Origin of the sequence: Myxococcus sp. CA005 (assembly GCF_006518205.1) — a bacterium.
Classification (GTDB): Bacteria; Myxococcota; Myxococcia; order Myxococcales; family Myxococcaceae; genus Myxococcus; species Myxococcus xanthus.
Map to the genome: position 1 here is coordinate 57672 of NZ_SRLV01000004.1, position 57671 is coordinate 115342.

Sequence of the window (57671 nt, forward strand, 5' to 3'; positions counted from 1 at the left end):
GGACCAAATCGGAGGGGACGGCTGCTGCTGGTCATCCACCACCTCGCGGCGGACGGCGTCTCCTGGCGCGTGTTGTTGGAGGACCTGGAGACGGCGCTTCGGCAGCTTGCCCGCGGAGAGCCGGTGGCGCTTCCCGCGAAGACGACGTCGTTCCAGGCCTGGGCACGACGGTTGGAGGTGCATGCCGCCTCGGGGGTGCTCGCGGAGGAGGGGGCCTACTGGCGGGACGTGCTGAGCGCGGATGTGGCCGCGCTTCCTCGGGATGTGCCGGGTGGGGTGAACTCGCAGGGCTCGGAGCGCGTCGTCACAGTGGCACTGGATGCCGACGTGACGCACTCGCTGCTTCGTGCATCGGCGACGATGTCACAGCCGGGCCTTGAAGACGTGCTCCTCACGGGTGTTGCGAGCGCGCTGGCCCGATGGAGTGGCGAGCGCCGACTGCGCATCGACCTGGAGGGCCACGGGCGCGACGAGCTGTTCGACGACGTGGACCTCTCACGCACGGTAGGGTGGTTCACCGCGTTGTTCCCCGTGCGTCTGGAGTTGCCGGAGGGGTTGGCGTCCGCTTCCGTGCTCGCGTCGGTTCGCGCGGCACGCGAGCATCGGAAGGGCAGAGGTGTTGGATATGGCCTGCTGCGCTACCTTCGCCATGATGCCGGCGCTTCGTCTGAGGTCCTCTTCAACTACCTCGGGCAGCTCGACTCGGGTACTCGGGACTCGGCGCTGTTCTCGCTGGCGCCCGAATCCACGGGGGCCTCGCAGGGGACGCGTGGGCTCCGGAGCCATGTGTTGGAGGTGGTGGCTCGCGTCGTGGGCGGACGCCTGGAGTTGGCCTGGCATTACAGCGAGGCGCTGCATTCGCGCGCGCGCATCGAAGCCCTGGCGCGTCACTGTGTCGAAACGTTGGTGGAACTCGCGGGCGCGACGGAGGAGTGTCATGCGCTCTCTCCCCTCCAGCATGGGTTGTTGTTCCAGGTGCTGCTGGAGCCCGGCACCGGCGCGTACTTCGAGCAGCGAAGCTGGACGCTCGCCGGTCCGCTGAACGCCGGAGCACTCCGGCGGGCATGGGAGGCGGTGTCCGAACGGCATTCCTCACTGCGCACCTCGTTCCTCTGGGACGGGTTGGAGGCCCCTGTCCAGGTGGTCCATGCACGCGCGACCCCTGTGTGGGCTGAGCTCGACTGGCGCGGGCGCTCCTCGGAGGAACAATCCCAGTCACTGGCCGCGTTCCTGCGTGAGGACCGGGCACAGGGCTTTGTCCTGTCGCAGGCGCCGCTGATGCGGCTGGCGCTGATTCGACTGGAGGACCATGCCTGGCGGTTCGTCTGGAGCTTCCATCACCTGCTTCTCGATGGGTGGAGTCTGGCGCGCGTCCTTGGCGAGGTGCTTGATGCTTACGCGGCGATTGCCGCAGGGGCAGATTGGCTCCCGCCCGCCGCCTCAATGGATTTCCGCACCTACGTGGAATGGCTGGGGCGCCGCCGACCTGAGCAGGACGAAGCCTTCTGGCGGGAGCAGCTCGAGGGCATCGAAGCGCCGACGCCATTGCCTGCGGCAGGAGGCTCCACCGCGGCGCATGACACGGGTGAGCACGCGCTGGATTTGGGCGAGGCCGATACCGCTGCGCTCCAGGAGTTCGCACGCAGCCATGGGCTCACGCCGAGCACCCTGGTCCACGGTGCGTGGGCGTTGCTGTTGTCCCGCTATGGGGGCGGGCAGGACGTCATGTTCGCGACGACGCTCGCGGGCCGTCCGCCGGAGCTACCGGGCATCGAGGAAGCCGTCGGGTTGTTCATCCACTCGCTCCCGGTTCGCGCCCGTATCCAGCATGGCGCCGGGTTGCTGCCCTGGCTGAGCGAGCTTCAGTCCCTGCTGGTGGAGTTGGGGCAACGGGAGCACGTCCCGCTCACCCGGCTTCAGGGGTGGAGCGACATTCCCCGAGGCACGCCGCTCTTCGAGAGTCTCCTCGTTTTCGAGAACTACCCGGTGGATGCCGCGCTCGTACGCGGTGCGTCCGGGTTGGAGCTGCGGGACTTCGCGGCCTTCGAGCGCACGCACTATCCGCTGACCGCGGTGGTGGTTCCGGGACGCTCCATGCGGCTGAAGCTGCTGTACCGGCAGGAGCGAATCTCAAAGGTCGCTGCCGAGCAGTTGCTGACGCACTGGCGCGGTCTGCTTCAGGCGATGTGGAGTCGTCCTGAGCAGCGACTGGGCGACGTGTCCCTGCTGTCGGAGGCCGAGCGGCGCCGCGTGCTGGTGGAGTGGAACGCCACCGCGACCACGTACCCCCGCGAAGCCACGGTGCATTCGCTGTTCGAGTCCCAGGCCGCGCGGGCGCCAGAGACCGTGGCGGTGCGGTATGGCGGAACGTCGCTGACGTACGCCGAGCTGAACGCGTGGGCGAACCAGGTGGCGCGCCGGCTGGGGGCCTTGGGAGTCCGACGAGGGACTCACGTGGGCCTCTGCGTGGAGCGCTCCGCCGAGCTGGTCGTTGGGATGCTGGGCATCCTCAAGGCGGGGGCGGCCTACGTGCCCCTGGATCCGGCGTACCCGCGCGAGCGGCTCGCATGGATGATCGCGGATGCGGGGGCACCCGTACTGCTGACGCAGGAGCGGCTGCGGGGGGCGGTGCCTTCGGAGGGCGTGAGTGTCCTCACGGTGGAGGAGGTCTCGGCGCAAGGGGACGTCGCTGAAACGGCGGCGCTTGGAGCCGGAGTCGGCGCAGCGGATGCCGCCTACGTCATCTACACCTCCGGCTCCACGGGGACTCCCAAGGGCGTCTGCGTTTCCCATCAGGCCGTGGTCCGGCTGGTGGTGGAGACGGACTTCATCCGCGTGGTGCCTGAGGATCGCGTGGCGCAGGCATCCAACGCCTCGTTCGACGCGGCCACGTTCGAAATCTGGGGTGCGCTCCTCAACGGTGCCCGAGTGGTTGGCGTGGAGCGGGAGACAGCGCTCTCTCCGAGTGCCTTCGCGTCCTGGCTGCGGGAGGAGGGCATTCGCGTCCTCTTCCTCACGACGGCCTGGTTCAACCAGGTGGCCGCGGAAGTGCCGGACGCCTTCAGCGGGTTGCGACAGCTCCACTTCGGAGGAGAGGCCGTGGACCCGAGGCCGGTCCGCCGGGTCCTTCGTGAAGGTGCTCCCGAGCGGCTGCTGCACGTCTATGGCCCCACGGAGAACACCACCTTCTCCACGTGGCACCTCGTCACGGATGTGCCCGAGGGCGCCGTATCGATTCCCATCGGGAGGCCGCTGGCGAACACGGTTCAGTACGTGCTCGACGAGGACATGGCGCCGGTGCCGCCAGGAGGCGTGGGGGAGCTGTGGCTTGGTGGCGACGGACTCGCCTGGGGCTATCTGGGACAACCCGCGCTGACGGCGGAGCGCTTCGTTCCGAACCCGTTCAGCGAGCGTCCCGGGACGCGGCTCTTCCGGACAGGTGACCGGGTCCGTCTGTTGGCGGATGGGGCGGTGACCTTTGAGGGCCGCGTGGACGCACAGGTGAAGGTGCGAGGCTTCCGCGTGGAGCCGGGCGAGGTCGAGGCCGCGCTGCTGCGTCACCCGGACGTCCGGCAAGCCGTGGTGTTGGCGCGAGAGGATGAAGCAGGGGGCTCGCGGCGTCTGGTGGCCTACGTCGTACCGACCGCGGAGGCCGCCGCGACTCCCGAGCCTTCGCTCCTGCGGACCTTCCTCGCCGCGCACTTGCCGGCGTACATGGTGCCTGCCGCCTTCATGGTACTGGGGCGCCTGCCCCTGACGCCCAACGGCAAGGTGGACCGGCGTGCGCTGCCCGCGCCCACCGTCGAATCGGAGGTCATCGCACCGAGAGGCCCCGAGGAGGAATTGCTCGCGCAACTCTTTGGCGAACTGCTTGGTGTCTCCCGGGTTGGAGCGTCCGACAGCTTCTTCGATTTGGGTGGACACTCCCTGCTGGCCACTCGGGTCGTCACGCGGATTCACGCCACCTTTGGCGTCGCCTTGTCGCTGCGGGAGCTCTTCGACGACCCGACCGTGGCGAGGCTGGCCGGGCGCATCCGCGAGGCCCGGCAGTCCTCTGGCACGGCGCGCCCGCCGCCCATCGTCCCCGTGTCCAGGGACAACCCCTTGCCACTGTCCGCGATGCAGGAGCGCTTGTGGTTGCTGGAGCAGCTCCAGCCAGGCACGGCCCTCTACAACGTCCCCTGGGCTGCATGGCTCGCCGGTCCGCTGGACGTGCCTGCCTTGGAGCGGGCACTGGCGGGGCTGTTCCTGCGGCACGAAGCCCTGAGGACCACCTTCTCCAGCAACGCGGGAGAGCCCGTCCAAATCATCCATCCGAGCGCCAACGTGGCGCTTCTCGTGGTCGACCTCGAGGGGCTTCCGGAGGAGGCGCGTGAAGCACAGGCCGTGATCGCCGCGTCGGAAGAGGCTCGCCGCCCGTTCGACCTGGTGAATGGACCGCTGTGCCGGGCATTGCTGATTCGAACGGCTGATGATTCGCACCTGCTGGTCCTCACGCTGCACCACATTGTCTCGGACGGGTGGTCACTGGGCGTCGCCGTGCGGGAGCTGTCGGCGCTCTACGCCGCGGAGCTGCAGGGCCGGCCTTCCTCGCTGCCAGTGCCCACCATCCAGCCAGCGGACCATGCGGTGTGGCAGCGCCAGTGGATGCAGGGAGAGGCACTCGCGGCGCAGGTCGGATACTGGAGAAGGCAGCTCGCCGGAGCGCCGCCCGTCCTGGAGCTTCCCAAGGACTTCCCCCGGCCGAGCTTGCAGCGCTTCCGGGGTGACACGCTGGCGGTGCGTTTCCCCGCCGAGCTGTCGGAGGCGTTCCGTGCGCTCTGCATTCGTGAAGGCGTCACGCCCTTCATGGGCCTGCTGGCGGCCTTCCAGCTCCTGCTGTCGCGGGTGTCTGGCCAGGAGGACGTGTGTGTGGGATCGCCCATCGCGGGCCGGCAGCAGCCTGGGCTGGAGAACCTGATTGGCTTCTTCGTCAACACGCTGGTGCTCCGCGCGCGTCTGCCGCGCTCGAGCTCCTTCCGTGAGCTCCTGCGGCAGGTGCGGGAGACGACGTTGGACGCGTACGCCCACCAGGACGTTCCGTTCGAGAAGCTGGTCGAGGCGCTGCAACCACCTCGGAGCTTGAGCCACGCGCCCCTGGTGCAGGTGGTGCTCGCGCTTCACGAAGCCTCGCGCCAGGACGTCGCGCCGCAAGGGCTGGCTCTCCGCCCAGTGGAACTGGCCTCGGGGACAGCGAAGTTCGACCTCACGTTGTCCCTGACGGACGCGGCAGAAGGGTTCACCGGAACCTTGGAGTTCGACGCGGACCTCTTCACGCGGGAGACGGCCGCGCGGCTGATGAAGGGGCTCCGGGTGTTGCTGGAGAGCGCGGTGGCGGATGCGGGCCAACGCCTGGGCGAGCTGCCGATGATGGACTCGGCGGATCGTCAACGCCTGCTCGTGGCGTGGAACGACACCGCGGTGGAGTACCCCCGAGAGGCATGCCTCGCGGAGCTCTTCGAGGCGCAGGCGGCGCGCTCGCCGGAGGCAGTCGCAGTGGTGTGCGAGGAGGCTCGGCTCACCTACGCGGAGCTGGACCGGCGGGCGAACCAGCTTGCGTGGTACCTGCGCAATCGTGGCGTGGGACCGGGGACACCGGTGGGGCTGTGCGTGCAACGTTCGCTCGACCTGGTGGTGGGGATGCTCGGCATCCTCAAGGCCGGTGGCGCCTACGTGCCGTTGGACCCCACGTACCCCCGCGAGCGCCTGGCCTTCATGGTGGAGGACACGCGCCTGCCCGTGGTGCTGGCGCAGCAATCGGTGGTGGCTTTGCTGCCTTCGGGCAGTGCGGACGTGGTGCTCCTGGATTCGGCCTGGGATGAAATCGCGCGTGAGCCCACGGTTTCGCCTCGCGTGACGGTGCCGGCGGAGTCGCTGGCGTATGTCATGTACACGTCGGGCTCCACGGGGCGGCCCAAGGGCGTCTGCGTGCCGCAGCGCGCGGTGGCTCGGCTGGTGCTGGGCTCCCGATTCGCGCGTTGGGGCGCGGACGAGGTCTTCCTCCAACTGGCGCCCATCTGCTTCGACGCCGCCACCTTCGAGGTGTGGGGCGCGCTGCTGCACGGCGCGAAGCTGGTCCTCTTCCCAGCGCAGCCTCCCACGGTGGACACACTCAAGGACGTGCTGGCACGTCACGGTGTCACCACGTTGTGGCTCACGGCCGCGCTCTTCGAGGCGCTCTCCGCCGCGAGGCCGGACGCCCTGGATGGCGTGCGGCAGCTCCTGGCGGGCGGCGACGTGCTCCCACCGGCAGCGGTGCGGGAGCGGCTTGGACGCGGCGGCATCCTGGTCAACGGGTATGGGCCCACCGAGGGCACCACCTTCACCTGCTGCCATGTGATGGAGGGCGCCGTCGCGCCGGGGGCCATTCCCATTGGCCGGCCCATCGCCAATACGCGGGTGTATGTGGTGGACGCGGCGTTGCGCCCCGTGCCGGTGGGCGTACCGGGTGAGCTGCTCATTGGTGGAGACGGCCTGGCCTGGGGTTATCAGGGTCGGCCGGAGCTGACGGCGGAGCGCTTCGTTCCGAACCCCTTCGGCTCGGAGGCGGGCGGGCGGCTGTACCGGACGGGCGACAGCGTGCGCTACCGCGAGGACGGCACGCTGGAGTTCCTCGAGCGGCTGGACGGTCAGGTGAAGGTGCGTGGCTACCGGGTGGAGCCAGGCGAGGTGGAGGAGGCGTTGCGCCTGCACCCGTCGGTGGCCGAGGCGGTGGTGGTGGCGCGGCCCGACCCCGCGGGAGGCAAGCGGCTGGTGGCCTACGCGGTGCCTCGGGCAGGGGAGACGTTGGACCCCCGCGGCCTTCGCGGCTTCCTGGCGGAGTCGCTGCCCGAGTTCATGGTGCCTTCCACGCTGGTCCCGCTGATGGCGCTGCCGCTCACGCCCGTGGGCAAGCTGGACCGGCGCGCGCTGCCGGAGCCGGAGGTCTCGCGTCCAGCAGGGAGTGCCTTCGTGGAGCCCACCACCGCGCTGGAGCGTCAGGTGGCGGCGCTCTGGGCGAAGGTGCTCGGCGTGGAGCGGGTCGGTGTGGAAGACCACTTCTTCGCGGACCTGGGCGGCAGCTCCATGTCCGTGGTCAAGGCGTGCGCATTGCTGCGCGACGAGCTGAAGCGAGACGTTCCGGCGACGCGCTTCTTTGAACATCCCACGGTCCGCGCGTTTGTCATGTCCCTGGAGCGGGACGGCGAGACGGCGGCAGACACCCAGGACAATGAGGCCCACGTGGATCGCGCCCAGCAGCGGCGTCAGGCGATCCGCCGGCAGGGTCGGCGAGGGAATCACGGCAATGGCTGAGCTTGATGACATGCAGGGCGAGGACTCGAGCAGCGACATCGCGGTCATCGGCATGGCGGGGCGCTTCCCGGGCGCTCGCAACCTGGGTGACTTCTGGAACAACGTCCGAGGCTGCGTGGAGTCCATCTCGTTCTTCTCCGAGGACGAACTGGAGCGCTCACCGCTCATCCCCGAGGACCTGTGGCGGCACCCGCACTTCATTCGCGCGGGGGGCATCCTCGAAGGTGCGGACGGCTTCGACCACGGCTTCTTCGACATCCCGCTGCGCGAGGCGCAGTGGATGGACCCGCAGCAGCGCGTGTTCCTCCAGTGCGCCTGGACAGCGCTCGAGGACGCGGCGTATGACCCGTCTCGTTACAAGGGGCGCATCTCGCTCTACGCGGGCGCCGGTTCGTCCGGCCACCTGCTGAACCTGCTGAGCGAGGCACGGAAGGACGCGGGCGCGGGCCTGGAGTTGGCCACCGCGGGCCCGGAGAGCCTGGCGATGAAGGCGTCCTTCAAGCTCCAGCTCCGGGGCGAGAGCGTCGCCGTCTACACCGCGTGCTCCACCGGCCTGGTCGCCATCCACATGGCCTGCCAGAGCCTCCTGACGCGGCAGTCGGACATCGCGCTCGCGGGCGCGGTGCGCATCGCCAGTCCGCAGCGCACGGGCTACCTGCACCAGGATGGGCTCATCTTCTCGCCGGACGGCCACTGCCGCGCCTTCGACCACCGCGCGGGTGGCACCGTGGCGGGCAACGGCGCGGGCGTGGTGGTGCTCAAGCTGCTGTCGGATGCGCTGCGGGACGGTGACCACGTCCACGCGGTCATCAAGGGCTCGGCCGTCAACAACGACGGTCAACAGAAGGTCGGTTACACAGCGCCGAGCATCGAGGGCCAGACGGAGGTCGTCGCGGACGCGCTGGCCTATTCGGGCCTGGGCGGTGACGACATCAGCTACGTGGAGGCCCACGGCACGGGCACGTCGCTGGGCGACCCCATTGAAATCGCCGCGCTGACGCGGGCGTTCCGGAAGACGACGGAGCGCTCTGGCTACTGCGCCATCGGCTCGCTCAAGACGAACCTGGGGCACCTGGATGCGGCGGCCGGCGTGGCGGGGTTCATCAAGGTGGTCCTGTCGCTTCAGCACGGCGAGCTGCCGGCGAGCCTCCACTTCGAGCGCGCCAACCCGGAGATTGACTTCGAGCGCAGCCCGTTCTTCGTCAACACCGCGCTCAAGGCGTGGCCGCGGGAGAATGGGCCGCGCCGTGCGGGTGTGAGCTCCTTCGGCATCGGTGGAACCAACGCCCACGTCGTGCTGGAAGAGTCGCCCCCGGAGGCGGAGAAGGCGCGCGGCCACCGGCCATTGCACGTGGTGACGTTGTCCGCTCGGACGCCTTCCGCCCTGGAGGTGATGGCGCGCGAGCTGGCGACGCACGTGGAGTCCGCGCCGGGACTGGCGCTGGAGGACGTGGCCTTTACCCGGAACGTGGGCCGTCGTTCGTTCGAGCATCGCCGTGCGGTGGTGGCGGCGGATGGGGCTGAACTGGCGGAGCGGCTGCGCAAGCCCGCGGCGGTGGAGGCGGGGCGGAATCGCCGCGTGGCCTTCCTGTTTCCGGGCCAGGGTGCGCAGGCGGTGGGCATGGGCCGCGAGCTGCACGCGGTGGAGCCGGGTTTCCGGAAGGACGTGGACGCGGCGCTGGCACGGCTGGAGCTCTCGCTTGCCGCCGAGGTGCGCGCGCTCCTGTTACCCGCGCAGGGGCAGGAGGCCGTCGCGGCCCAGAAGCTGGCGGACCCTCGCGTCGCGCTGCCCGCGCTCTTCGTCGTCGAGCACGCACTGGCCCGACTCTGGATGTCCTGGGGCGTCCGGCCGCATGCGGTGCTGGGCCACAGCTTTGGTGAGTACGCCGCAGCCTGCGTGGCGGGGGTGCTGTCGCCGGAGGACGGCCTGCGGCTCGCGGTGGTGCGTGGCGCGCTCATGGCGCGGATGCCCGTCGGCGCGATGCTCGCGGTGGGGTTGGAGGAGGCGGAGGTCCTTCCGTTGCTCGGCGAGGGTCTCTCACTGGCGGCCGTCAACGGCGAGGGCCGGTGTGTCGTCTCGGGCCCGGTGCAAGCCATTGAAGCGTTGCAGGCCACGCTGTCGAGCCGCGGCGTGGGCATGGTGCGGTTGCCGTCGGCCCATGCCTTCCATTCCAGCGCCGTGGAGCCGCTGATGGTGGACCTGGCGCGGGCGGTGTCCTCGCTGCGCCTCCAGGCGCCGACGCTACCGTATGTGTCCAGCCTCACGGGCACGTGGATTCGCCCGGAAGAGGCCACCGACCCTACGTACTGGGCTCGGCAGATGCGACAGCCGGTGCGCTTCGCCGCGGGCCTGGAGACGCTTTTCGGGGAGGGGTGCAGTGTCCTGCTGGAGGTGGGACCAGGGACGGACCTGACGTCGCTGGCGCGGGGACGGGCGCGCAAGGAGCGGCAGTTGGTCGTGGCGCCTTCGCTGCGCCGCCGTCCCACGGAGAGCGATGCCCGTGGGCTGTTGCAATCCCTGGGAGACCTCTGGGCGGCCGGGGTGGACGTCGCCTGGGAGAAGTTCCATGGCGCGGAGCCTCGCCGCCGCGTGTCGTTGCCCACGTATCCATTCGAGGAGAAGTCCTGCCGTCTGGAGTCGTCAGGCGCGCCGCTCGTATTGCCCGCGGCCTCCGGGCCGGTGGCAGGGGCCGCGCTGGCTGGCACCAGCTCCGTGCTTCCCCTCGCCACCCCTGGCGCATCGGATCCCGTCACCGTGGGGGAGATCCAGCAGCGCGTCATGGATATCTGGCGCGAGCGTCTGGGCGCAGTGGAGGTCGGCCCGGATGACGACTTCCTGGAGCTGGGCGGCAACTCACTGATGGCGGCGCAGATGCTGACCCGTCTGCGTGAGACGTTCTCCGTACAGCTCCCGCTGAGCGCGCTGTTCGAGGCCCCCACCGTGGCGGGCATCTCCGCGCGCATCGAGGCGATGCTCCAGGCGGCGGGTCCCCTGGAGGGCAGGGCGGCATCCGAGGTGATGTTCCGCATCGACCGCGCGGGTGAGCTGCCGCTGTCCGTGGTGCAGGAACGCGTCTGGCGGATGGAGCAGCTCGACCCGGGGAACCCGTCCCTCAACATGCCCCTGGCGGTCCGCATCTCAGGCGCGCTGGATGTCCCGGTCCTGGAGCGGAGCGTCAACGAGGTCATCCGCCGGCATGAGATGCTCCGCGCGACGTACCGCGTGGAGGACGGGCGTGTGCGCCAGCGGTTCTCCGCCGAGGTCCGCATCCAGGTGCCCGTGGTGGACCTGCGTTCCCATGGCGGTGACCGGGAGGCGGAGGCGCTGCGGCTGGCATTGGACGAGGCGGTGCGGCCGTTCTCCCTGGAGCACGGGCCCATCGTCCGCGCCAGTCTGCTGCGACTGGCCGAGACCGAGCACCTGATGCTGCTCACGGTGCACCACATCGCCTCGGACACGCTGTCCATGGTGGCTTTCTTTCGTGAGGCCGCGGCGAACTATCAGGCGTTCCTCGCGGGGCAGCCCGCTCCGCTGCCGGAGCTGGCTGTGCAGTACGTAGACGCGGCGGCCTGGGAGCGCCGCTCGCTCGCGGGTGGAACACTGGCGGCCCAGGAGGCGTACTGGCGCGAGGTGCTGGCGGACCTGCCTCCGTCGTTGGAGCTGGCGGCGGACCGGCCGCGAGGGGCCGAGCTGCGGCTGCGTGGTGCCCGCTTCCCGGTGGCCTTCTCGCGCGAGCTCAGCGCGGCGTTGATGGGTTTCAGCCAGCGCGAGGGGGTGACGCCCTTCATGACGCTGCTGGCGGCCCTGGCGTCGGTGCTCGCCCGGTACTCGGGGCGCGAGGACATCGTGGTGGGGACGCCGGTGGGCAACCGTGCCCGCGGCGAGCTGGAGCCCCTCATCGGCTTCGTGGCCCATGCGATGGCGCTGCGCACCGACCTGTCGGGTGACCCGTCGTTCCGAGAGCTGGTGGCGCGCGCTCGTGAGACGACGGTTGGCGCGTCCAGTCACCAGGACGTCCCCTTCGAGCACCTGCTGCCGTTGGTGGCCTCCGGCAGGGACCCGGCACGCTCGCGGCTGTGTGACGCGGCGCTGGTGCTGCACGCGCACGTCACCACGGCGCCGCCCTCCGTGGCGGGCCTGGACATGCAGTTGGTGGAGGTGCCGGGAACGCCCGCGCAGTTCGGCGCCACGCTCGGTGAGCTGACGTTGCTGCTGAACGAGAGCGAGAGCGGCGGCTTCCACGGTTTCATCGAGTACGCCACCGACCTCTACGACGAGCCGCGCATCGCGCGCCTGTCGGCCCACCTCCAGACGTTGCTGGGGGCGGCCCTCGCGAACCCCGACCTTCGCGTGTCACGGATGCCGCTGGCGGCACCGGAGGAACGGAGCGCTGCCGCGCGGGGGCCTGCGTCCTCGGTGCAGAGCCTCCAGGCCGAGGGCCTCGCGATTTCCAGCATGCCGCCCGCCGGTGGGTCATCGAGCATCGGGCATCGGGACCTCGCGGATGCGGCTGTGCTGGCTCGATTCGCGTCGTGGGTGAAGCGGACACCGGACGCAGTGGCCATCAGCATGGGTGAGCGCCGCCTGTCATGGCGGGAGCTTTCGGAAAGGGCCCGAGGTCTCGCGGCCCGGTTGAAGCAGGAGGGCGTGGGCCGGGACGTGCCGGTGGCGGTGCGCATCACTCCATCCGTGGAGTCGGTCATCGCACTGTGGGGCGTGCTGGAGGCGGGAGGCGCGTGCCTCCCCGTGTCGGCCGGTGAGGTCGCGGAGCTGGCGTCCCTGCTGCCCGCGCAAGGACCTCGGTTGTTGCTGGTGCCTCGCACGGAGGACGTGCCGGCGTTGCCAAAGGGAATCCGCGCCGTCGCGGTGGACTCTGTCGATTCGAGCGCGGATTCGATGGAGCCCGTGCCCGGGGAGCGGCTGGCCTTCATCGTTCCTGCGCCCGACGCGCTGGGAGGGTACGGCCGGGTCATGCTGAGCCACCGGAACGTGGCGCACGTGTTGGCCTCACTGGATGCCCGGACGGGCGCGGGTGGGGGAGACGTGTGGTTGGCGGTGGGGGGGCCTTCGGCTGACCCGTCGGGACTGGACCTGCTGTGGGCACTCGCGCGTGGGATGCGTGTCGTCCTTCCGCCCGAGCAGCTCGCCGCGTGCTTCGCTGTCCTGGGCCGCAAGCCGGACACCCGGCGGCCTCTCGACTTCAGTCTTTCGTACTTCGCCAACGATGAGGATTCGCTGGGCGAGGAGAAGTACGAGCTGCTCCTCGAAGGCGCGAAGTTCGCGGACGCACATGGTTTCTCCGCGGTCTGGACGCCGGAGCGGCGCTTCCACTCCTTCGGTGGTTTGTATCCACAGCCTTCGGTGGTCGGCGGCGCGCTGGCGATGCTCACGCGGCACGTGCAGATTCGCGCGGGCAGCGTGGTGTTGCCGCTCCATGACCCCATCGAAGTCGCCGAGCAGTGGTCCGTGGTGGACAACCTGTCCCGTGGGCGCGTGGGGCTGTCATTCGCCACGGGGTGGCACGCGAACGACTTCTCGCTCTCACCGGGGACCTTCGACCGGCGGCGCGAGGTGCTCATTGAACGCCTGGAGGAAGTGCGGCGGCTGTGGCGCGGCGGCACGGTGCTGCGGCGCAACGGCGCGGGCAATGAAGTGGAGCTGGCGCTGCGCCCCAAGCCGAAGCAGGCGGAGCTGCCGGTCTGGCTGACGTCCACGGGCAACCCGGAGACGTTCCGGAAGGCCGGTGAGGTGGGGGCGGGCATCCTCACCAACGTGCTCGGTCTGGGCTCCAACCTGGACGAGCTGGCGACGAAGGTGGCGCTGTACCGCGAGACGTACCGCAAGGCGGGACATGGCCCAGGCCAGGGGCACGTCACGTTGATGCTCCACACCTTCCTCGGCCAGGACCTGGACGAGGTGCGCGAGGCCGTGCGCGAGCCGCTGCTGCGATACTTCCGCAGCTCGGTGGACGTGTTCGCCAACCTGGTGGCCAGCCAGGGCCTTCAGGTGGACGTGCGCGGCCTCACGCCAGAGGACGTGGAGGTGATGCTCGCCCAGGGGGTGGAGCACTACATCAAGGAAGGTGGCCTCTTCGGCTCGGTGGAGGACTGCGTGCGCGTGGTGGAGCGCGTGCGCGCCCTCGACGTGGACGAGATTGCCTGCCTCGTCGACTTCGGCGTGGCGCTGGAGCCGATGATGTCCAGCCTCCGTCTGCTGGACGTGGTGCGGCAGCGCAGCCAGGTGCAGGCCCTGCCCGCGGATGCGGTGCTGGCCGAAGGCGATGCTGGATTCGGCGCACTGCTGTCGCTGGTGCAAGACGAGGGCGTCACCACGCTGCGCTGCGCGCCGTCGCAGGCGCGTGCCCTGGCGGAGCTTCCTGGCGCCGAGGCGGCGCTGGGGAGCGTTCGTCTCTGGGTGCTCGGGGGCGAATCGCAGGACCTCACCAGTTCGGCGCAGCACGTGGCGATAGCGTCCTCCTTGGTGGGCGCGGCGTGGCCGTCTCCCACTTCGGCGCCCGTGTACGTGCGGGATGCGTCCGGCGAGCCGGTGCCGGTTGGCGTGGTGGGAGAGCTGGCCCTGGGCGGCGCGGCGGTTCCGCTGGGCTTCTGGAATGACCCGGAGGCCACGCGGGCGCGCTTCATCTCCGTCCCCGGTTCGGATGAGCGCTTCTTGGTGACGGGCCAGCGAGCCCGTTTCCGCGTTGCCGGCGAAGTGGAGTGCGTTGCCCCCGCGCGTGCGACAAAGGCGCGGCGTCCTACCTCGCAGCCAGCCCGTGGCACCGTGGGCACCAGGCCCCCCACGCGGCAGACGGTGAGCGCGGAGGTTTCCTCGGCGACTGCCACGCCCGTGGTGCGGGTGGGGCGGGACAAGCCGCTGCCGCTGTCCTTCCCACAGCAGCGCATCTGGTACCTCCACCAGTTGGACCCGGCGGGCATCGCGTACAACAACACCGTCACCCTGCGTCTCGATGGCGCGGTGGACGAAGCCCTCTTGGAGGCCGCGCTGAACGCGCTGGTCCGCCGGCATGAAGTCCTGCGCACCACCTTCGCGCTCGAAGACGGCGGTGCGTACCAGGTGATTGCCGACGCCATGCCCCTGGTGCTGGAGCGGCTGGAGGCCCGAGGCGACACGCTGGAGGCGCGGGAGGCGGACGCGCTGAAGCAGGCCCTGACGGAGGCGCGCAAGCCCTTTGACTTGATGCTCGGGCCGGTGATGCGAGCCGTGCTGATTCGCATCAGCGAGGCTGTGTCCGTGCTGCACCTCACGCTGCACCACATCGCCTCGGACGGATGGTCTGGGGGCGTGCTCTTCCGCGAGCTGGTGGCGGGCTACGAAGCGCTCGCGGCGGGCCGGCCGTCGCCGCTGCCGGAACTCCCGATTCAGTACGCGGACTACGCTGTGTGGCAGCGCGGCTGGCTGGAGGGGCCGGGCATGGAAGCTCAGCTCGCGTACTGGAAGAAGCAGCTCGCGGGCGCGCAGGTGTTGGAGCTGCCAACGGACCGTCCGCGTCCCGCGCGCTGGACGGGCCGGGGTGGCCGTCTCCAGGTCTCCGTGGACAAGCCCGTGATGGACGCGGTGTGGGCCGTGGGCCGTCGCGAGGGAGCCACGCCCTTCATGGTGCTGACGGCGGCGTTTCAGACGCTGCTGCACCGGTACTCCGGGCAGGACGACGTCATCGTCGGCACATCCGCCGCGGGCCGCAACCGTCCGGAGCTGGAAGGGCTCATCGGCTGCTTCCTGAACACGCTCGCCATCAGAGGTGACCTGTCGGGAGCCCCCACCTTCGTGGAGCTGCTGCGCCGGGTGAAGGTGGCGTCGATTGGCGCGTATGCCCACCAGGAGATTCCGTTCGAGCGGCTGGTGGACGAGCTGCGCGTGCCGAGAGATCCGAGCCGCATGCCGCTGGTGCAGGCGATGCTCACGTTCCACAACACGCCGCCGGTCGAGGTCCGAACGCCAGGGCTGGGCGTGAAGATGGTGGAGCTGGACATCGGTGCCACCAAGGTGGACCTGTCACTGGAGTTGCGTGAGACGCCGCAGGGCCTCACGGGCGCATTGGAGTACCCGGCGGATCTGTTCGACCTGTCCACGGTGGAGTTGCTGTGGGAGCGCTTCGTCCGGCTGCTCCAGGGCATCGCCGCGAATCCGTCGCAGCGGGTGTCGGAGTTGCCGCTGCTGTCCGACGCGGAGCGCCAGCGGATGCTGGTGGAGTGGAACGACACCCGCGAGCCCTTCGCAGGGGACGCGACGCTGCATGGCTTGTTTGAGGCGCAGGCCGCTCGGACGCCGGACGCGGTGGCGGTGGTGGCCGAGGGCCAGCAACTCACGTACGCAGCGCTGGAGGAACAGGCCAATCAGCTCGCGCACCACCTGCGCACGCTGGGCGTAGGTCCCGAGGTCCGCGTGGGGCTGTGCGCGGAGCGCTCCGTGGAACTGGTGGTGGGGCTCCTGGGCGTGCTGAAGGCCGGCGGCGCGTTCGTCCCCTTGGACCCGGCGTACCCCACGGCTCGGTTGACGCACATGATGCGGGACGCCGGTCTGTCCGTGGTGGTGACGATGGATGCCATCGCGGACGTGCTCCCCGCGGGTGGCGAGCTGCTCGTCGCGCTGGACGGCGACAGACGCCAGCTCGCGCGCAACCCGTCGGAGCCACCTCGCGTGGGTTCGTTGCCGGAGCATCTGGCCTACGTCATCTACACGTCCGGCTCCACGGGTACTCCGAAGGGCGTGCTGGTGCCGCATCAGGGCCTCTGCAACACCCTGGGCACCATCATCCGGGCGCATGACGTGCGGCCAGGGCGGCGTGTGCTCCAGGCGGCGGCGCTCGGGTTCGACGCGTCCGTCCTGGAGGTGCTGTCCACGCTGGTGGCCGGGGCGGAGCTGCACCTGGCGCCGCGCGAGTCGCTGCTGCCGGGAGCGCCGCTGCGCGGACTGTTGGAGTCGCGGGGTATCACCACGGTGACGCTCACGCCTTCGTCCCTGTCGCAGTTGGAGCCGGAGGGCCTTCCCTTGCTGGAGACAGTCATCTCCGCCGGAGAAGCCTGCTCGCCGGAGCTGGCGCGGCGATGGAAGCCGGGGCGGCGACTGCTCAATGGCTACGGGCCCACGGAGGCGTCCGTCTGCGCGACGCTCTCCACCGAGCTGGACGTGGAGCGCCCGGACATCGGCCGTCCCGTCGCGAACATGCGTGCGTACGTGCTGGACGGGCGGGGGCAGCCCGTGCCTCCGGGCGTGCCGGGCGAGTTGTACCTGGGCGGACCGGGCGTGGCGCGTGGCTACCTGGGACGGCCGGAGCTGACGGCCGAGCGCTTCGTCCCGGATGCATTCTCGGGAGAGGCGGGGGCGCGGCTGTACCGCACGGGCGACCGGGTTCGCTTCCTCGCGGACGGGCGCCTGGAGTACCTGGGCCGTACCGACTTCCAGGTGAAGCTGCGTGGCTTCCGCATCGAACTGGGGGAAGTGGAGGCGGTGCTGCGCCAGTACCCCGACGTGCGTGACGCGGTGGCCCTCGTGCGCGAGGACACGCAGGGAGCGCGGAGGCTGGTGGGGTACGTCGTGCAAGCCGCGGAGCTGGACGCATCGGCGCTGCGCTCGTTCATGAAGGAACGGTTGCCCGACCATCTGGTGCCCGCTGCCTTCGTCGCGCTGGACGCGCTTCCGCTGTCACCCAGCGGGAAGGTGGACCGGGCGGCGTTGCCGGCTCCGGACGCCGCGCGCGGAGGCAACGCGAAGGTGTTCACCGAGCCGCGCACGGAAGCGGAGAAGGCGTTGGCCGCGCTCTGGACGCAGGTTCTTGGCGTGGAGCGCGTGAGCCTGCACGACAACTTCTTCGAGCTGGGCGGCGACTCCATCCTGGGCATCCAGATTGTCTCCCGGGCCAAGGCCCTGGGGCTGGAGCTGGAGCCGGCCATGCTCTTCGAGCGGCAGACGCTCGTGGAGTTGGCTGCCGCCGCCGGGACGGCGAAGGCAGGCACGGCGGAGCAGGGGCTGGTGGAGGGGCCCGTGCCGCTGACGCCCATGCAGCGCATCTTCTTCGACGAGTGGGCGTTACCTCAGCCGCACCACTACAACCTGGCCGCGGTGCTAGAGGTGCGCCGCCCGGTGGATGCCGCGCTGCTGGAGGAGGCGTTGCGGGCGCTGGTGTCGCACCATGATGCGCTCCGGCTGCGCTTCACGCGGGCGCCGGAAGGCTGGCGTCAGTCCATCGCGGGCGTGCCCGAGCGAGTGCCCGTGAGGCGCGTGGACCTGTCTTCCGTGCTGGAGGCGGAGCAGGGCGCCGCATTGGAGTCCGTGGGTGCGGAGGTCCATCAGAGCCTGGACCTGGGCGAGGGGCTGCTGCTGCGCGCGGCCTTGTTCGAGCGGGGCGCGGGCCGGACGTCCCGGCTGCTGCTGGTGGTGCACCACCTTGCGGTGGATGGTGTATCGCTCCGTCCGTTGCTGGAGGACCTGGAGACCGCGTACTCGCAGCTGGAGCGAGGCGCTCCGGTGTCACTGCCTCCGAAGACGACGTCCTTCAAGGCGTGGGCGGAGCGGCTGTTGTCGCATGCTCGGACGGATGAGGTGGCGCGCGAGCTGCCGCTCTGGAAGGCCTCGCGTGACGTCACTTCGCTCCCTGTGGACCTGCCAGGCGGCGAGGACACCGCGGGCTCGGAAGCGCTGGTGACGGTGACGCTGGGTGTGGACGAAACGAAGCCGCTGGTGGGCGAAGTGCCCCTGGCATACCGGGCGCGCGTGGATGAGGTGCTGCTCACGGCGGTGGCACGCGCGGTGTCCCGCTGGACGGGAAGCCGCAACGTGCGGCTGGAGCTGGAGGGACACGGGCGCGAGGCCCTCTTCGGTGACGTGGACCTGTCTCGCACCGTGGGCTGGTTCACCAGCACCTTCCCGCTGGAGGTGGAGTTGCCGGAGGCGGGAAGTCCAGGAGACGCGCTCCGGACGCTGCGGGATGCGCGGCGACTGTTGCCGGTGAATGGCATGGGCTACGGCTTGCTGCGCTACCTGCGCGAAGACACGGCCCAGACGCTGCGCGCCGCGCCGCGCGCGGAGGTGGGGTTCAACTACCTGGGGCAGCTCGACGCGGCGGCTCGGGGGGCGGAGCGCTTCCTCCTCACGGAGGAACCAAGCGGCGCGTGGCATGGCGCGGGAGGCCGCCGGCCGCACCGTCTCGAGGTGAATGCCGTGGTGTCCGAAGGCCGGCTGAAGGTGGCCTGGGCCTACAGCACGCGCGTCCACCAGCGGGCGACAATCGAAGCCGTGGCTGACGACTTCCTGTCATCGCTGCGCGAGCTGATGGAGGGCCGGAGTACGCCGGACGCGGCGCGCCGTTCGCCTGGGGACTTTCCGCTCGCGCGCCTCTCGTCCTCCTCCCTGGATCGCTTGCTACGGCAGTTCCCGGCCGTGGAGGACCTGTACCCGCTCACGTCGCTTCAGCAGGGCATGCTGTTCCATGTCGCGCTTGCGCCCCAAGGCTCGGGTGTCTTCCATGAGCAACTGGCGTGGACGTCACGCGGGAACGTGGATGTCGCCGCGCTGCGACGGGCGTGGGCGGTGGTCATCGCTCGCAACGCCGTCCTGCGAACGTCCTTCATCCACGAGGGACTGCCGGAGCCGCTCCAGGTGGTCCATGCCAAGGCGGACCTGCCCTGGACGGAGCACGACCTGCGCGGTGTTCCCGCCGAGGAGCAGCGCGCTCGGCTTGAGGCGCTGGTCCGTGAGGACCGTGCCCGTGGCTTCAACCTGGCGCCCGCGCCTCTGGCCCGGATGGAGGTGGTCCGCCTGGCCGAGCAGGAGTACCGCTTCCTCTGGAGCCACCACCATCTGGTGATGGACGGGTGGGGCGTGGGCGTGATGTTGCAGGAGGTCTTCGCCTGCTACGCGGCGCTGACGCAGGGGCGCGACGCTGCCTTGCCTCGCCCCGCGGCCTGGCGCGACTACATGTCCTGGTTGCAGCGGCAGGACTTGTCTCGTGCCGAGGCGTTCTGGCGGGAGGAACTCGCGGGCTTCACCACACCCACGCCGCTCCCCGGCGCCCGGACCGCCGCGCCCGGGATGGAGGCCGCCGTCACGGGTGAGGAGATTCTGTGGCTGTCGCAAGAAGCCACGGCCGCGCTTCAGGCCTTCGCACGGCGCAACGCGGTGACGCTCAACACGCTGACGCAGGGCGCGTGGGCGCTGCTCCTCGGGCGCCATGCGGGCCAGGAGGACGTCGTCTTCGGCGCCACAGTCTCCGGGCGTCCCGTGGACCTGCCAGACGCCGAGTCCATGGTGGGCCTGTTCATCAACTCGCTGCCCATCCGCGTGGGGCTGTCCTCCAACGCGCTGGTGGTGCCCTGGCTGCAGAAGCTCCAGGCACGGCAGCTGGAGATGCGGAAGTACGAGCACAGTCCGCTGGTCCAGGTGAAGGGCTGGAGCGACATGCCTCGGGGCCTGCCGCTTTTCGAGAGCCTGCTCATCTTCGAGAACTATCCGCTCGACACCTCGCTGGGACAGGGCGTGCCGGGGCTGGAGGTGGTGGACGTGGAGAGCCGTGAGCAGGGCAACCACCCGCTCATTGCCTATGTGGTTCCCGGTGACAGGCTGCGCTTGAGCCTGGCCTACGCTCCCGAGCTGCATGGCTCGGACGTGGTGGCCGAGTTGCTGGAGCACTGGCGCATCCTGCTGGAGGCACTGGCCTCTGGCGTGGAGCGGCTCGCCGACGTGGCGTTGCCGGGAGACGCCGAGCGGCTTCAGGCCATGGCCAAGGCGCAGGTGGGATCCATGGGGCACGCCGCGGAGTACGTCGCCCCCTCGACACCGGAGGAGCTGGCGCTGGCGGGGATCTGGACGGAGCTGCTCGGCCGGCCGCGCGTTGGCGCTCGGGACGACTTCTTCGCCTTGGGCGGACACGCCGGGATGGCCGCGCGGATTGTGGCGCGCGTGCGTGAAGCGTTGGGCGTGGAGCTGCCGCTGCCGGCGGTGTTCGAGTCGCCCACGCTCGCTGGCATGGCGGAAGTGGTGTCCCGGATGGCGGGCTCGATGAAGCAGCTCGCGGATGACGCCATCGCACCGGCGTCGAGGTCGCTGGACCCGGCCGCGTTGGACCAACTGTCGGACGAGGAACTGGACGCGCTGCTGGACGCGACCGAGGTGGAGAGCTGAGCCATGGGGAATGAGACGGACAAGAAGCCCACGCTCACGCGCGAGGAGAAGCTCGCGCTGCTCGCGAAGCGGTTGGAGAAGAAGCCCCGGCCTGCGTTGCCGCTGACGTTCTCCCAGCAACGGGTCTGGTTCCTGGTGCAGCGCGCACCCGGGCTGCCTGCCTACCACCTGCCGCTGGTCCTGGAGCTGTCCGGCCGCCTGGACGAGGCCGTGCTGGAGCGGAGTTTCCAGGAAGTGGCGCGGCGCCACGAGTCGCTGCGCACGCACTTCGGCGAGGTCTCCGGCACACCGGTGCAGTTCGTCGATCCCCAAGCACGCCTGCCGTTCACGGTGGAAGGACTGGAAGATGTCCCCGAAGCGGCGCGCGAAGCCGCCGTGCGGCAGCGCATCCAGCTTGAGCTGGAAACACCGTTCGACCTGTCCCGCGGCCCACTGGCTCGCGGGGTGTTGTTGCGCGTGGCTCCGGAGCGCCATGTGCTTCTGGTGGTGGTGCACCACCTCATCTCCGACCATGAGTCCATGGGCGTGCTCACCCACGAGATGGTGGCGCTCTATGACGCCTTCGCCCAGGGCCAGCCGTCGCCGCTGCCTGTGTTGCCGCTCCAATATGGGGACTACGCGTCCTGGCAGCGGGGCAAGCTTCGCGGTGACGCGCTCGACGCGCACCTGGAGTTCTGGCGCAAGCGGCTGGAGGGCGCGCCGCATGAACTGGAGCTGCTCACGGATCGCCCGCGGCGCTCCGCGACCGGACGGGCTGCTCAGCGCAGGGCCTTGTTGCCCGTGTCATGGGTGGAACGCCTCGAGTCGCTGGCGCAGGCCGAAGGCGCCACGTTGTTCATGGCAGTGCTGGCGGGGCTCCAGGTCCTGCTTTCTCGTTACACCGGGCAGAAGGACCTGCTCATTGGCGCCTCGCACACGAACCGGGGCAGGAAGGAGACGAAAGGGCTGGTGGGCCTCTTCGCCGAGTCGCTTGTCCTGCGAGCGGACCTCTCCGGCCGGCCGGGCTACCGTGAACTGCTGCGCCGCGCGAAGGCGGACACCGAGGAGGCCTTCGCGAACGCGCATGTTCCTTTCGAACCGCTGCTGAGTGCACTGGGCGTGGAGCAGGACCCGACGCGCGCACCGATGTTCCAGGTGCTCTTGGGGGAGAGCGACGCACCGCCACCGCTTCAAGAGGTGCAAGGGCTCGGCGTGCGCGAGCTCGACGCGGATGTGTCGAGCACCGACGTGGACCTGACCCTGATGATGTCCCGAGGCCCTGATGGCCTTGCGCTGACGGCCACGTACAACGCGGAGTTGTACGACGCGACCACCATCGAGGGACTGCTGGGCCATCTGGAGACGCTGCTCGACGCGGCGGTGACGTCACCCGACCGGCCCGTGGCGACGCTGGCGATGCTCCCGGTCGAGGAGCGGCACCGCTTGCTGGAGACGTGGAACGGAGCGAACGAGCCCCTGCCTCCGGACGCCTGCGCCCATGCATTGTTCGAAGCGCAGGTCGCGCGGACACCGGACGCCACTGCCGTGGTGTCCGGCGGCGAGTCCGTGACGTATCGCGAGCTGAACGCGCGGGCGAACCACGTGGCGGCACGCCTGCGAGCGCTCGGCGTGGGCCTGGAGTCCCGGGTCGCAGTGTGCGTGGAGCGCTCGGTCGAGTTGCTGGCGGCGTTGCTGGGTGTGCTCAAGGCGGGTGGCGCCTACGTGCCACTGGACCCGGAGTACCCAGCGGAGCGGCTGGGCTACATGCTGGAGGACAGCGGTGCTCGCGTGGTCGTGGCACGGCGGGAGTACCGCGAGAAGCTTGGCGAGGCACCAGGGCGGGTCTGGTTGGACGTGGCGTCGCTCACGCCGGACGCAGAGGGGAAGACGTCCGAGCCGACCGCCGTCGTTCCACCGGAAGCCGCGGCGTACGTGCTCTACACGTCGGGCTCCACGGGACGCCCGAAGGGCGTGGTGGTGCAGCACCGCTCACTGGTGAGCTTCATTCGCGCGGAGTGGCAGGTTTGCCCGGTGGAGCCGGGCGACCGGGTGCTCCAGTTCGCGTCCATCAGCTGGGATACGAGCGCGGAGGAGATCTATCCGTGCCTCACGCGCGGCGGCACGCTGGTACTGCGCACGCCCGAGATGCTGGACGTCCCGGAGGTCTTCCTGGCCCGGTGTGAAGCGGCCGGCATCACCCAGCTCAACCTGCCCACGGCCTTCTGGCATGAAGTGACGGCGAGCCTGGATGAAGGCAAGGCGCGCCTGCCCTCGGGCTTGAAGTGGGTGGTTATCGGTGGCGAGCGCGCCGTCCCCGCGCGGGTGTCGCAGTGGCGGCAACGCGTGGGCCACGCGGTGCCTCTGCTGAACACGTACGGCCTCACCGAAGTGACAGCGGTGGCCACGGCCGTGGACCTGACCACCGACACCGAGGACTCCGGGCGCGAGGTAGCCATTGGCCGGCCGCTGACGAATGTCCGCATCTACGTCCTCGACGGGGAGTTGGAGCCAGTGCCCGCGGGCGTGGTGGGCGAACTGTACGTCGGTGGTGAAGGTGTGGCGCGCGGGTATCTCGGCAGGCCGGAGTTGACGGCGGAGCGGTTCGTTCCCGCGCCGCAAGGGGACGGGGCGCGGCTGTACCGCACCGGCGACAAGGCGCGATGGCGGCGGGACGGCGTACTGGAATACCTGGGCCGGGGTGACTCGCAGGTGAAGGTGCGCGGTCATCGCATCGAGCCCGGTGAGGTGGAGTCGGCGCTGCTCGGGCAACCGGGCGTGCGCGAGGTGCTGGTCGTGGTGCGCGAGGACGCACCGGGCGACAAGCGGCTGGTGGCCTACGTGGTGCCGCGCGATGGACGCCTGCTGGAGGGCGGCGAGGTGCGTGCGGGCCTGGAGTCGCGCCTGCCGCGGTTCATGGTGCCGCAGGCGGTGGTGGTGCTGGAGCGGCTTCCGCTGCTTCCAAACGGGAAGGTGGACCGCAAGGCGCTGCCCGCGCCGGAGGCGGTACGGGAGTCTCGAAAGGAGGCGCACGTCGCGCCTCGCACGCCCGTGGAGCAGATGCTCGCGGGCTTCTGGGCGGAGGTGCTGCGCCTGGAGACAGTGGGGCTGCACGACAACTTCTTCGAGGTGGGCGGACACTCGCTGCTGGCAATGCAACTGGTCGCGCGGGTCCGTGAATCCTTCCGAGTGGACCTACCCCTGCGCGACGTCTTCGAGTCGGCCACGGTGGCGGCGCTCGCGGAACGGATTTCCAGGGCGGTGGCGACCGCGGGCATTCCGGCGCCTCCGTTGAAGCGGATGGAGCGCGGTGGCACGGCTCCGTTGTCGTTCGCGCAGCAGCGACTGTGGTTCCTGGCGCAGCTCGACCCGGCGAATACGTCCTACAACCTCTGGGCGCCTGTGCGCGTGACGGGGGCGCTGGACGTCGGTGCGCTGGCACGGAGCTTCGAGGCGTTGGTCCGCCGGCATGAGGCGCTGCGCACCACGTTCCGCGCCGAAGGTGGCTCGCCGGTGCAGGTCATCTCCGCGGAGACGCAGGTGCCGCTGGAGGTGGTGGACCTGTCCGTGTTGCCAGAGGGCGAACGCGAGGCCTCGGCGAAGGCTCGGACTGAGGCGGAAGTAGGCCGCCCGTTCCAATTGGAGCAGGGGCCCTTGCTGCGTACGGTACTGCTCAAGTTGTCCGAGCAGGAGCACGTGTTGGTGCTGGTGATGCACCACATCGTGTCGGACTACTGGTCCATGGGCATCCTCGTCCGGGAGGTGGCCGCGCTCTACGAGGCATTGTCCCAGGGGCGGCCGGCACAACTGCCCGAGCTGTCCGTGCAGTACGCGGACTTCGCGATGTGGCAGCGCGATTGGCTCAAGGGGCAGGTGCTGGAGTCACAGCTCGCGTACTGGCGGAAGCAGCTTGCCGGGGCGCCGCGAGCGTTGGAGCTGCCCACGGACAAGCCGCGACCCGCGACACAGACGTTCCGGGGCGCGAACCTCCATGTCCTGTGGCCGAAGGCGCTGTGGCGTGAGGTGGAGTCGCTCGGCCGACGCGAAGGCGTGACACCCTTCATGGTGTTGCTGGCCGCGTTCCAGACGGTGCTGTCGCGCTACTCGGGCCAGGACGACGTGAGCGTGGGGGCTCCCATCGCAGGGCGTTCGCACTCGGAGACGGAGGGGCTGATTGGGTTCTTCGTCAACACGCTGGTCCTGCGGTCGAAGTTGTCGCCCGCGCTGAGCTTCCGCGCGCTGCTGGGGCAGGTCCGCGAGGTGACCCTGGGCGCCTATGCACACCAGGACGTGTCATTCGAGAAGCTGGTGGAGGAACTCCAACCCGAGCGTGACCTGAGCCGCAGCCCGTTGTTCCAGGTGACGCTGACTCTTCAGAACACCCCTGCCGCCGAAGTCCAGCTGAGGGGCATCACCCTCAAGGGGCTGGCGGCGGAGGAGAAGACGTCGAAGTTCGATCTGTCACTGGTTGTGGAGGAGGTGCTGGACGGCGTCGTGGCGATGGTCAACTACAACAGCGACCTGTTCGAGGCCGGGACGATGGACCGGATGCTCGGACACTTGAGGGTGCTGTTGGAGGCCGCCGTCGCCGCGCCGGAGCAGCGGCTGGCCGAGCTGCCGTTGATGGGGAGTGAAGAGCGGCAGCGACTGGTGAAGGAGTGGAGCGGGACGGCGTCGGAGTACCCGCGCGATGCCAGCCTGAGTGTCCTCTTCGATGCGCAGGTTCAGCGGACGCCGGACGCGGTGGCGGTGGAGTACGAGGACCGGCGGTTGACGTACGCGGAGTTGAGTCGCCGTGCAAACCAGCTAGCGCATCACCTGAAGGGCATGGGCGTTGGGCCGGAGGTGCGGGTGGGGCTGTGCGTGGAGCGCTCACTGGAGTTGGTGGTGAGCGTGCTGGGCATCCTGAAGGCAGGGGGCGTGTACGTGCCGCTGGATGCCAGCTATCCGCTGGAGCGACTGGCGTGGATGAAGGCGGAGGCCGGCGTCGCATTGCTGGTGGCGCAGGAGAAGCTGGCGGACGAGGTAGCTGCGGGTGGCGAGCTGGTGGTGTGCGTGGACACGGAGTGGGACACGCAGATTGCCCTGCAACCGGAGGTCGCACCGAGCACGCATGTGGGAGGGGGCAACCTGGCGTACGTGATGTTCACGTCGGGAAGCACAGGGAAGCCAAAGGGCGTGGGCGTGCCTCACCGAGCAGTGTCACGCCTGGTGCTGGGAACGGACTTCGCTCACTTCGGGCCGGAGGAAGTGTGGCTGCAACTGGCGCCCATTTCCTTCGATGCATCGACGCTGGAAGTGTGGGGCGCGCTGCTGCACGGCGCGAAGCTGGTGGTGTACCCGGCGGGGACGCCGTCGCTGGAGGAGTTGGGCCGCAAGCTGAAGTCGTCAGGCGTGACGTCGCTGTGGCTGACGGCGGCGCTCTTCGAGCAGATGCAGGCGCGGCAGCCAAAGGCCCTGGACAGTGTCCGCCAGTTGCTGGCGGGTGGCGACGCCTTGCCGGTGTCCCGTGTGAAGGAGCGGCTGGCAGCAGGTGGCCTGCTCATCAACGGGTACGGCCCAACGGAGAACACGACGTTCTCCAGCACGTACCGGATGGAGAGGCCGGAAGAAGTAGGTGCCTCGGTGTCCATTGGCCGGCCGGTGAAGAACACCGTGGCTTACGTGCTGGACGGGGTAATGCGTCCAGTTCCGGTGGGGGTGCCGGGTGAGCTGTACGTGGGTGGAGATGGCCTTGCGGTGGGGTACGTGGGACGCCCGGAGCTGACGGCGGAACGCTTCGTACCGAATCCGTACGGCGAAGGAGAGCGGCTGTACCGCACGGGGGACATGGTGCGGTGGCTGGGGAACGGGACGCTGGAGTTCCTGGGCCGAGCGGACACGCAGGTGAAGGTGCGTGGGTACCGGATTGAGCTGGGTGAAGTGGAAGCGGCGCTGGCCCAGCACGGTGGTGTCAACGAAGCCGTAGTGGTGGCGCGGGAGGATGGAGGCGAAGGCAAGCGGTTGGTGGCCTACGTGACGGCGCAAGAGGGCGCGGAACTGGCGTCCAGCGCGCTGAGAAGCCACATGAAGCAGCGGCTACCGGAGTACATGGTGCCGTCAGCGTACGTGGTGCTGGAGTCGTTGCCGCTGACGCCGAACGGCAAGGTCGACCGAAAGGCGCTGCCCGCTCCAGAGGCACAAGGGCCGAAGACGGCGCACTTCGAGGCGCCTCGCACGGCGACTGAGCAGAAGCTGGCGTCCATCTTCACCGAGGTGCTGAACGTCGAGCGCGTCGGGCTCGACGGAGATTTCTTCGAGTTGGGTGGCCACTCGTTGCTGGCCACCCAGTTGGTGTCGCGCGTGCGCGAGTCCTTCCAGGTGGAGCTCCCCCTGAGGGACGTCTTCGAATCGCCGACGGTGGAGAAGCTCGCTCTCCGGCTGGAGGAAATGCAGGCGGGAGCTTCATCCCTTCACGCACCGCCCCTGAAGCGGAGCCCTCGGTTGGGGGCACTGCCGCTATCGTTCGCACAGCAGCGGCTGTGGTTCCTCGAACAGCTGGAGCCAGGGAGCCCCGTCTACAACATCCCCTTGGCCATCCGGCTTTCGGGCGCTCTGCGAGTCGATGCACTGGAGCGCGCGCTTCGTGAGTTGGTGCGGCGCCACGAAGTCCTGCGAACGACGTTCCGCTCCGAGGGCGGGACGCCCGTACAGATCGTCTCCCACCAAGCGGAGAATGCACTGCCGGTGGTGGACCTGTCGTCGCTCTCGTCCGAGGCGGCCGAAGCGGAGGTCGATCGATTGCTGCGTGAGGAATCCCTCCGCGGATTCGACCTCCCCAGCGGACCGTTGCTGCGCACGCGATTGCTGAAGCGCTCCGAGGCGGAGCATGTGCTCCTGGCGAACATGCACCACATCGTCTCGGACGGATGGTCCATGGGCGTCATCGTCCGGGAACTCGCGGCGCTCTACGGGGCCTTCCGCGAAGGACAGCCGTCGCCGCTGCCTGAACTGGACGTGCAATACGGTGACTTCTCCGCGTGGCAGCGCGCGTGGCTGGAGAGTGGCGCGCTTCAGCGGCAACTGGACTGGTGGCGTCAGCAGCTCGAAGGAGCCCCTCACGTCCTCTCGATTCCCACGGACAGGCCGCTGCCCGCGGTTCAGACCTTCCGAGGCGCGAATCTCCCGGTGAGCATCCCACCGGCGTTGTCCTCAGGCGTGAAGGCACTGGCGCAGCGGCATGGTGCAACGCCGTTCATGGTGCTGCTGGCGGGCTTCCAGGTATTGCTGGCCCGGTACTCGGGGCAGGACGACCTGGTGGTGGGAACGCCCGTCGCCGGACGTAACCGCGCGGAGACAGAAGGGCTCATCGGCTTTTTCGTCAACACCCTGGCGCTGCGGGCACGCGCGTCCGCTGAGAAGCCGTTCCTCACGCTGCTTCGCGAGGTGAAGGATGCGGCGCTGGGTGCCTACGCGCATCAGGACGTTCCATTCGAGCAGCTCGTGGAAGAGCTTCAGCCGGAACGCACGCTCAGCCACTCGCCGCTGTTCCAGGTGATGTTCTCTCTGCAGAACACGCCGGTGCCGGAGGCGCTCGTGCCCGGGCTCTCGATGAGCGCGATGGACACGGAGATCGGCGCCGCGAAGTTCTTCCTGACGCTGGCGTTGGAGGACCTGCCGGACGGCTTCTCTGGCGTCTTCGAGTACAACGCGGACCTCTTCGAACCGGCCACCGTCCAGCGCATGGCCGCGCACTGGCTCACGCTGTTGGAGGCTGCCGTGGCCTCCCCGGACCGCCGTTTGTCCGATCTGCCGCTGCTCTCTCCTCTAGAGCGGCACCAGCTCCTGGTGGAGTGGAACGACACCACAACGGAGTATCCACGCGATACGCCCGTGCACGTTCAGTTGGCGGACCTGGCGACGCGCATTCCGGAAACGGTGGCGCTCGCTTGGGAGGGGGGGCAGCTCACTTTCGCTGAGCTGATGGCGCGGAGCCGCTTGTTGGCGGCGCATTTGCGGAGCTTGGGAGTGGGCCCCGAGGTCCGGGTGGGCCTCTTCGCGCGCCGATCGCCGGAGTTGGTGGTGGGACTGCTCGCCATCCTGGAGGCCGGTGGTGCCTGGGTGCCGCTGGAGCCGGACGCTCCCCGTGAGCGGCTGGCGCGCATCCTGGAAGACGCGGCGCCCGCGGTACTCCTCACCCAGCGGGCGTTGCGAGACTTGGTGCCCGCGACCTCGATGCCCGTGGTGGTGTTCGAGGATGACCTTGGGTCAGTCGCCGCTGGGGCTTGGGAGGCGAGCGCGGTCGCGGACAACGCCGCCTACGTCCTCTTCACCTCGGGGTCCACGGGACGTCCGAAGGGCGTGCTCGTCTCCCACCGCGCATTGGCGCGACACACGGCGTGGTTCATCGCCGCGTTGAAGCTGGGCACGGGAGACCGGGTGTTGCAGAAGGCCTCTGCTGGCTTCGACGCTGCGGTGCCCGAGCTGCTGGCCACGCTGGTCTCTGGTGCTCGGCTGGTCATCGCACCGCCTGCTGCCGAGAGCGACACCGAGGTGCTGCTGGCCGCGTTGGAACGCCAGCAGGTCACGATGCTCCAGTTGGTTCCGTCGCAGCTTCGCGTCCTGTTGGCGCACGAAGATGTGGCCCGAGCCGCGGGCTTGAGGGTTCTGGTATCCGGGGGCGAGGCGCTGCCGGTGGAGCTCGTTCATCAGGCTCGGGAGCGGTTGCCGTCCACGCTCATCATCAATGCGTACGGACCGACCGAGACCACGGTCGATGCCACGGCCTGGCTGGGAGGCGACCTGAGCGAAGGCCCCTTCGCGCCCATTGGCCGACCCATCGCGAACACCCAGGCGTACGTCCTGGATGCACAGGGCCAGCCGGTCCCCGTGGGCGTCCCGGGTGAACTCTTCGTCGGTGGAGATGGCCTGGCTCGCGGGTACGTGGGCCGGCCAGACCTGACGGCGGAGCGTTTCGTGCCGGATGCCTTGGGACGTATGCCGGGTGCCCGGCTCTACCGCACGGGTGACCAGGTGCGGTGGCGCTCGGGGGGCTCGCTGGAGTTCCTGGGCCGCGTGGACACGCAGGTGAAGGTGCGTGGTCACCGCGTCGAACCCGGCGAGGTGGAGGTGGTGCTTGCGGAGCACCCGGCCGTCCACGTCGCCGTGGTGGTGTCGCGGAAGGACGCTTCGAATGAGACGCGGCTCGTGGCCTACGTGGTGCCAGGCGATGCGTCAGGCGCGGTGGATGCCACGGCGCTGCGGGCTTTCCTGGCGGAGCGTCTGCCTTCGGCCATGGTGCCCTCGTGGTTCGTGGTCCTGGAGTCGCTGCCGCTGCTCCCCAGCGGAAAGGTGGACCGTAAGGCGCTGCCCGCACCCGACGTGGACGTCAGCGAGCGACAGTACGTCGCACCCCGCACCCCGACGGAAGAGCTGCTGTGTGGCTTCTTCAGCAGGGTGCTGGGCGTGGAGCGGGTGGGCATCCACGACGGATTCTTCGAGCTGGGGGGCCACTCGCTCCTCGCGACACAGCTCGTCTCGCGGGTGCGTTCGGCCTTCCGGGTGGAGCTCGCGCTGCGGGAGTTGTTCGAGGCGCCCACGGTAGCGGAGCTGGCGCGTCGCATCGATCAGGCGAAGCGGTCTGGGGCCGAGATGCCGATGCTTCGGAGCCCGGCGGTGCCACGCGCACGTGAGCTGCCCTTGTCGTTCGCGCAGCAGCGACTTTGGTTCCTGGATCAACTCCAGCCAGGAAGTGCGTTCTACAACGTGTCCGCGGTGGTGAAGTTGACCGGCCCGCTGGACCCGATCGCACTGGAGTGGAGCTTCGAGGAACTGGTGCGCCGCCATGAGTCGCTGCGGACGACCTTCCGGGCCAAGGATGGAACCCCGGTGCAGGTCATCTCGGCCGAGCCGACGCTCGCCTTCGCTGTGGTGTCCCTGGAAGCGCTGGATGACACCGAGCGCGATGCCGCTGCGAAGCGCTTGGCTGAAGAGGAAGCCCAGCGGCCCTTCGACCTGAAGAAGGGGCCGTTGCTGCGAGCCACGTTGCTACAGTTGCGAGAGCGGGAGCACGTGCTGGTGCTGGTGATGCACCACATTGTGTCGGACGAATGGTCCATGGGCATCCTCGTGCGCGAGGTGTCCGCGCTCTACGAGCCGCTGTCCCAGGGGCAGCGCTCCTCGTTGCCGGACCTCCCGCTTCAATACGGCGATTACGCTGTCTGGCAGCACGAGTGGCTGGCAGACGACGTGTTGGAGGCGCAGCTCGGATACTGGCGACAGCAGCTCGCTGGGTCGCCGAGTGCGTTGGCGTTGCCCACGGACAAGCCTCGCCCGGTGATGCAGACGTTCCGCGGGAGCATGCAAGAGGCGCTCTGGCCCTCCGAGCTATGGGCCGCGGTGAAGGCGCTCGGACAGAGAGAGGGCGCGACACCGTTCATGGTGCTGCTCGCGGCCTTCCAGACGGTGCTGTCGCGCTACTCGGACCAGGACGACGTGAGCGTGGGCTCGCCCATCGCGGGCCGCACACGTGAAGAGACGGAGGGGTTGATTGGCTTCTTCGTCAACACGTTGGTGCTGCGGACGAAGGTCTCCCCTGTGTCGAGCTTCCGCGAGCTGCTCGCTCAGGTACGGGAGGTGACGCTGGGTGCGTATGCGCACCAGGACGTGCCGTTCGAGAAGCTGGTGGAGGAGCTTCAGCCCGAGCGTGACCTGAGTCGCAGTCCGCTGTTCCAGGTGACGCTGACGCTGCAGAACACGCCTTTCTCCGAGGTCCAACTGCGGGAGCTGACGCTGACGGGCGTCGACGCCGAGGAGAAGACCTCGAAGTTCGATTTGTCGCTGCTCGCGGAAGAGGTGCCGCACGGGCTTTCCGTGGCGGTGAACTACAACAGCGACCTGTTCAAAGCCGCGACGATGGAACGGCTGCTGGGGCACCTGCGGGTGTTCCTGGATGCCGCTGTGAGCGCTCCAGAGACGCGGCTGCTCGACCTGCCGTTGATGGGGAGTGAAGAGCGGGAGCGACTGGTGAAGGAATGGAGCGGGACGGCGTCGGAGTACCCGCGCGATGCCAGCCTGAGTGTCCTCTTCGAGCAGCAGGTGCAGCGGACGCCGGACGCGGTGGCGGTGGAGTACGAGGACCAGCGACTGACGTACGCGGAGTTGAATCGCCGTGCCAACCAGCTTGCACATCACTTGAGGGGGATGGGCGTTGGGCCCGAAGTGAGGGTGGGGCTGTGCGTGGAGCGCTCGCTGGAGTTGGTGGTGAGCCTGCTAGGCATCCTGAAGGCGGGAGGCGTGTACGTGCCGCTGGATGCCAGCTACCCGCTGGAGCGACTGGCGTGGATGAAGCAAGAGTCCGGCGTCGCGGTGCTGGTGGCGCAGGAGAAGCTCGCAGACGAGGTAGCTGCGGGTGGCGAGCTGGTGGTGTGCGTGGACACGGAGTGGGACTCGCAGATTGCCCATCACCCGCAAACCACGCCGAGTGCCAACGTGTGCGGCGGAAACCTTGCGTACGTGATGTTCACGTCAGGGAGCACGGGGAAGCCGAAGGGCGTAGGCGTTCCGCACCGAGCGGTGTCACGCCTGGTGCTGGGGACGGACTTCGCGCACTTCGGGCCAGAGGAAGTGTGGCTGCAACTGGCACCGATTTCCTTTGACGCATCGACGCTGGAAGTATGGGGCGCACTGCTGCACGGCGCGAAGCTGGTGGTGTACCCGGCAGGGACGCCGTCACTAGAGGAACTAGGCCGGAAGCTGGAGTCTTCAGGCGTGACGTCGTTGTGGCTGACGGCGGCGCTCTTCGAGCAGATGCAGGCCCGGCAGCCGAAGGCGCTGGCCAATGTCCGCCAGTTGCTGGCGGGTGGCGACGCCTTGCCTGTGTCTCGTGTGAAGGAACGACTGGCGGCAGGTGGCCTGCTCTTCAACGGGTATGGCCCGACGGAGAACACGACGTTCTCCAGCACGTACCGGATGGAAAAGCCCGAGGAAGTCGGGGTGTCGGTGTCCATCGGCCGGCCGGTGAAGAACACCGTGGCTTACGTGCTGGACGCGGGGATGCGCCCGGTGCCGGTGGGCGTGCCGGGTGAGCTGTACGTGGGCGGAGACGGGCTGGCAGTGGGGTACGTGGGGCGCCCGGAACTGACGGCGGAGCGTTTCGTACCAAGCCCATTCGGCGAAGGAGAGCGGCTGTACCGCACGGGGGATGTGGTGCGGTGGCTGGGGAACGGGACGCTGGAGTTCCTGGGCCGAGCGGACACGCAGGTGAAGGTGCGGGGTTACCGCATCGAGCTGGGCGAAGTGGAAGCGGCGCTGGCCCAGCATGGTGGCGTCAACGAAGCCGTAGTGGTGGCACGGGAGGATGGAGGTGAAGGCAAGCGGTTGGTGGCCTATGTGACGGCGCAGGAAGGGGCCTCGCTGGACACAGGTGCGCTGCGGAGCCACATGAAGCAGCGACTACCGGAGTACATGGTGCCGTCGGCGTATGTGGTGCTGGAGGCGCTGCCGCTGACGCCGAACGGCAAGGTGGACCGCAAGGCGCTTCCTGTCCCGGATGCCCAGGGCCCGAAGGCAGCGCACTTCGAGGCGCCTCGCACGGCGACTGAAGAGAAGCTAGCGTCCATCTTCGCTGAGGTACTGAACGTCGAGCGCGTCAGCGTCGACGAAGACTTCTTCGAGCTGGGTGGCCACTCGCTCCTGGCCACGCAGCTGGTCTCGCGCGTCCGCGAAGCCTTCCACGTCGAGTTGCCTCTACGGGACGTCTTTGAGGCGCCCACGGTAGAGAAGCTCGCCCAGCGGCTCGAGACGGAACCGAACGGCACGCAGGTGCTTCATGTGCCGCCGCCGACGCGAGTTGAACGAACCGGGTCGCTGCCCCTGTCGTTCGCGCAACAGCGGCTGTGGTTCCTCGACCAACTGGAGCCGGGTAGTTCGTCCTACAACATCCCTATCGCAGTGACGCTGACGGGGACGGTGCAGGTGGACGCGCTGGAGCAAGCCTTCAAGGCGCTGGTGCTTCGGCATGAGTCGCTGCGCACGACCTTCCAGAGCAGCGGTGGTGAGCCGGCTCAGGTCATCGCCGAGGAGTCAGAGGTCCAGCTGCGAGTGGTGGACCTGCGCGACCTGTCCGAGGCTGACCGGGCCCCGGAAGTCCAACGCCTGATCTCCCAAGAGGCAGCGCATCCGTTCAACCTGGCGCGCGGCCCGCTGCTGCGAACGGTATTGCTGAAGCTGTCCGAGCAGGAGCACGTGCTGGTGCTGGTGATGCACCACATCGTGTCGGACGGCTGGTCCATGGGCGTGCTCGTCCGCGAGGTCGCCGCGTTGTATGAGGCGTGCTCGCAGGGCCTGTCGTCACCGCTGCCGGAGCTTCCGCTCCAGTACGCGGACTACGCGGTGTGGCAGCGCGAGTGGCTCCAGGGAGAGGTTCTGGAGTCACAGCTCGCCTGGTGGAAGGGGCAGCTTCAGGGGGCCTCGCAGGCACTGGAACTGCCCACGGACAAGCCGCGTCCCGCGGTGCAGACCTTCCATGGCGCCAGCCGGGATGTGCAGTGGCCGCGCGACCTGTGGGAGTCGGTCAAGGTGCTCGCGCATCGTGAAGGCGCCACGCCGTTCATGGTGCTGCTCGCGGCGTTCCAGACGGTGCTGTCGCGCTACTCAGGGCAGGATGACCTCTGCGTGGGCTCGCCCATCGCCAACCGCACCCGGGCCGAGACGGAGGGGCTGATTGGCTTCTTCGTCAACACGCTCGTTCTTCGTGCTCGACTCGATGGGAACCCCACGTTTCGGGAGTTGCTGGCTCAGGTTCGCGAACGGACGCTCGGCGCGTATGCGCATCAGGACATCCCGTTCGAGCGACTGGTGGAGGAACTCAAGCCGGACCGCGACTTGAGCCGCAGCCCGCTCTTCCAGGTGATGTTCATCCTGCAGAACACGCCCACCGTGGAGCTGCACCTGCCGGGCCTGACGCTGGCGGGAATGGATGGTGACTCGCGCACGTCGAAGTTCGACCTCACCCTGGAGCTGACCGAGACGCCGCAGGGGTTGTCGGTCAGCGCCGTATACAACAGCGACCTCTTCGAGCCCGTGACGATGGACCGGCTGATGGGCCATCTGCGCGTGTTGCTGGAGGCCGCGGTCCAGACGCCGGATGCTCGGTTGGGCGAACTGCCGTTGCTGGGCGCAGTGGAGCAGCGCCGGTTGCTCGTGGAGTGGAACGACACCCGCAGCGACTTCGTTCCCAACACCATCCAGGCCCTCTTCGAGGCTCAGGCCGCGAAGACGCCTGAAGCGCTCGCGGTCGTCGCCGAAGACTCACGGCTGACCTACGAGGCGCTGAACCAGCGGGCCAATCAACTGGCGCATCAGCTGCGTTCGCTGGGCGTCGGTCCGGATGTTCCGGTGGGCTTGTACCTGGACCGCTCCGCCAGTGCGGTGGTGGGCCTGTGGGGCATTCTCAAGGCGGGTGGTGCCTATGTGCCGCTGGACGTCACATTCCCCGTCGAGCGCATCCGAAGTGTGCTCTCGGACGCGGGTGCCCAGGTGCTGGTCACGCAGGCGGCCCTGGCGGAGGTCCTGCGCTGGGGCGCGGGCGGGGTGGTCCGTCTGGATGCGGACGCGTCTTCTCTATTGGAACGGAGCGAGCGCAACCCGGAGCCCTCGGCGGCGCCGGAGAACCTTGCCTACGTCATCTTCACCTCTGGCTCCACGGGGCGGCCGAAGGGCGTGGCCATCGAGCACCGGCAACTGGTTCATTACGTAAAGGGCGTCTCGTGCCGGCTGGACCTGCCGGAAAGCGCTTCGTTTGCTTCCGTGTCCACGCTGGCGGCGGACCTGGGCCACACCGCTGTCTTCCCCACGCTCTGCCAAGGCGGCGCGCTGCATCTCGTGTCTCGTGAATGCGCGTCGGACCCGTCCGCCCTGGCCGAGCTCTTCGAGCGCGAGGCCGTGGACTGCCTGAAGATCGTCCCCGCTCACTTGCAGGCGCTCCTGGCCTCTGGGAATCCCGAGCGGGTGTTGCCGCGTCAGCGTCTGGTGCTGGGCGGTGATGTCTCGGATTGGGCACTGATGGACCGGGTGCACGAACTGTCGCCGGACCTGGAGGTGTTCAATCACTACGGGCCCTCCGAGACGACCGTGGGTGTGCTCACGCTCCAGGTGGAGCGTGGGCCTCAGGGGCGTGTGTCGGCGTCGGTGCCGCTGGGGCGGCCCATTCCCAACGCGCGCGTCTACGTGCTGGATGCGTACCTGCGCCCGGTGCCCGTGGGCGTTCCGGGAGAGCTGTGCATTGGTGGAAGGACCGTGGGCCGCGGCTATCTGGGCCGGGTGGACCTGACGGCCGAGCGCTTCGTGCCGGACGCGTACGCGGAGGATCCGGGTGCGCGGATGTACCGGACGGGAGACCGGGCACGGCTGCTCGCGGATGGGCGGGTGGAGTTCCTGGGCCGAACGGATGACCAGCTCAAGGTTCGCGGCTACCGCGTGGAGATGGGCGAGGTGGAAGCGGCGCTGGAGCGGCACCCCTCGGTGCGTGAGTCGGTCGTGGTGGCTCACGAGAGCGGGACAGATGGCAAGCGCCTGGTGGGCTACGCCGTGCCGAAGCCGGGCCACACACTGGAGGTCGATGCGCTTCGTGACTTCCTGGGCCAGACGCTGCCTGACTACATGGTTCCGCAGGCCCTGGTGGTGCTGGAGGCGCTGCCGCTGACGCCCAACGGCAAGGTGGACCGCAATGCGCTGCCAGCGCCGGACTTCCAGTCCGTGGATGCCGAGGCTTTTGTCGCGCCACGCACGGCCACGGAAGAACTGGTGGCGGGGCTGTTCTCCGAGGTGCTGGGGCTCGACCGTGTGGGGATCCACAGTGGCTTCTTCGAGCTGGGAGGGCACTCGTTGCTGGCGACGCAGGCCATCTCCCGCATTCGTGGCGCCTTCGGTGTCGAGCTGCCCCTGAGAGACCTCTTCGAGGCACCCACGGTGGCTGCGCTCGCCGAGCGGGTGGACCGTTGGGTGCGCGCCGGAGCGGGCTTCGCTGCGCCTCCGTTGAAGCCCCGGGCGGGACTGACGAGCGTCCTGCCGCTGTCGTTCGCGCAGCAGCGCTTGTGGTTCCTGGAGCAGCTCGCGCCGGGGAGTGTCTTCTACAACGTGCCGGCGGTGGTGAAGGTGTCGGGGCCGCTTGACGTGGCCGCACTGGAACGCAGCTTCGACGCGCTGGTTCGTCGCCATGAATCCTTGCGGACGACTTTCCACGCCGACGGTGGGACGCCCGTGCAGGTCATCGCGCCTGTGGGGCAGGTGGTGTTCACGGTCGAGGACCTGAGCGGGCTCCCTGATGCGGAGCAGGAGGCACAGCGCCGAGCGGACGTCGAGGCGCTTCGGCCGTTCGATCTGGCCAAGGGACCCTTGCTGCGGACCATGCTGCTTCGCCTCGGGGAGCGCGAGCACCTGTTGGTGCTGATGATGCACCACATCGTGTCCGACGGCTGGTCCATGGGTGTCCTCGTGCGAGAGGTCGCGGCGCTGTACGAAGCGTTCTCCCAGGGCCGTCCATCACCCTTGCCTGAACTGGCGGTGCAGTACCCGGACTATGCGGTGTGGCAGCGGGAGTGGCTGAAGGGCGAGGTGCTGGAGGCGCAGCTCGGGTACTGGAAGCAACGTTTGGAAGGGGCGCCCGCGGCACTGGAGCTGCCGACCGACAAGGCGAGGCCCGCCGTTCAGACGTATGGCGGCGTTTTGCGGCACGAGGTGTGGCCGAAGGCGCTCTGGCGCGACATGGAGGCGCTCGGCCGTCGTGAAGGTGCGACGCCGTTCATGGTGTTGCTGGCTGCGTACCAGTGGGTGCTGTCCAAGTACGCGGGGCAGGAGGACGTGTGCGTGGGGGCTCCCATCGCGGGGCGCGCGCAAGGCGAGACGGAGGGGCTGATCGGCTTCTTCGCGAACATGCTGGTGCTGCGGACGAAGGTGTCCCCGGCATCAACCTTCCGTGAGCTGCTCGCTCAGGTGCGGGAGGTGACGCTGGGTGCGTATGCGCACCAGGACGTGCCGTTCGAGAAGCTGGTGGAGGAGCTTCAGCCCGAGCGTGACCTGAGTCGCAGTCCGCTGTTCCAGGTGACGCTGACACTGCAGAACACGCCCGTGACGGAGGTGAAGCTTGGGGACGGCCTCACGCTGTCTGGCGTGGAGTCGGAGGGGCGGACGTCGAAGTTCGACTTCTCCCTGGTGGTGGAGGAAGTGCAGGGCGGCGTGGTGGTGGCGGCGAACTACAACACCGAGCTGTTCGAAGCAGAGACGGTGCGCCGGCTGCTCCACCATCTGCGGACCCTGCTGGAGGCGGCCATCGCAGAGCCGGCGAAGCGGCTGGCCGAGCTGCCGTTGATGGGCAGTGAGGAGCAGCATCGACTGGTGAAGGAATGGAGCGGGATGGCGTCGGAGTACCCGCGCGATGCCAGCCTGAGTGTCCTCTTCGAGCAGCAGGTGCAGCGGACGCCGGACGCGGTAGCGGTGGAGTACGAGGACCGGCGACTGACGTACGCGGAGTTGAATCGCCGTGCCAACCAGCTAGCGCATCATCTGAAGGGCATGGGCGTTGGGCCCGAGGTTCGGGTGGGGTTGTGCGTGGAGCGCTCGCTGGAGCTGGTGGTGAGCGTGCTGGGCATCCTGAAGGCAGGGGGCGTGTACGTGCCGCTGGATGCCAGCTATCCGCTGGAGCGACTGGCGTGGATGAAGCAAGAGGCGGGCGTCGCGGTGCTGGTGGCGCAGGAGAAGCTGGCGGACGAGGTAGCCACGGGTGGCGAGCTGGTGGTGTGCGTGGACACGGAGTGGGACACGCAGATTGCCCTGCAACCGGAGGTCGCACCGAGCACGCATGTGGGAGGGGGCAACCTGGCGTACGTGATGTTCACGTCGGGAAGCACAGGGAAGCCAAAGGGCGTAGGCGTGCCTCACCGAGCAGTGTCACGCTTGGTGCTGGGAACGGACTTCGCTCACTTCGGGCCGGAGGAAGTGTGGCTGCAACTGGCGCCCATTTCCTTCGATGCATCGACGCTGGAAGTGTGGGGCGCGCTGCTGCACGGCGCGAAGCTGGTGGTGTACCCGGCGGGGACGCCGACGTTGGAGGAACTGAGCCGCAAGCTGGAGTCGTCCGGCGTGACGTCGCTGTGGCTGACGGCTGCGCTCTTCGAGCAGATGCAGGCGAGGCAGCCGAAGGCCCTGGCCAGCGTCCGCCAGTTGCTGGCGGGTGGCGACGCGCTGCCGGTGTTGCGGGTGAAGGAGCGGCTGGCAGCAGGTGGCCTGCTCATCAACGGGTATGGCCCGACGGAGAACACGACGTTCTCCAGCACGTACCGGATGGAGAGGCCGGAAGAAGTAGGTGCCTCGGTGTCCATTGGCCGGCCGGTGAAGAACACGGTGGCCTACGTGCTGGACATGGGGATGCGCCCGGTGCCGGTGGGGGTGCCGGGCGAGCTGTACGTGGGCGGAGACGGCCTGGCAGTGGGGTACGTGGGACGCCCGGAGCTGACGGCGGAACGCTTCGTACCAAGCCCATTCGGTGAGGGAGCGCGGCTGTACCGCACTGGGGACGTGGTGCGGTGGCTGGGGAACGGGACGCTGGAGTTCCTGGGCCGAGCGGACACGCAGGTGAAGGTGCGTGGCTATCGGATTGAGCTGGGCGAAGTGGAAGCGGCATTGGCCCAGCACGGTGGTGTCAACGAAGCAGTCGCGGTGACACGCGAGGACGGGAGCGAAGGCAAGCGGTTGGTGGCCTATGTGACGGCGCAGGAAGGTGTCTCGCTGGAAACGGGTGCATTGCGGAGCCACATGAAGCAGCGGCTACCGGAGTACATGGTGCCGTCAGCGTACGTGGTGCTGGAGTCGTTGCCGCTGACGCCGAACGGCAAGGTGGACCGCAAGGCGCTGCCCGCCCCGGATGCCCAGGGCCCGAAGGCAGCGCACTTCGAGGCGCCTCGAACGGCGACTGAGCAGAGGCTGGCGTCCATCTTCGCCGAGGTGCTGAACGTCGAGCGCGTCGGACTGGAGGGGGACTTCTTCGAGTTGGGCGGACACTCGCTGCTGGCAACGCAGTTGGTGTCGCGAGTGAGGGAAGAACTCCAGGTAGAGCTCCCGCTGCGAGACATCTTCGAATCCTCCACAGTGGGGAAGCTGGCCGAACGGATTGACGCATCCCGCGGGACGGCAGCGGCCGAGGTTCGAGCACCACCCCTGACGCGCGCTTCTCGGAGCGATGCGCTACCGCTGTCATTCGCGCAGCAGCGGCTGTGGTTCCTCGACCAGTTGGAGCCAGGCAGTCCGTTCTACAACGTCCCCTCCGTGGTGAAGTTGACTGGGCGTCTGCAAACGACCGCGTTGGAGGCCAGCTTCAGTGAACTCGTGCGGCGGCACGAGTCATTGCGCACGACGTTCCGTGTCAGTGGCGGTGAACCCGTGCAGGTCATCGCAACGGATCCGCTTCAGCCTTTCCAGCAGCTCGACTTCAGTGAACTGGAAACGGAGCGCGAATCCAGGGTGCGGATCTGGATCGAAGAGGAGATTCAGCGCCCGTTCAACCTGGAGACGGGCCCGCTGTTGAGGGCGACGCTGCTGAAGGAGGGGGAAGAAGCGCACGTGCTGGTGCTGGTGATGCACCACATCGTGTCGGATGGCTGGTCGATGGGCGTGTTGGTGAGGGAGTTGGTGGCGCTGTACGAGGCGTACTCGCAGGGGCGCGAGTCACCGCTGGCGGAGCTGGAGGTGCAGTACGCGGACTACGCGGTGTGGCAGCGAGGGTGGCTGAAGGGTGAGGTGCTGGAAGAGCAGCTGGGGTACTGGAGGAAGCAGCTAGCGGGTGCGCCAGCGGCGCTGGAGTTGCCGACGGACAAGGCGAGGCCGGCGGTCCAGACGTACCGAGGAGACACGCGAGGGCTGGAGTGGCCGAAGGGGCTGTGGGAGGGAGTGAAGGGGCTGGCGCAGCGGGAGAGCGCGACGCCCTTCATGGTGCTGCTGGCGGCCTTCCAGGTGGTGCTGTCGAGGTACGCGAGGCAGGAAGACGTGTGCGTCGGGACGGCGATAGCGAACCGGACGAGGGCAGAGACGGAGGGGCTGATTGGCTTCTTCGTCAACACGCTGGTGCTGCGGACGCAGGTGTCTGCGGCATCAAGCTTCCGTGAGTTGCTGGCGCAGGTGCGTGAAGTGACGCTGGGTGCGTACGCGCACCAGGAAGTGCCCTTCGAGCGGTTGGTGGAGGAGCTGCAGCCGGAGAGGGACTTGAGCCGCAGTCCGCTGTTCCAGGTGATGTTGGTGCTGCAGAACGCGCCGGGAGGAGCGGTGAGCCTGCCGGGGCTGAAGCTGGAGGCGGCGGAGTCGACGGGGAAGACGTCGAAGTTCGACGTGACGCTGGGCTTGGGAGAGTCGAGCGCGGGAGGGCTATCGGGCGCGCTCGAGTTCAACAGCGACCTGTTTGAAGCCGAGACGATGGAGCGGCTTTTGGGGCACTTGCGGGTGCTCCTGGAGACTGCTGTGAGCGCCCCAGAGCTGCCGCTGGCTGAGCTGCCGCTGATGGGCCATGAAGAGCAGCAGCGGTTGGTGAAGGAGTGGAGCGGGACGGCTTCGACGTATCCGCGCGATGCCAGCCTGAGCGCCCTCTTCGAGGCGCAGGTTCAGCGGACGCCGGACGCAGTGGCGGTGGAGTACGAGGACCAGCGACTGACGTACGCGGAGTTGAACCGACGCTCCAACCAGTTGGCACACCACCTGAGAAGCATGGGCGTGGGGCCCGAGGTACGGGTGGGGTTGTGCGTGGAGCGCTCACTGGAGCTGGTGGTGAGCGTGCTGGGCATCCTGAAGGCGGGAGGCGTGTACGTCCCGCTGGATGCCAGCTACCCGCTGAAGCGGCTGACTTGGATGAAGCAGGAGGCGAGCGTCACGCTGCTGGTGGGGCAGCAGAAGTTGCTCGAGTCCATGATGCTCTCCGACACCGAGTCCAGTGTGTGTGTGGACACGGAGTGGGACGCTCAGATTGTGCATCAGCCAGAAAGCAACCTGCGTTCCAGTGTGGCCGGTGGGCATCTGGCGTACGTGATGTTCACGTCAGGAAGCACGGGGAAGCCGAAGGGCGTGGGCGTGCCCCACCGAGCGGTGTCACGCCTGGTGCTGGGGACGGACTTCGCGCACTTCGGGCCGGAGGAGGTGTGGCTGCAACTGGCACCGACTTCCTTCGACGCATCGACACTGGAAGTGTGGGGCGCACTGCTGCACGGCGCGAAGCTGGTGGTGTACCCGGCGGGGACGCCGTCACTAGAGGAACTAGGCCGGAAGCTGGAGTCTTCAGGTGTGACGTCGCTGTGGCTGACGGCGGCGCTCTTCGAGCAGATGCAGGCACGGCAGCCGAAGGCGCTGGCCAGTGTCCGTCAGCTGCTGGCGGGTGGCGACGCCTTGCCGGTGTTGCGGGTGAAGGAGCGGCTGGCGGCAGGTGGCCTGCTCATCAACGGGTATGGCCCGACGGAGAACACGACGTTCTCCAGCACGTACCGGATGGAGAGGCCGGAAGAAGTAGGTGCCTCGGTGTCCATTGGCCGGCCGGTGAAGAACACGGTGGTCTACGTGCTGGACGCGGGGATGCGGCCGGTGCCGGTGGGCGTGCCGGGTGAGCTGTACGTGGGCGGAGACGGCCTGGCTATGGGGTACGTGGGGCGCCCGGAGCTGACGGCGGAACGCTTCGTACCGAATCCGTACGGCGAAGGAGAGCGGCTGTACCGGACGGGGGATGTGGTGCGGTGGCTGGGGAACGGGACGCTGGAGTTCCTAGGCCGCGCGGACACGCAGGTGAAGGTGCGGGGTTACCGCATCGAGCTGGGTGAAGTGGAAGCGGCGCTGGCCCAGCACGGTGGTGTCAACGAAGCAGTCGCGGTGACACGCGAGGACGGCGGTGAAGGCAAGCGACTGGTGGCGTATGTGACAGCGCGCACGGGCACGAGCCTGGAGTCCAGCGCGCTGAGAAGCCACATGAAGCAGCGGCTACCGGAGTACATGGTGCCGTCGGCGTATGTGGTGCTGGAGGCGCTGCCGCTGACCCCAAACGGCAAGGTGGACCGCAAGGCGCTGCCTGCTCCGGTGACGATGCTGGGCACGCCAGGTTCCGATTATCTGGCGCCGCGTACTCCTACAGAGGAACTGATCGCTGGGATCTTCTCGCAGGTGCTGGGCGTGGAGCGGGTCGGTTCGAAGGACAATTTCTTCGAACTGGGCGGCCACTCACTGTTGGCAACGCAGATGGTGTCGCGGATTCGGAGCACCTTCCGAATCGAGCTCCCGCTCCGCGACTTGTTCGAGGCTCCCACGCTGTCGGTCCTGTCCGAGCGGGTGGACCATGCCATTCGCACGGGGGCGTCGATCACCGCTCCGCCCTTGACGCCACGAGCGGATGGGAGCTGGGTATTGCCTCCGTCGTTCGCGCAGCAGCGGCTATGGCTCCTGGATCAGATGGAGCAAGGGAGCGCCTCCTACAATGTGCCGGCCGTCCTTCGGGTAGAGGGGCCGCTCCAGGCCGAGGTGCTCGAGCGGAGCTTCGTGGAGCTCGTGCGGCGCCACGAGTCGCTGCGGACGACGTTCAGCACTCGGGATGGAAAACCCGTTCAAATCATCGCAGCCGAGCCGGTGCTGGCCTTCCGAAGCATGGGGCTGGAGTCATCGGCGGAGGCCGTGCGCACGGCGGAAGTCGCGCGTCTGGTCGAACAGGAGGCACACCAGCGGTTCGATCTCGAACGTGGCCCTTTGCTGCGCGTGACGCTCCTGAAGCTGGCAGAGCAGGAGCACGTGCTGATCCTGGTGACACACCACATCGTGTCTGATGGGTGGTCCATGGGCGTCCTCGTGCGGGATGTAACCGCACTCTACGAGGCGTTCTTGCAGGGGCGCCCCTCACTGCTACCGGAACTGCCAGTGCAGTACCCGGACTACGCGGTGTGGCAGCGGGAATGGCTGAAGGGCGAGGTGCTGGAGTCGCAACTCGCATACTGGAAGCGGCAGCTGAAGGGGGCACCCCAATCGCTGGAGCTGCCGACGGATAAACCGCGGCCCGCGGCGCAGAGCTTCCGAGGAGGACATCTCGACCAGTCCTGGCCCCTGGCCTTGTGGGAGCGGGTGAAGGCCCTGGCACAGCGTGAAGGAGCAACGCCGTTCATGGTGCTGCTGGCGGCCTTCCAGGTGGTGCTGGCCCGCTACGCGAGACAGGACGACGTGTGCGTGGGGTCGCCCATCGCAGGGCGCACGCAAGGCGAGACGGAAGGGCTGATCGGCTTCTTCACGAACATGCTGGTGCTGCGGACGAAGGTGGCCCCGGCATCAACTTTCCGTGAGCTGCTCGCTCAGGTGCGGGAGGTGACATTGGGTGCGTATGCGCACCAGGACGTGCCGTTCGAGAAGCTGGTGGAGGAGCTTCAGCCCGAGCGTGACCTGAGTCGCAGTCCGCTGTTCCAGGTGACGCTGACGCTGCAGAACACGCCCGTGACGGAGGTGAAGCTCGGAGATGGCTTGAGGCTCTCCGGTGTGGAGTCGGAGGGGCGGACGTCGAAGTTCGACCTATCTCTGGTGATGGAGGAGGTGAAGGACGGCGTCATGGCGATGGTCAACTACAACAGCGACTTGTTCGAGGCCGGGACGATGGACCGGATGCTCGGACACTTGAGGGTGCTGTTGGAGGCCGCCGTCGCCGCGCCGGAGCAGCGGCTGGCCGAGCTGCCGCTGATGGGCCGTGAAGAGCAGCAGCGGTTGGTGAAGGAGTGGAGCGGGGCGGCTTCGACGTATCCGCGCGATGCCGACCTGAGTGCCCTCTTCGAGGCGCAGGTTCAGCGGACGCCGGACGCGGTGGCGGTGGAGTACGAGGACCAGCGACTGACGTACGCGGAGTTGAATCGCCGTGCCAACCAGCTGGCGCACCACCTGAGGGGGATGGGCGTTGGGCCCGAGGTGCGAGTGGGCTTGTGCGTGGAGCGCTCGCTGGAGCTGGTGGTGAGCGTGCTGGGCATCCTGAAGGCGGGAGGCGTGTACGTGCCGCTGGATGCCAGCTATCCGCTGGAGCGACTGGCGTGGATGAAGCACGAGGCCGGCGTCGCGGTGTTGGTGGCGCAGGAGAAGCTCGCGGACGAGGTAGCCACGGGTGGCGAGCTGGTGGTGTGCGTGGACACGGAGTGGGACACGCAGATTGCCCATCATCCGCAAATCACGCCGAGTGCCAACGTGGGCGGCGGAAACCTGGCGTACGTGATGTTCACGTCAGGGAGCACGGGGAAGCCGAAGGGCGTGGGCGTACCGCATCGCGCGGTGTCACGCCTGGTGCTGGGAACGGACTTCGTGCACTTCGGGCCGGAGGAAGTGTGGCTGCAACTAGCACCGATTTCCTTCGACGCATCGACGCTGGAAGTGTGGGGCGCACTGCTGCACGGCTCGCGGTTGGTGGTGTACCCGGCGGGGACGCCGTCGCTGGAGGAGCTGGGCCGGAATCTGGAGTCTTCAGGCGTGACGTCGTTGTGGCTGACGGCGGCGCTCTTCGAGCAGATGCAGGCCCGGCAGCCGAAGGCCCTGGCCAATGTCCGCCAGTTGCTGGCGGGTGGCGACGCCTTGCCGGTGTTGCGGGTGGAGGAGCGGTTGGCGGCAGGTGGCCTGCTCATCAACGGGTATGGCCCGACGGAGAACACGACGTTCTCCAGCACGTACCGGATGGAAAAGCCCGAGGAAGTCGGGGTGTCGGTGTCCATCGGCCGGCCGGTGAAGAACACCGTGGCTTACGTGCTGGACGCGGGGATGCGGCCGGTGCCGGTGGGCGTGCCGGGTGAGCTGTACGTGGGCGGAGACGGCCTGGCAGTGGGGTACGTGGGGCGTCCGGCGCTGACGGCGGAACGCTTCGTACCAAGCCCATTCGGTGAGGGAGAGCGGCTGTACCGCACGGGGGACGTGGTGCGGTGGTTGAGGAACGGGACGCTGGAGTTCCTGGGCCGCGCGGACACGCAGGTGAAGGTGCGTGGCTATCGCATCGAGCTGGGCGAAGTGGAAGCGGCGCTGGCCCAGCACGGTGGCGTCAACGAAGCCGTGGTGGTGGCACGCGAGGACGGGAACGAAGGCAAGCGGTTGGTGGCCTACGTGACGGCGCAGGAAGGTGCCTCGCTGGACACGGGTGCATTGCGGAACCACGTGAAGCAGCGGCTGCCGGAGTACATGGTGCCGTCAGCGTACGTGGTGCTGGAGTCGCTGCCGCTGACGCCAAACGGCAAGGTGGACCGCAAGGCGCTTCCTGCCCCGGATGCCCAGGGCCCGAAGACAGCTCACTTCGAGGCGCCTCGCACGGCGACTGAGGAGAAGCTGGCATCCATCTTCGCCGAGGTGCTGAACGTCGAGCGCGTCAGCGTCGACGAAGACTTCTTCGAGCTGGGTGGCCACTCGTTGCTGGCAACGCAGTTGGTGTCACGCGTCCGCGAGTCCTTACAGGTGGAACTCCCCCTGAGGGACGTCTTCGAATCTCCGACGGTGGAGCAACTGGCCCTCAAGCTGGGCCACGAACAGGTGGGGGGCTTGATGCCCCAGGCGCCACCACTGAAGCGGGCTCTGCGCCAGGGGGCATTGCCGCTATCGTTCGCTCAGCAGCGACTGTGGTTCCTCGACCAACTGGAGCCTGGCAGCGCCTTCTACAACGTGCCGGTCGCAGTGAGGCTCACCGGCGTCCTCGACGTTGCAGCGTTGCGCCGTAGCTTCGATGAGTTGGTTCGCCGACACGAATCGTTGCGAACCACCTTCCGTGCTCAGGACGGGATGCCCGTCCAGATTGTCTCCGACACTGCATCGAACCGGTTGGAAGTCTTGGCGCGCGGAACTCCGGACGATGGTGAAGGAGGGCTGGAGACAAAACGCCTCGCGGAGCAAGAGGCGCTTCGCCCGTTCAACCTGGAGACAGGGCCGCTGCTGAGGGCGACGCTGCTGAAGGAGGGGGAGGAAGCGCACGTGTTGGTGCTGGTGATGCACCACATCGTGTCGGACGGCTGGTCGATGGGCGTGCTGGTGAGGGAGTTGGTGGCGCTGTACGAGGCGTACTCGCAGGGGCGCGAGTCACCGCTGGCGGAGCTGGAGGTGCAGTACGCGGACTATGCGGTGTGGCAGCGAGGGTGGTTGAAGGGTGAGGTGCTGGAAGAGCAGCTTGGGTACTGGAGGAAGCAGCTAGCGGGTGCGCCAGCGGCGCTGGAGTTGCCGACGGACAAGGCGAGGCCGGCGGTCCAGACGTACCGAGGGGACACGAGAGGGCTGGAGTGGCCGAAGGGGCTGTGGGAGGGAGTGAAGGGGCTGGCGCAGCGGGAGAGCGCGACGCCCTTCATGGTGCTGCTGGCGGCCTTCCAGGTGGTGCTGTCGAGGTACGCGAGGCAGGAAGACGTGTGCGTCGGGACGGCGATAGCGAACCGGACGAGGGCAGAGACGGAGGGGCTGATTGGCTTCTTCGTCAACACGCTGGTGCTGCGGACGCAGGTGTCTGCGGCATCAAGCTTCCGTGAGTTGCTAGCGCAGGTGCGTGAAGTGACGCTGGGTGCGTACGCGCACCAGGAAGTGCCCTTCGAGCGGTTGGTGGAGGAGCTGCAGCCAGAGCGGGACTTGAGCCGCAGTCCGCTGTTCCAGGTGATGTTGGTGCTGCAGAACGCGCCGGGAGGAGCGGTGAGCCTGCCGGGGCTGCAACTGGAGGCGGCGGAGTCGTCTGCGAAGACGTCGAAGTTCGATTTGACGCTCGGCTTGAGTGAGACGGATGAGGGCCTTTCTGGAGGCCTCGAGTTCAACAGCGACCTGTTTGAAGCCGAGACGATGGCGCGGCTGCTGGAGCATCTGCGGGTGTTGTTGGATGCAGCCGTCACTCGGCCTGAGACGCGGCTGGCCGAACTGCCGCTGATGGGCAGTGAAGAGCAGCAGCGGTTGATGAAGGCGTGGAGCGGGGCGACTGCGCATTACCCACGAGAAGCGTCGTTGGCGCAGTTGTTCGACGCACAGGCGCAGCGGACGCCGGACGCGGTGGCGGTCGAGTATGAGGATCGGCGGCTGACGTACGCGGAGCTGAACCGACGTGGCAACCAGCTGGCACACCACCTGAGAAGCATGGGGGTGGGGCCCGAGGTGCGGGTGGGCTTGTGCGTGGAGCGCTCGCTGGAGCTGGTGGTGAGCGTGCTGGGCATCCTGAAGGCGGGAGGCGTGTACGTCCCGCTGGATGCCAGCTACCCGCTGGAGCGCCTGGCATGGATGAAGCAAGAAGCAGGCGTCACGCTGCTGGTGGGGCAGCAGAAGCTGCTCGAGTCCATGGGGCTCAATGACACCGAGTCCAGGGTGTGCGTGGACACGGAGTGGGAGACGCGGATTGCCCATCAGCTGCAAACCACGCCCAGCGCCAACGTGGGCGGTGGCAACCTGGCGTATGTGATGTTCACGTCGGGAAGTACTGGTAATCCGAAGGGTGTGGGCGTGCCCCACCGAGCAGTGTCTCGCTTGGTGCTGGGAACGGACTTCGCGCACTTCGGGCCGGAGGAGGTGTGGCTGCAATTGGCGCCCATCTCCTTCGATGCATCGACGCTGGAAGTGTGGGGCGCGCTCCTGCACGGAGCGAAGCTGGTGGTGTACCCGGCGGGGACGCCGTCGCTGGAGGAGCTGGGCCGGAAGCTGGAGTCGTCAGGCGTGACGTCGCTGTGGCTGACGGCGGCGCTCTTCGAGCAGATGCAGGCGCGGCAGCCGAAGGCGCTGGCCAGTGTCCGCCAGTTGCTGGCGGGTGGCGACGCCTTGCCGGTGTTGCGGGTGAAGGAGCGGTTGGCAGCGGGCGGTGTGCTCATCAACGGGTATGGCCCGACGGAGAACACGACATTCTCCAGCACGTACCGGATGGAGAGGCCGGAAGAAGTAGGTGCCTCGGTGTCCATCGGCCGACCGGTGAAGAACACGGTGGCTTACGTGCTGGACATGGGGATGCGGCCGGTGCCGGTGGGGGTGCCGGGTGAGCTGTACGTGGGTGGAGACGGGCTGGCAGTGGGGTACGTGGGGCGTCCAGAGCTGACGGCGGAGCGCTTCGTACCGAATCCGTACGGCGAAGGAGAGCGGCTGTACCGCACGGGGGACGTGGTGCGGTGGCTGAGCAACGGGACGTTGGAGTTCCTGGGCCGAGCGGACACGCAGGTGAAGGTGCGGGGTTACCGCATCGAGCTGGGTGAAGTGGAAGCGGCGCTGGCCCAGCACAGTGGTGTCAGCGAAGCCGTGGTGGTGGCGCGGGAGGATGGAGGCGAAGGCAAGCGACTGGTGGCGTATGTGACAGCGCGCACGGGTACGAGCCTGGAGTCCAGCGCGCTGAGAAGCCACATGAAGCAGCGGCTACCGGAGTACATGGTGCCGTCGGCGTACGTGGTGCTGGAGTCGCTGCCACTGACGCCGAACGGCAAGGTGGACCGCAAGGCGCTGCCCGCCCCGGATGCCCAGGGGCCGAAGACGGCGCACTTCAAGGCGCCTCGCACGGCGACTGAGGAGAAGCTGGCATCCATCTTCGCCGAGGTGCTGAACGTCGAGCGCGTCAGCGTCGACGAAGACTTCTTCGAGCTGGGTGGCCACTCGCTGCTGGCAACGCAGTTGGTGTCACGCGTACGTGAGGCCTTCCGGGTTGAACTGCCACTCCGGACAGTCTTCGAGTCTCGGTCTGTTGAGACACTGGCGAGGTGGCTGGACAGTGCCTCGGGAGTCGCTGCTGGGCTGAGAGCCCCTCCGCTGGTTCGAGCTTCACGCGATGGCGCGCTTCCTCTGTCATTCGCGCAGCAACGGCTGTGGTTCCTCCACCAGCTTGACCCCGACAGTGCCTTCTACAACGTGCCCGTGGCGGTGAAGCTCTCGGGGGCCCTTGATGTTGCGGCGCTGGAGCGGAGCTTCCATTCACTGGTTCTCCGTCATGAGGCGCTGCGCACGACCTTCCGTTCCGAGGCAGGCGTTCCCACTCAGGTCATCTCTCCCGCGGGAAGGGGCGCGTTGGAGTTTGTGGACCTGAGTGCACTCCAGGGCTCGGAGAAGACCCTGGAGGTCCAGCGTCGAACGGAACTTCAAACCCTTCGTCCGTTCAATCTGGAGACGGGCCCGTTGCTGAGGGCGACGTTGCTGAAGGAGGGGGAAGAAGCGCACGTGCTGGTGCTGGTGATGCACCACATCGTGTCGGACGGCTGGTCGATGGGCGTGCTGGTGAGGGAGTTGGTGGCGCTGTACGAGGCGTACTCGCAGGGGCGCGAGTCACCGCTGGCGGAGCTGGAGGTGCAGTACGCGGACTACGCGGTGTGGCAGCGAGGGTGGCTGAAGGGTGAGGTGCTGGAAGAGCAGCTGGGGTACTGGAGGAAGCAGCTAGCGGGTGCGCCAGCGGCACTGGAGTTGCCGACGGACAAGGCGAGGCCGGCGGTCCAGACGTACCGAGGGGACACGCGAGGGCTGGAGTGGCCGAAGGAGCTGTGGGAGGGAGTGAAGGGGCTGGGGCAGCGGGAGAACGCGACGCCCTTCATGGTGCTGCTGGCAGCCTTCCAGGTGGTGCTGTCGCGCTATGCGCGCCAGGACGACGTCTCTGTGGGCTCTCCCATCGCCAATCGCACACGAGCCGAGACGGAGGAGTTGATTGGCTTCTTCGTGAACTCGCTCGTGCTACGGACACGGCTGGATGGCAATCCCAGCTTCCGTGAGTTGCTGGCGCAGGTGCGCGAAGTGACGCTGGGTGCGTACGCGCACCAGGAAGTGCCTTTCGAGAGGCTGGTGGAGGAGCTGCAGCCCGAGCGGGACCTGAGCCGCAGCCCGCTGTTCCAGGTGATGTTGGTGCTGCAGAACACTCCGGGAGGCGCGGTAAGCCTGCCGGGGCTGAAGCTGGAGGCAGCGGAGTCGACGGGGAAGACGTCGAAGTTCGACTTGACGCTCGGCTTGGGGGCGTCGAGCACAGACGGACTGACGGGGGCGTTGGAGTTCAACAGCGACCTGTTCGAAGCCGAGACGATGGAGCGGCTGCTAGGGCATCTGAGGGTGCTGTTGGAGGCCGCCGTCGCCGCGCCGGAGACGCGGCTGGCCGAGCTGCCGCTGATGGGCAGTGAGGAGCGGCAGCGACTGGTGAAGGAGTGGAGCGGGACGGCTTCCACGTACCCACGCGATGCCAGCCTGAGTGTCCTCTTCGAGCAGCAGGCACAGCGGACGCCGGACGCAGTGGCGGTGGAGTACGAGGACCAGCGACTGACGTACGCGGAGTTGAACCGGCGTGCGAACCAGCTGGCGCACCACCTGAGGAGAATGGGCGTTGGGCCGGAGGTGCGGGTGGGGCTGTGCGTGGAGCGCTCACTGGAGCTGGTGGTGAGCGTGCTGGGCATCCTGAAGGCGGGAGGCGTATACGTGCCGCTGGATGCCAGCTACCCGCTAGAGCGTCTGGCGTGGATGAAGCAAGAGGCGGGCGTCGCGGTGCTGGTGGCGCAAGAGAAGCTCGCGGACGAGGTAGCCACGGGTAGCGAGCTGGTGGTGTGCGTGGACACGGAGTGGGACACGCAGATTGCCCATCATCCGCAAACCACGCCGAGTGCCAACGTGGGCGGCGGAAACCTGGCGTACGTGATGTTCACGTCAGGGAGCACGGGGAAGCCGAAGGGCGTGGGCGTACCGCATCGTGCGGTGTCTCGCTTGGTGCTGGGGACGGACTTCGCGCACTTCGGGCCCGAAGAGGTGTGGCTGCAACTGGCGCCCATCTCCTTCGACGCATCGACGCTGGAAGTGTGGGGCGCACTGCTGCACGGCTCGCGGTTGGTGGTGTACCCGGCGGGGACGCCGTCGCTGGAGGAGCTGGGCCGGAATCTGGAATCGTCAGGCGTGACGTCGCTGTGGCTGACAGCGGCGCTCTTCGAGCAGATGCAGGCGAGGCAGCCGAAGGCGCTGGCCAGTGTCCGCCAGCTGCTGGCGGGTGGCGACGCGCTGCCTGTGTCCCGCGTGAAGGAGCGGTTGGCAGCGGGCGGTGTGCTCATCAATGGGTATGGCCCGACGGAGAACACAACGTTCTCCAGCACGTACCGGATGGAGAGTCCGGAAGAAGTAGGTGCCTCGGTGTCCATTGGCCGGCCGGTGAAGAACACGGTGGTCTACGTGCTGGACGCGGGGATGCGCCCGGTGCCGGTGGGCGTGCCGGGTGAGCTGTACGTGGGCGGAGACGGCCTGGCTATGGGGTACGTGGGGCGCCCGGAGCTGACGGCGGAACGCTTCGTACCGAATCCGTACGGCGACGGAGAGCGGCTGTACCGCACGGGGGACGTGGTGCGGTGGTTGAGGAACGGGACGCTGGAGTTCCTGGGCCGAGCGGACACGCAGGTGAAGGTGCGTGGCTATCGCATCGAGCTGGGTGATGTGGAAGCGGCGCTGGCCCAGCACAGTGGCGTCAGCGAAGCCGTGGTGGTGGCGCGGGAGGATGGAGGCGAAGGCAAGCGTTTGGTGGCCTATGTGACGGCGCAGGAAGGGGCCACACTGGACGCGGGTGCACTGCGAAGCCACATGAAGCAGCGGCTACCGGAGTACATGGTGCCGTCGGCGTATGTGGTGCTGGAGGCGCTGCCGCTGACGCCGAACGGAAAGGTGGACCGCAAGGCACTGCCCGCGCCGGACACAGCGGGCACGGCGAGCGAGAAATATGTGGCGCCTCGAACAGCGACCGAAAAGACGTTGGCCGCAATCTTCGTCGACGTCCTGAAGGTCGAGCGGGTCGGGCTCGACGGAGACTTCTTCGAACTGGGCGGACACTCTTTGCTGGCAACGCAGTTGGTGTCGCGTGTGCGGGAGGAGCTCCAAGCAGAGCTCCCCCTTCGAGACATCTTCGAGTGTCCCACGGTGGAGAAGCTCGCCCAGCGGCTGGACCACACTTCGAAAACAGATGGCGGCGCGCAGCCACCACCGTTGGTACGGGTTTCTCGCGACAGGGCGCTTCCCCTGTCATTCGCCCAGCAGCGCTTGTGGTTCCTCGCGCAGTTGGAGCCTGACAGCACCGTCTACAACGTCCCGGCGTCGGTGCGGTTGTCGGGCGCCTTGAACGTTCCCGCGCTGAAGCAGAGCTTCGACGCACTGGTCCATCGTCACGAGGCGCTGCGCACCACGTTCCGGACCGAGGGCGGTTCGCCGGTACAGGTCATCGACCCACGGGGCGGCGCGCGGCTCGACATCGTGGACCTGCGCTCACTGCCAGCCGCGCAGAGGGAAGAGGAGGCGCAGCGGATCGCGCAAGAGGCGTCACAGCGCCCGTTCGACCTGGAAAGCGGTCCGCTGCTGCGACTCGCCTTGCTCGCGCTGTCGGAGCAGGACCATGTGTTGGTGCTGGTGATGCACCACATCGTCTCGGACGGTTGGTCCATGGGGCTCCTGGTTCGCGAGCTGACCGAGTTCTATGCGTCCTTCTCCCAGGGACAGCCGTCGCACCTGCCGGAGCTGCCGCTTCAGTACGCGGACTACGCGGTCTGGCAGCGCGAGTGGCTCCAGGGGGACGTCCTGGACGCGCAGCTCGGCTACTGGAAGCAACGCCTGGACGGCGCGCCCCGGTTGCTGGAGCTGCCCACGGACAGGCCGCGTCCGGCGGTCCAGTCCCTGGAAGGGGCGTACGTGCCCTTCTCGTTGGGCCGTGAGCTGTCCGAGGCGGTGCATGCACTCGCCCGCCGTGAAGGCGTCACGCCGTTCATGGTGCTGCTGGCGGCGTTCCAGGCCGTGCTGGCGCGTTACTCAGGGCAGGACGACGTGAGCGTCGGTTCGCCCATCGCCGGACGCACTCGCGCGGAGACGGAGGGGCTCATCGGCTTCTTCGTGAACACGCTGGTGCTCAGAACCCGGCTGGAGGGGAGCCCGTCCTTCCGTGAGCTGCTGGCTCGGGTCCGGGAGGTCACGCTTGGCGCCTACGCGCACCAGGACGTGCCTTTCGAAAAGCTCGTCGAGGCGCTGCGTCCGGAGCGCAGCCTCAGTCATTCGCCGCTGTTCCAGGTCATGCTCACCTTCGACAGCACGCCAGATGCTGGAGGCGACGCACAGGCCGGCATGGGGATGAAGCACGTCGCCGTGGAGCATCGGGTGTCGCGGTTCGACCTCTCGCTCGGCTTCGTGGAAGGCAAGGACGGCTTCTCCGGTGGACTGGAGTACAGCACCGTCCTCTTCGAGCCCGAGACTGCAGCACGACTTCTGGCCCACCTGAAGACGCTTCTTGAAGGTGCCGTGACGGAGCCGGACCGGTCCGTGTTCGCGCTGCCCTTGCTGGACGCGGATGAACAGCGGCGGTTGCTGGTGGAGTGGAATGACACCGGCTCCGGCGACGTCGCGGAGACGAGCATCCACGCCTTGGTCGAACGGCAGGCGGCGGCCACTCCCGACGCCGTGGCGGTGGTGGCTGGTGAAGAAGTGCTCACGTACCGCGAGCTCATGCAGCGGTCGGACCGGCTGGCGCGGAAGCTCCGCACTCTGGGCGTCGGGCCGGAGGTCCGCGTGGGCCTCTGTGCGGAGCGCAATTCGGACCTGCTGATCGCGGTGCTCGGCATCCTCAAGGCGGGTGGCGCGTACGTCCCGTTGGACCCGGCATACCCGAGCCAGCGGCTGGCCTTCATGATCGAGGACTCCCAGCCTCGCGTCCTGGTGGGCCAGCGCGCGCTGCTCGACGCGCTACCTCACGGGGACGTGGCACGGTTGGCGCTCGACGATGCGAATGGGCTCGTGGCGGAAGCCGAGGCGGCGCCGGTGCTCAGGTCCGCTCCGGACCATCTGGCCTACGTGCTGTTCACGTCGGGCAGCACGGGCCGGCCGAAGGGCGTGGCCCTGGCGCATCGCAGCGCTGTGGCCTTCCTGCGCTGGACGACGCGGGCCTTCTCGTCGGACGAACTGGCGGGGGTCCTCGCCTCCACGTCGCTCAACTTCGACCTGTCCGTGTTCGAGATGTTCGCGCCGCTCATCCGTGGCGGGTCCGTGGTCATCGCTAGTAATGCCTTGGAGTTGCCGTCGCTCCCGGGGGCACGGCGGGTGACGCTCATCAACACGGTGCCCTCCGCGATGGCGGAGTTGGTGCGTGCCCAAACCGTGCCGGACTCGGTGCGCACGGTGAACCTGGCGGGAGAACCGCTGGCCCAATCCCTGGTGGAATCCATCCACCAGTCCGCACCCGGTGTGCAGCGCGTGCTCAACCTCTACGGCCCCACCGAGGACACGACGTACTCGACCTGGACCGTGGCCCCTCGCGGCGCCACGCGGGAGCCCACCGTGGGGCGGCCGATTGAGGGGACTCGTGCGTACGTGCTGGATGCGCTCGGTCAACCCGTGCCTCAGGGCGTGGCGGGCGAGCTGTACCTGGGCGGGGCTGGGCTTGCCCGAGGGTATGTCGACCGGCCCGAGTTGACCGCCGAGCGCTTCGTTCCCGACGCGTTCAGTCCGCAGCCCGGAGCGCGGCTGTACCGCACCGGAGATAGCGCGCGGTGGTTGCCGGATGGCGTGCTGCAGTACCTGGGCCGAATCGACCAGCAGGTGAAGGTGCGTGGCTTCCGCATCGAGCTGGGCGAAATCGAGGCGGTGTTGCGAAGGCATCCAGACGTGCGCGAGGCCGTGGTGGTTGTGCGCGACGACGGGAGCGAAGGTCGGCGGCTGGTGGCGTACATCGTGCCGCAGTCGGACAGGGTGCCCGATGCCACGGCGCTCCGGCGCTTCGTGAAGGAAGGGCTGCCGGACTTCATGGTGCCCTCGGTGGTGATGGTGCTGGCCTCGCTGCCGCTGACGCCCAACGGCAAGGTGGACCGCAAGGCGCTCCCGGCGCCGGACGCACTCCGTCCGGAGTCGACGCGGGCCTATGTGGCGCCTCGGGATGCGCTGGAGCTCCAGCTCACGCGCATCTGGGAGGAGTTGCTGGGCACCGGCCCCATTGGCATCCACTCCGATTTCTTCGAGCTGGGAGGGCACTCACTCCTGGCCATGCGGATGGTGTCGCTCATCCGCGAGCGCCTGGGACGCAGCCTGCCCGTGGTTTCACTGTTCCAGGCGGGGACGCTGGCGGAGCTGGCCTCTCGGCTCCGGCACGCACCCGGACACGTGTCCTCGCTGGTGCCCATCCAGAGTGGTGGTTCGCAGCGGCCCGTCTTCTGCGTCCACCCTGTCAGCGGCAACGTCCTGCCGTATTTGGAACTGTCGCGGCGCCTGGGGCCGGACCAACCGTTCTACGCGTTCCAGGCCCCGGGCCTCGAAGGCGAGCGGGCTCCGCTGGGGACCGTGGAGGCGATGGCCTCCACCTATGTGGAGGCCATGCGCGGCGTCCAGGCCAGCGGGCCATACCGGCTGGCGGGGTGGTCCTTGGGAGGTGTGGTGGCCTTCGAAATGGCGCGGCAGTTGGAGCAGCAGGGGGAGCAGGTGGAGCAGCTGACGCTCATCGACGCCTACGCCTTCGATCAGCGGCCAGTGGAACCCGTGGGCGCGGAGTGGATTGCCGCCCGGTTCGTGGAGTTCACGGGTCAGCTCCTGGGCCTGCCCCTCTCGGAGTTGATCGCGGATGCGCATCCCGCGGACGAGGCTTCGCTGCTGGACCGCCTGTTGGAGCTGGGGCGGCGCACCGGCGTTCTGGCTCAGGGCGTTGGATCCGAACAACTCCACGCGCTGTACCGTGTTTACGAGAGCAACCTCCGCGCCCTCTGGGATTATCAACCCGGACGATACGGTGGCCGCGTCACTCTGCTGCGCGCGAGCGAGACGCGCGTACCCACGGGCACGGATGGCGGCTGGGGTGCGCTGGCGGCAGGAGGGGTGGAGGTGCACGAACTCTCCGGTGATCACCACTCCATCCTCAGGGCACCAGCGGTTGACGTGATCGCGGAGACGATGGCGCTGAGCTAGACGGAGCCGAACGCCATCTCCGGGCGGGCTCAGGGTTTCGTCTGAGTGCACTCGTTGGCGGGACGGAAGGGCAGGGCGTAGAGCTCGCGCCCGCTGGCTTCGTCCTCGGCGGTGAAGAACACGTCCCAGCCGGAGCGGATGAAGGCGCGTGGGGCTCGCGCGGTCCCCGCGTCGAGCTTCCGGGTGCTGGACACAGTGCCGTTGCTCACCCAGGGCTCCGCGCCATGCCCCGTCGTCGCGCCGAAGAAGAGCCAGCCCTGGATGGCAGTCACCTCGGTGGGGGATGCGCCCTCCGTCCCGGGCACCAGGTCCGCGAAGAGCTTCGTTCCTTTCGACGTGCCATCGCTCACCCACAGCTCGCGGCCGTGCTGGCCGTCATCCGCCGCGAAGTAGAGGTGATCTCCAAGCACGGCCAGGAACGCCGGCGCCGAGCCCTCCGCTCCGGGCCGGATGTCCTTCACCCGCCGCGTGCCGGACACCGTGCCGTCGCTGACCCACAGTTCCTCGCCCTCCGGCGCGTCCGAGCCCGCACTGAAATAGAGCCGGCCCTGGAACGGCACCAGGTCGTGCGGGTACCGGCCCGGAAAGAAGCGCAGGCGACGTGTGCCCGCCGCCGTGCCGTCCGTGACGTAGAGCGTGGCCTCGCCTTCGTCGGGGTCCACGAGGAAGAAGAGCCTTCCGCCCACGGACTTCATGCGGAAGATGACCGTGTCCTCGAAGACCTTGAGGAGGGGCGTGAAGGCCGCGCCGCCTTCGCTTCGCACGAGCCAGTTCTCTTCGCCCACGCTGATGACGAAGTAGAGCGAGCCGTCGTGAACGGTGAAGCGACGAGGGAAGGAACTGTCCTCGCCTGGGACGAGGTCCGCGACCTCATGGGTGCCCGCGTCCGTGCCATCGCTGGTCCACAGCTCGTTGCCGTGCGCGCCACCCGGCGCGGCGGCGGAGAAGTAGAGCCGGCCCTTGTACGCGACCAGCGTCTGTCCCTCTCCCTGGCCGGCGCCAATGGGAAGCACGCGCTTCACCAGGGACGTACCTTCGGACGTGCCGTCGCTGGTCCACAGGGCGCGGCCATTCACCCCATCGTCCGCGATGAAGAAGAGCCGGTCTCCCACGCGTGTGAGGTCGGTGGGGTTGGAGCCCTCCGGTCCCGGCGCGATGTCCCGGAGCAGCCGGGTTCCTTCGCCCTGCGTGCCGCTGCTCGTCCACAGCTCGGCGCCGTGTTGACCGTCATCCGCGGTGAAGAAGAGCAAGCCATCCCCGTGGAGGCCTTCCTGGATGGCTGCCTCCTGGGGGCCGGGGTGGATGTCCGCGAGCCTGCGCACGCTGGTCCCACAGGGCTCCCACATTCGGTGGTCCGCGGGCCGCCGCGCGGGCGCTT

General features: G+C 68.3%; 4 protein-coding genes (1 of these 4 only partly in view). 3 read left to right on the plus strand and 1 reads right to left on the minus strand.

Annotated features, from left to right (window positions below):
• The 3 genes in view from FMQ63_RS02775 to FMQ63_RS02785 are tightly spaced (at most 3 nt apart) and all read left to right on the plus strand, a layout consistent with a single transcriptional unit that may run on beyond the window.
• A protein-coding gene (locus FMQ63_RS02775; protein ID WP_225909264.1) for a non-ribosomal peptide synthase/polyketide synthase crosses the window boundary here: on the plus strand, positions 1-7332 show its 3' end. Its footprint begins 9825 nt before the window's first position; 7332 of the gene's 17157 nt are visible here — the last part of the coding sequence; its start codon lies off the left edge, out of view; it ends in the stop codon at positions 7330-7332.
• Positions 7325-20470 carry a hybrid non-ribosomal peptide synthetase/type I polyketide synthase gene (locus tag FMQ63_RS02780; RefSeq protein WP_020480779.1) on the plus strand — a complete coding sequence of 4382 codons (13146 nt, stop codon included), beginning with the start codon at positions 7325-7327 and terminating at the stop codon, positions 20468-20470. Before FMQ63_RS02775 ends, FMQ63_RS02780 begins: the two co-directional genes overlap by 8 nt.
• Before the next feature lie 3 nt (positions 20471-20473).
• Positions 20474-56293, plus strand: a complete 35820-nt coding sequence (locus FMQ63_RS02785) for a non-ribosomal peptide synthase/polyketide synthase (RefSeq protein ID WP_011553654.1) — start codon at positions 20474-20476, stop codon at positions 56291-56293.
• A 29-nt stretch (positions 56294-56322) separates the two neighbouring features.
• On the opposite strand, the gene FMQ63_RS02790 is transcribed toward FMQ63_RS02785, so the two are convergent.
• Positions 56323-57615, minus strand: a complete 1293-nt coding sequence (locus FMQ63_RS02790) for an ELWxxDGT repeat protein (RefSeq protein WP_225909265.1) — start codon at positions 57613-57615, stop codon at positions 56323-56325.
• Positions 57616-57671: the final 56 nt, after the last annotated feature.

Bases quoted from the DNA above. Each gene is read 5' to 3' on its own strand.
- FMQ63_RS02785 (WP_011553654.1), top strand. From the start codon at position 20,474: ATGGGGAATGAGACGGACAAGAAGCCCACGCTCACGCGCGAGGAGAAG.
- FMQ63_RS02780 (WP_020480779.1), top strand. From the start codon at position 7,325: ATGGCTGAGCTTGATGACATGCAGGGCGAGGACTCGAGCAGCGACATC.